Origin of the sequence: Mycobacterium sp. 852002-51971_SCH5477799-a (genome assembly GCF_001667145.1) — a bacterium.
Classification (GTDB): Bacteria; Actinomycetota; Actinomycetes; order Mycobacteriales; family Mycobacteriaceae; genus Mycobacterium.
This window is the reverse complement of the sequence record NZ_LZIF01000114.1, coordinates 1-55,447: the sequence shown is the minus strand read 5'-3', so window position 1 is coordinate 55,447 and position 55,447 is coordinate 1. Positions and strand designations below refer to the sequence as shown.

The following is a 55,447-nucleotide window of genomic DNA, read 5'->3' as shown; positions in this document are numbered from 1 at the left end:
GGGCAATGGTCTCCGGATCCGTCGGCCATGTCGAGATGACTTTCGGCGACGCCCACCCGCTGGGCTGACGGGCCGGATTCGATCATCCGGACAATCTAGAACGCGTTCTAAGCCTCTGGCAAGAAAGTTAGAACGTGTTCTAGTTTGGCGCGAGCGGCCGTCAGATCAGGGTCGACAGCTCGCGGACCTGCTCTGTACTGCGCCCCGACACCACCATCATGGTGACGCCGGCGGCCTCCCAGGCATTGATCTGCTTACGCACGTAGTCGACGTCGCCGACGATCGCCGCGTCATCGATCACCTCGTCGGGGATGATTTCGGCGGCCTTGTCCTTCTGGTTGCTGCGGAACAGCTTCGTCACGTCGTCGACCACGTCGGCGTAGCCCATCCGCCGGTAGACGTCGGCGTGGAAGTTGGTGTCTTCGGCACCCATCCCGCCCATGTAGAGCGCGATGTAGGGCTTCATGGCGGCGAAGGCGGCGCTGCGGTCCTCGGTGATGACGATGTTGGCCGTCGCGCAGATCTCGAAGTTCTCGCGGCTGCGGCGTGCGCCCGGGCGGGCGAATCCCTCGTCCAGCCACTCGTTGTAGGTGTCGGCCATGCGCGGCGTGTAGAAGATCGGCAGCCAGCCGTCGCAGATCTCGGCCGCCAGCGCAACGTTTTTGGGTCCCTCGGCGCCCAGCATGATCGGGATGTCGGCCCGCAGCGGATGGGTGATGGGCTTGAGCGGCTTGCCCAGACCCGTTGCGCGCTCACCGGTCAGCGGCAGCGGGTAGTGCGGGCCGGCGCTGGTCACCGGCGCCTCGCGCGCCCACACCTGCCGAATGATGTCGATGTACTCACGGGTGCGGGCCAGCGGCTTGGGGAACGACTGGCCGTACCAGCCCTCGACCACCTGCGGGCCTGAGACGCCGAGGCCCAGGACGTGGCGGCCGCCGGACAGATGGTCGAGCGTCAAGGCGGCCATCGCGCAGGCCGTCGGGGTGCGCGCGGACAGCTGAACCACCGACGTGCCCAGCCGCACCCGGGACGTCGAGGAACCCAGCCAGGCCAGTGGGGTGTAGGCGTCCGAACCCCACGCCTCGGCGGTGAAGACGGCGTCGTACCCGGCCTCCTCGGCCGCGGCGACGAGCTCACCGTGGTTCTGTGGCGGCTGAGCGCCCCAATATCCCAGCTGCAGTCCCAGCTTCATCGTCTTCGCCTTCCGGTAGCAGACCCGATGTTGAATCCGTTCTTAGAACCTGTTCTACTCGATGGCGTGACAGCCAGCTCGAGTAGCCCGCCCCTGATGGATCACCCTGAGCCACCGCTCGCCGCGCCACTGACGTTGTCCTTCGACTACACCCGTTCGGTCGGCCCCACGCTGGGCAAGTTCTTCACCGCACTGCGTGACCGCCACGTGCTGGGTGTGCGCGGATCGGATGGCCGGGTGCATGTGCCGCCGGCGGAATATGACCCGGTCACCTATGAGCCGCTGGGCGAGATGGTACCGGTGTCCAGTGTCGGCACCGTGGTCTCGTGGACGTGGCAGCCCGAGCCCATGGAGGGCCAGCCACTGGACCGGCCCTTCGCCTGGGCGCTGATCAAGCTGGACGGCGCCGACACCCCGATGATCCACGCCGTGGACGCGGGCGAGCCGAACGCCATCAAGACCGGCACCCGGGTGCATGTGCACTGGGTCGACGAGCCGGTGGGCGCCATCACCGACATCGCGTATTTCGAGCTCGGTGAGGATGCCGAGGCCGTGACGGAGCAGTCCGACGGCGACAAAGACCCGGTGACCATGGTCGTCACCCCGGTCTCGCTGACCATTCAGCACAGCGCCTCGCACGAGGAGAGCGCCTACCTGCGGGCCATCGCGCAGGGCAAGCTGCTCGGCGCGAAGACGGGCGAGAACGGCAAGGTCTATTTCCCGCCACACGGCGCCGACCCGGCTACCGGCCAGCCGACTACCGAGTTCGTGGAGTTGCCGGACAAGGGCACCGTCACAACGTTCGCGATCATCAACATCCCGTTCCAGGGTCAGCGCATCAAGCCGCCGTATGTGGCGGCCTACGTGCTGCTCGACGGGGCCGACATCCCGTTCCTGCATCTGGTCGCCGACATTGACGCCCACGAGGTGCGGATGGGTATGCGGGTCGAGGCGGTGTGGAAACCCCGCGAGGAGTGGGGATTTGGCATCGACAACATCGAGTACTTCCGGCCGACCGGGGAACCCGACGCCGACTACGACACTTACAAGCACCACCTGTAAAGGGCTTAAGAACACATGAGCGCTCGCAACGTCGCGGTAGTCGGCTTTGCCCACGCACCGCACGTCCGCCGCACCGACGGCACCACCAACGGTGTCGAGATGTTGATCCCGTGCTTCGCCCAGCTGTACGAAGAGCTGGGCATCAGCAGGACCGACATCGGCTTCTGGTGTTCCGGATCATCCGATTACCTTGCCGGACGGGCGTTTTCGTTCATCTCGGCGATCGACTCGATCGGCGCCGTTCCGCCGATCAACGAATCACACGTCGAAATGGACGCGGCCTGGGCGCTTTACGAGGCCTACATCAAGATCCTGACCGGCGAGGTCGACACCGCCCTGGTGTACGGCTTCGGTAAGTCCTCGGCCGGCATCCTGCGTCAGATCCTGACGCGCCAGACCGACCCCTACACCGTCGCGCCGTTGTGGCCCGATTCGATCTCGATGGCCGGGCTGCAGGCGCGCATCGGGCTCGACACCGGCAAGTGGACCGAGGAGCAGATGGCCCGCGTGGCCTTCGACTCCTTCGCCAACGCGCGCCGGGTGGACAACGTGGAGGGGTCGATCAGCGTGGCCGAACTGCTCGAGCGGCCGTTCTTCGCCGACCCGCTGCGCCGTCACGACATTGCGCCGATCACCGACGGCGCCGCGGCGATCGTGCTCGCGGCCGGCGACCGGGCGCGCGAGCTGCGCGAAAACCCGGCCTGGATCACCGGAATCGAGCATCGCATCGAAACGCCGGTGCTGGGCGCGCGGGACCTCACCGAGTCCCCGTCGACCAAGGCCGCGGCGCACGTGGCCACCGGCGGGCGGACCGACAACCTCGACGTGGCCGAGATCTGCGCGCCGTTCACCCACCAACACCTGATCATCGAGGAAGCCATTCGGATACCGGGACCGACCAAGGTCAACCCGTCCGGCGGCGCGCTGACGGCCAACCCCATGTTCGTCGCCGGTCTCGAACGCATCGGCTTTGCGGCACAACACATCTGGAACGGTTCAGCGGAACGGGTGCTGGCGCATGCCACCAGCGGGCCTGCGCTCCAACAGAACCTGGTCGCGGTGATGGAAGGAAAGAACTGATGGCCGGTGCAGGGCCAAACGTTGCTGCGGTACTAGGTACCGGACAAACGAAGTACGTCGCCAAACGCCAGGACGTTTCGATGAACGGCCTGGTGCGCGAGGCGATCGACCGGGCGCTGGCCGACTCCGGGAGCACCTTCGACGACATCGATGCCGTCGTGGTCGGCAAGGCGCCGGACTTCTTCGAGGGCGTCATGATGCCCGAGCTGTTCATGGCCGATGCCATGGGCGCCACGGGTAAGCCGCTGATCCGGGTGCACACCGCCGGATCGGTCGGCGGTTCCACCGGCGTGGTTGCCGCCAGCCTGGTCCAGTCCGGCAAGTACCGGCGCGTGCTCGCGATGGCCTGGGAGAAGCAGTCGGAATCAAACGCCATGTGGGCGTTGTCGATTCCCATCCCGTTCATCAAGCCGGTGGGCGCCGGCGCGGGCGGCTATTTCGCCCCGCACGTGCGCTCCTACATCCGCCGGTCCGGCGCGCCGACGAACATCGGCGCCATAGTCGCGGTCAAGGACCGGCTCAACGGCAACAAGAACCCGCTGGCACACCTGCACCAACCCGACATCACCGTCGAGAAGGTGATGGCCTCGCCCATGCTCTGGGATCCGATCCGATACGACGAGACCTGCCCGTCGTCCGACGGTGCCGCCGCCGTCGTGATCGGTAACGAGGAGGCCGCCGAAGCCCGCCTGGCGCAAGGACATCCGGTGGCGTGGATTCACGCCACCGCGTTGCGCACCGAGCCGCTGCAGTTCGCCGGACGCGACCAGGTCAGCCCGCAGGCCGGCCGTGACGCCGCCGCGGCGCTGTGGAAGGCCGCCGGTATCGAGAGCCCGATCGACGAGATCGATGCCGCGGAGATCTACGTCCCGTTCTCCTGGTTCGAACCGATGTGGTTGGAAAACCTCGGGTTTGCCGCCGAAGGCGAAGGCTGGAAGCTGACCGAAGCCGGCGAAACCAAGATCGGCGGTCGGCTGCCGGTGAATCCGTCCGGGGGTGTGCTGTCATCGAACCCGATTGGCGCCTCGGGCCTGATTCGCTTCGCCGAAGCGGCCATTCAAGTGATGGGCAAGGGCGGCGACCACCAGGTGCCAAACGCGCGAAAGGCCTTGGGACACGCCTACGGCGGTGGCTCCCAGTACTACTCGATGTGGGTGGTGGGTGCTGACAAGCCCGCGGCCCAGAAGGTCTCGTGAGCGGACATCCCGCACACGAGGCCGGCCGCCGCTCCCGCGAGGCGGTGGCGGCCAGGGACAAGGACGCGTGGCTGGCGGTATTCGCCGACGACGCCATCGTCGAGGACCCTATCGGGCCCTCGGTGTTCGACCCCGAAGGTCTGGGGCACCGGGGCCGCGATGCCATTGCGGCCTTCTGGGACAGGGCGATCGCCCCCACCACGAAGATCGAGTTCGTCTTCCGCGACACCTATCAGTGCGGCAACGAGGAAGCCAACGTCGGGCACATCCTCATCACGACGGGTGAGTACCAGACCACCGCCGAGGGGGTCTTCACCTACCGGGTCAACGCCGAGGGCCAGATGGTGGCTCTGCGCGCCTACTGGGAGATGGAACGCGCGGCAGCCAACACGCGGAAGCTCTAGAGCGGCTCCAGCCCGGCCCGATGCCGCTGGGCGAGGTCGCGGTAGGCCTGCGGGTTGACCTTGACCCACATCTCCGCGCCGGTCCCGGCGACCGGGCCCTTGATCTGCGCCGGCGCTCCGACGGCCAGCATCCCGGCCGGGATCTGGGTGCCGGCCGTCACCAGTGAATGCGCGGCGACCAGGCTGCGCGCCCCGATCACCGCGCCGTCCAGAACGGTGGCGTGGTTCGCGATCAGCGCCTCCTGCCCAACGTGCACCCCGTGAATGACGCACATGTGCGCGACCGTCGCACCGGGACCGATGTCGACCGGGATACCGGGAGGCGCGTGCAAAACCGACCCGTCTTGGACGTTGGCGCCCTCGCGCACCACGATGGGCCCGTAGTCACCGCGCAACACGGCGTTGAACCACACCGAGGCTCCCGCCTCCACGACGACATCGCCGATCAGAGTGGCCGTCGGGGCCACGAAAGCGGTGGGATCGACCCGTGGCGCACGGCCCTCGAACGCAAACAGCGGCATCGTTTAGATATACCGCAGCGCGCATATGCCGTGGCCAGGCTCGCCGTCGTTGCGCGTCCCCGCTGCAAAACTGTAACGTGTTCTAGTTAGAGGCCCAGTGAGTTGGAGGTAACAGGTGAGTACCGACACCAAGGCGGTCGGCATCCGGGAGATCGATCCCGGCGCCTTGCCGACCAGATACGCGCGCGGCTGGCACTGCCTGGGCGTTGCAAAGGACTTCCAGGACGGCAAGCCGCACCCGATCGAGGCGTTCGGCACCAAGCTGGTGGTGTTCGCCGACTCGCAGGGCGAAATCAAGGTCCTCGACGGGTACTGCCGCCACATGGGCGGCGACCTGTCGGAGGGCACCATCAAGGGCGACGAGGTCGCGTGCCCCTTCCATGACTGGCGTTGGGGCGGCGACGGCCGCTGCAAGCTGGTCCCCTACGCCAAGCGCACACCCAAGACGGCGCGCACCCGGTCGTGGACAACCGACGTGCGCGGCGGCCTGCTGTTCGTCTGGCACGACCACGAGAACAATCCGCCGGACCCCGCCGTGCGCATCCCGGACATCCCGGAATCCCACAGCGACGAGTGGACCGAGTGGCGATGGAACAGCATCCTCATCGAGGGCTCCAACTGCCGCGACATCATCGACAACGTCACCGACATGGCGCACTTCTTCTACATCCATTTCGGGTTGCCGACGTACTTCAAGAACGTTTTCGAGGGCCACATCGCCTCGCAGTTCCTGCACAACGTGGGCAGGCCCGACGTCAACGACCTCGGCACGTCTTACGGGGAGGCGCATTTGGATTCCGAGGCGTCCTACTTCGGGCCGTCGTTCATGATCAACTGGCTGCACAACAGTTACGGCGGTTACAAGGCCGAATCGATCCTGATCAACTGCCACTACCCGGTGACCCAGAACTCCTTCATGCTGCAGTGGGGTGTCATCGTCGAAAAGCCCAAGGGCATGGACGAAAAGATGACCGACAAGCTGTCGAAGGTGTTCACCGAGGGCGTCAGCAAGGGCTTCCTGCAGGACGTCGAGATCTGGAAGCACAAGACCCGCATCGACAATCCGCTGCTTGTCGAAGAGGACGGCGCCGTCTATCAGTTGCGTCGCTGGTACCAGCAGTTCTATGTCGACGTCGCCGACATCGAGCCAGAGATGGTGGAGCGCTTCGAGATCGAGGTCGACACCACCCGAGCCAACGAGTACTGGAACGCCGAGGTCGAGCAGAACCTCAAGGCCAAGGACTCCGAGGCGGACGAGCCCGCTTCCGACGACGTGCCGGCCAAGCAACACTAGGCTCATGGGCGACGATCAGCCGGCGGTACCTGACGTCGATCAGCTTGCGCGATCGATGTTGTTGCTGCACGGCGATCATCACGACCACGACGAGAAGCCCGCCGGCGACGGCGGGTCTCGATCCTGGTCGAAGTCAAGGGATTTCGCCAACGACCCGCAGCGCGCCGCTGCGGTCGCTGAAGCCAGCCGTGCCGACCGCGAGCGCTACCTGAATTCGGGTCTGTTGCCGGTTGACTGCCGGTTCTGCCACGTGCGGGTCACCGTTCGCCGGCTCGGGCCAGGACACACCGCGGTGCAATGGAATACCGAGGCGTGGCAGCGCTGTGCGCATTTCGCCGAGGTGCGTGCGTCCGGGGGCGACACCGCGCGCACCAGGTCGTGCCCCAAACTCGGTGACAGCATTGAGCATGCCGTCGCCGAGGGCTACCTCGACGACGTTTCAGACGAAGACTGATTGCGCGCGCCGAGCCGATCGGCCCCGGCCGGTCCTTGCCGCTCCGCAAGGCATTGATGTTTTGCCCGCCTTCGAGCGACAACGCGGGCACGCCAGAGCGATTCGCGAAGTTGTCGCTGTGAGGCGGGCAAAAGAACATCCACAAATCCAGAAACTATTGTGGCGCCTGTGATTTACAGGCCCGCGAAGCGCTCCTTGACGGCCTCGGTACTCAGTCCATAGTCGGCCAGCGAGTAGGCGTGCTTGGGCGCGCGTTCGCCGGACTGGCTGTCCGCGTGAGTTTTTTCAATGGCCGCCCTGGCCTCGTCGGTCAGCGTCAGCCCGAAGTGCCGGTAGATGTCGGCCACGGTGCCCATCGGGTCGGCGATCAGCTCCTTGTAGTCGACGTCATAGAACTGCGACGGACTGTATTTGGCCCGCGCGGCGTTGAACCGCTCCAGACCCCGCGACCACGTTTCCATTGCGTCAGCGCCGATTTGGGCCCCGGTGAACGACGTCGACCACCCCTCGGCGGTGTGCTGCGCCAGCGAGCACATCGAGGCCATGATCGTTTCGACCGGGCGATGAGTCTGGATCACTAACGCGTCGGGATAGGTCGCCATCAATGCGTCCAACGCGAACAGGTGGCTGGGATTCTTCAGCACCCACCGCTTGTCGGCGTCGTTCAGCCCGATCAGCTGAAGGTTGCGGCGGTGCCGTCGATATGACGGCGTCCAGTCCTGCTCTGAGAGCCACTGGGCGTAACTCGGCAGGTGCGCCAGCGTTTCGTAGGACACCGAATGCAGCGACTGCCGCAGGAGCTGCCAGCACTCCTCGAGTTCATAGGCGGCCATGAAATGTAGCCCGGTATAGCCGGGGTTTTCCTGATGGTGCTGGGTGAACTGCGCGTCGAGCTGGCGATACAGCGGGTGTGATTCCCAGGTCTCGCGCGGCGGGCGCGGTTGCGGGAATTCGGCCAGCCACATGTGCAGGCCCTGATGCGCGGGGTCGGCGCCCAAAAGCCGGTGCAGCGCCGTGGTTCCGGTGCGCACCAGACCGGTGACGAAGATGGGCCGTTCGATGGCGACGTCGGCGTACTGCGGGTACTGCTTCCACGCGGATTCGGACAGCAGCCGCGCCACCAGCGCACCGCGCAGGAAGAAGCGATTCATCTTGCTGCCCAACACCGTAAGCCCGGCTTCGGTCCGGTAGGAGTCCAGCAGCACTCGCAGCGCTTCGCGGTAGTTGTCGTCGTCTACGCCGAAGTCGTCGAGTCCGGTCAGCTTGGTGGCCGATGCGTGCAGCTCGTCGACGGTCCCGATATCGGTGCGATCGGACATCAGACGTGATACTCCCCGCAGTTGACGTCCAGGGTCTGCCCGGTGATGCCGCTGGACAGGTCGCTGGCCAGGAACAGGATGGCCGACGCCACTTCGTCCTCGGTGGGCAAGCGCTTGAGGTCGGAGTTCGCCGCGGTGGCCGCATAGATCTCGTCGACGGTGGTGCCGTACTTGCCCGCCTGGTGCTCGAAGTAGGCCTGCAAGGTATCGCCCCAGATATACCCCGGCGCAACGGAATTGACCCGGATGCCCTTGTCACCGAGCTCGGTGGCCAGCGATTGGGACATGGAAAGCAGTGCGGACTTGGCCATCTTGTAGGCGCCGTATTTCGCCTGCGAGTGGCGCAGCACCATGGAGTTGACGTTGACGATCGAGCCGTGCGTCGCCTCCAGCGCCGGCGTGAAGGCCTGGATCAGCCGCAGCGCGCCCAGCGCACTGAGTTCGATCGCGTCGCGGATGTGCTGAAAGCTGGTGCCGGCTAACGGCTTCATCGACGGCACCCGAAAGGCGTTGTTGATCAGCACGTCGGCCTTGCCGTAGGTGGCCATGGTCGTCTCGACCAGGTAGGCGACCTCGTCGTCGTCGGTGATGTCGGTGCGCACCGCCAGGGCTTTGCGGCCGGAGTCGTTGACCCGCTTGGCAACCTCGTCCAGCCGTTCGACGGTACGGGCCGCCAGCACCAGATCGGCACCGTTGTCGGCGCACCGGTGTGCCAGCGTCGTGCCGAGCCCCGGGCCGACGCCGCTGATGATCACTACCTTGTCGTTGAGCATCCCTGACATCGTCATCCAAGCATCCTTGCCGCAATTTGTTGTTGGCGCAGCGTGATTCGCGCGCGCCATTCGTCCTCGGAAATCTTGTTGTGCTCGAAGTAGGGCAGCGTGGTCGGTATGGCGTCGACGTCGATCAGCTCGACGGAGGGGCCATCGGCTTCGGTGAGTTGACGCGACACCCGCTGCCAGCGGAACTGCAGGATGCCCTTGCGATGACCGAGGGTTTCGACCCAGTTGGTCACGCCCGGGTTCTGGTCGGCGACGACGATGCGCACCTTTCCGTCTGGATCCGCCTGTGCCTGAGTGTTATTCAGCGAAGTCTGGTGGTTGATGTAGTCCAGCGAGATGTACCACAGGCTGCCCAATTGGAAACCCAGGTAGGGCGCGTCGGTGACCGGGATGGTGATCACCAGCGCCTGGTCGGGCCGCAGTTCGTAGTGCCCCACCGACGAGTACTGGGTCGCCAGTCCGCCCGGCGTCAGCCGGGGCGCGACCATCGTGTTGACCGGGATGTTGAAGTAGAACCACTGCGGGAACTGCAGCCAAGTCTTGACCCGGTTCACCAGTTGCTTTCCGGCTGTGGCATAACGTTTTTCGATGAGCTCGCGGGTCAACGGCGGAGGCGCGGTGCCCGCGGTGTCCAGCCGGGAGATGGAAAGCGTGCCGCGTTGCGCCGCCCAGTCGCCGTATACCTCGCGGATGACCAGTTGCCCGGGGTTCGTCGGCCGCACCCGCCACTCGAAGCTGCCGTCGGGTGCGATCTGCAGTTCCCGGTCGTCGAACGCGGCCTGGCTGACCGGGACGTTGTCGTCGGTGTACTCGCCGCCCAGCAGCTGGAAACTCAGGTCGGTGGTGGTCCCGCGGCGGCCGGTGACGACGTAATCATGATTGGCGTGCACCCGCGTGCCGAAGTAGAGCGTGTCGGGGTTGTCCAGGCCCATCTTGGTGAACGGCCCGGTGCCCGACTGCAGGAAGGGATGGTCGCGGTCGTAGTCGAACGATAGGTGCATACAGCCGGCGATGCAGCCGGCCAGGTACTGCAGCCCTTCCAGCAGGTCGGCTTCGGTCTCGATGTGGGGCGCCGCGGCCACCAGCTTTTCGGACTCGGCGATGGCTTCGATGAGGGAATCAGAGAACACGCCTAGACGCTAGAACGTGTTCTACTTTTTCGTCAATGGCGAACGTTCCCGCGCGTCGGCCGCGGCGTTCACGGACGACGCGGACTCACTAGGGCGGGCAGGAGTGGGAAAGGTCGATCAGGTGCTGGCGTACGTCGGGATGCCGATTGAGGTAGTCGATGACGTTGCCGTTGCCGCCTTCGGCCTCCGACCGCTGCTGCAATTGCTGGTGGAGGTCCGGGTGCTTCTGGAGGTACGCATCGATGGATGCACCCACGTCCTGGTTGCACTGCGCGTTGGCCGTGCCGGCCAAGGGCACCGCGATCACCGTAGCGGCGGCAGCGGTCATCAATCCCCCGGCGAGCAGGCCGTACAGCCCACGACGCCGGGCGCCGACTGTGTTGGATTTGCTCATGCGCACCAGGTTACTCGCGGCACCTTTGCGTGGCCTGTGCGTGCCGTCGGCTGGGCGGCGGATCAGCGGGGGGCCGCGGCGCCGCTCTCTCCCCCGCGAGCGGGAGGTGCCCCTTGCTCGCGCTTGATCTCGAGCGCGATGTCGATGAGCTGGTCCTCCTGGCCACCGATGAGTTTGCGCTGGCCGGCGCGGTGCAGCAGCTGGTGGGCCGGCACACCGTAGCGCTCGGACTGGCGGATGGCGTGCTTGAGGAAGCTCGAGTACACCCCGGAGTACCCCATGATCAGGGCGTTGCGGTCGAGCAGGCACTCGGCCGGCATCGCCGGGGCGACCACCTCTTCGGCGGCGTCGGCGATGTCGAAGAAGTCGATCCCGGTCTTGACGCCGATCTTGTCGAACACCCCGATCAGCGCCTCGACGGGCGCGTTGCCGGCCCCGGCGCCGAACCGGCGGCAGGAGCCGTCGATCTGTTTGGCGCCGGCCCGGACGGCCTCCACGCTATTGGCCACCCCCAGGCCCAGGTTTTCGTGTCCGTGGAAACCGACCTGGGCGTCATCGCCGAGCTCGGCGACCAGCGCCGCGACCCGGTCCCGCACGCCCTCGAGGACCAGCGCGCCGGCCGAATCGACCACGTAGACGCACTGGCAGCCGGCGTCGGCCATGATGCGTGCCTGGGCGGCCAGCTTCTCGGGCGCAATGGTGTGGCTCATCATCAGGAACCCGACGGTTTCCAGGCCGAGCTCGCGGGCCAGGCCGAAGTGCTGGATCGACACGTCGGCCTCGGTGCAGTGCGTGGCGATCCGGCAGATCGAGCCGCCGTTGTTCTGGGCCTCTTTGATGTCTTCCTTGGTGCCCACACCGGGCAGCATCAAGAAGGCGATCTTGGCCTCTTTGGCGGTCTGGGCGGCGAGCTTGATCAGCTCCTGCTCGGGGGTCTTGGAGAACCCGTAGTTGAAGCTCGAGCCGCCCAGGCCGTCGCCGTGCGTGACCTCGATGACCGGAACTCCCGCGGTATCCAGGGCGGCCACGATGGCGCCGACCTCGTCGGTGGTGAACTGGTGACGCTTGTGGTGGGAGCCGTCGCGCAGCGACGTGTCGGTCATCCGGACGTCCCAGATCGGGTTGAAGAAAATCTCGCGGGTGCTCATGATTGCGCTCCTCCGGCCGTCGCGCTCAAGGACTCCTTGGCGATCTCCTCGCCGACCTTCGTGGCCGCGGCGGTCATGATGTCGAGATTTCCAGCGTAAGGCGGCAGATAGTCGCCCGCACCCTCCACTTCGACGAACGTGGTGACCAGCGCCTGGCCGCCGGAGTTGATCGACGGGTCGTCGAATTGAGGCTCGTTGAGCAGCCGGTAACCCGGCACGTAGGTCTGCACCTCGGCCACCACGTCTTGAATCGACTTGGCGATGGCGTCTCGGTCGGCATCCTCCGGGATGGCGCAGAAGATGGTGTCGCGCATGATCATCGGCGGATCGGCCGGGTTCAGGATGATGATCGCCTTGCCGCGCCGGGCGCCGCCGATGGTCTCCACGCCCCTGCTGGTGGTCTTGGTGAATTCGTCGATGTTGGCGCGGGTGCCGGGACCGGCCGACAGTGAGGCGACCGAGGCGACGATCTCGGCGTAGGGCACCCCGCCGGTGTCGGCGACGGCACGCGACACGGCGTAGACGATCGGGATGGTCGCCTGCCCGCCGCAGGTGATCATGTTGACGTTCGGTGCGTCCAGGTGCTGGCGCAGATTGGCCGGCGGGATCACCGCGGGGCCCACCGCGGCGGGCGTCAGATCGATGGCGCGGATCCCGGCCGCCTCGTACTTGGGGGCGGCGTCGCGGTGCACGTAGGCGCTGGTCGCCTCGAACACCAGGTCGGGCTTCTCCGGCTGCGCCAACAACCAGTCCACACCCTCGTGGGTGGTCTCCAAACCCAGCTTGCGGGCCCGGGCCAAGCCCTCGCTCTCCGGGTCGATACCGACCATCCAGCGGGGTTCCAGCCAGTCCGATCGCAGCAGCTTGTAGAGCAGGTCAGTGCTGATGTTCCCCGACCCGACAATGGCCACAGTCGCCTTAGTCGGCATGATGCTCCTCGAGCTTTGAGATTTAAGTTAGACGATTTAATTGAGCCTATTCGAACGACAAGCGGACTGAACCGAGGTCCGCGAAATCGGCGACGAAGTCGTCACCCGGGTGTACGTCGATCGCCCGGGTGCACGACCCGGGCAGCACCACATCACCCTTGCGCAACCGGACGCCGAAGCTCTCCACCTTGCGCGCCAGCCACGCCACGGCTGTCACCGGATTTCCCAACACGGCGTCGCTGCGACCCTCGGCGATCACCTCGCCGTTGCGGGTCAGCACCGCGTCGATCGTTGTGACGTCAAGGCCGGCGGGCGACACGCGGGCCTGACCCAGCACGTAACCCGCCGACGAGGCGTTGTCGGCGATGGTGTCGCACAGGCCGATCTTCCAGTCGGTGATCCGCGTGTCGATCAACTCGATCGACGGCACCAGGGCTTCGGTGGCGGCCAGCACGTCGTCCTCGGTGCACCCGGCGCCCGGCAGGTCTGCGGACAGGATGAACCCGACCTCGACCTCCACCCGTGGGTACAGGTAGCGGTTCGTCTTGACCGGGGTGTCCTCGAACAACTGCATCTCGTCGAGCAGATGGCCGTAGTCCGGCTCGTCGACGCCCATCATCTGCTGCATCGCCTTGCTGGACAGACCGACCTTGTGCCCAAGCACGCGGGCGCCCTCGGCGACCCGCTGACGGATGTTGATCAGCTGAATTTCATAGGCGTCGACCACGTCGATGTCCGGATAGGCGGCCGTCAGCGGGGTGATCGGCTCGCCGCTCCGCTCGGCTTGCGCCAGGTCGGCGGCCAGCTCGTCGCGCTCGGCAACACTGAGCATCTTCCACGTCTCCTCGTACGGTCGACCGGGCCAGTAGCGGCCGCCCCGGGCAATTCTATAACGTGTTCTACATGTCAGCGCAGGAGTACGACGTCGTCGTGGTCGGAAGCGGCGGAGCCGGCATGGTGGCCGCCCTTACCGCCGCTCACCGGGGTCTTTCCACCATAGTCATCGAGAAGGCCCCTCACTTCGGCGGCTCCACCGCGCGCTCGGGCGGCGGCGTTTGGATCCCAAATAACGAAGTGCTCAAGCGTGACGGCGTCCGCGATACCGCCGAGGCCGCCCGCACTTATCTACACGGGATCGTCGGCGACGTCGTCGAACCCGAACGCATCGACACCTACCTCGAGCGCGGACCCGAGATGCTGTCGTTCGTCCTCAAGAACACCCCGCTGAAGATGTGCTGGGTGCCGCGGTACTCCGACTACTACCCCGAGTCGCCGGGCGGCCGCGCCGAGGGCCGATCGATCGAGCCGAAGCCGTTCAACGCCCGCAAGCTCGGCGCCGACGAATCCGGCCTGGAGCCGGCGTACGGCAAGGTCCCGCTGAACGTCGTGGTGATGCAACAGGATTACGTGCGGCTGAACCAACTCAAACGGCACCCGCGCGGCGTGCTGCGCAGCCTGAAGGTCGGGGCGCGCACCATGTGGGCCAAGGCGACCGGCAAGAACCTCGTCGGCATGGGCCGGGCGTTGATCGGGCCGCTGCGCATCGGATTGCAGCGGGCCGGGGTGCCGGTGGTGCTCAACACCGCGCTCACCGACCTCTACGTCGAAGACGGTGTCGTGCGCGGCGTCTACGCGCGCGGCGCCGGCGATGCCGAATCCAATGAGCCCCAACTCATCCGGGCTCGGCGCGGTGTGATCCTGGCGTCGGGTGGGTTCGAGCACAACGAGCAGATGCGGGTGAAATATCAGCGCGCACCGATCACCACCGAGTGGACCGTCGGCGCGGTGGCCAACACCGGCGACGGAATCTTGGCGGGCGAAAAGCTCGGCGCCGCGTTGGACATCATGGAGGACGCGTGGTGGGGGCCGACCGTCCCGCTGGTGGGGGCGCCCTGGTTCGCGTTGTCCGAGCGCAACTCGCCGGGGTCGATCATCGTCAACATGTCGGGCAAGCGGTTTATGAACGAATCGATGCCCTACGTCGAAGCCTGCCATCACATGTATGGCGGCCAATACGGTCAGGGACCCGGTCCGGGCGAGAACATTCCCGCGTGGCTGGTGTTCGACCAGCAGTACCGGGACCGCTACATCTTCGCGGGTTTGCAGCCCGGACAACGCATTCCGCGCAAGTGGCTGGAGTCCGGGGTCATCGTCCAGGCCGACACCCTGGCGGAGCTGGCGCAGAAGGCCGGTCTTCCGGTGAGTGAATTCACCGCGACCGTCGAACGTTTCAACGGTTTCGCCCGCTCCGGTGTCGACGAGGACTACCAGCGCGGCGAGAGCGCCTACGACAGGTACTACGGCGACCCGACCAACAAGCCGAACCCCAACCTCGGCGAGATCAGCCACGGGCCGTACTACGCCGCCAAGATGGTGCCCGGCGACCTGGGCACCAAGGGCGGCATCCGCACGGATGTCCACGGCCGGGCGCTGCGCGACGACGGCAGTGTCATCGAAGGTCTTTACGCCGCAGGTAATGTCAGCGCGCCGGTGATGGGCCACACCTACCCCGGTCCGGGAGGCACCATCGGCCCGGCCATGACGTTCGGTTACTTGGCGGCGTTGCACATCGCGGAGGAGTGCTGAAGTGCCAATCGACGTAGAAGTCGCGCTGAATGCTGAGTTGGATCCCATCGAATTCTCTTGGGCCAGTAGCGATGTTCAGCTCTATCACCTCGGGCTGGGCGCGGGCGCCGATCCGATGGACCCCCGCGAGCTGCGCTACCTGATCGACGACACCCCGCAGGTGCTGCCGACGTTCGGCAACGTGGCCGCCACCTTCCACGTCACGAAACCGCCGACGGTCAAGTTCCCCGGCATCGACATCGAGTTGGGCAAGGTGCTGCACGCCAGCGAGCGCGTCGAGGCGCCCGCTCCGCTGCCGCCGTCCGGCTCGGCCAAGGCCGTCACCCGGTTCACCGACATCTGGGACAAGGGCAAGGCCGCGGTGATCTGGAGCGAGACGACGGTGACCGCGCCCGATGGCACGCTGCTGTGGACGCAGCGCCGGTCCATCTTCGCCCGGGGCGAAGGCGGATTCGGCGGCGAGCGTGGTGCGTCGACATCGGACGACGCGCCGGACCGTGCTCCCGATCTCGAGATCGACGTGCCGATTCTGCCGCAACAGGCGCTGCTCTACCGGCTGTGCGGCGACCGCAACCCGCTGCACTCCGACCCCGAATTCGCCGCTGCCGCAGGGTTTTCCCAGCCCATTCTGCACGGGCTGTGCACGTACGGCATGACCTGCAAGGCGATCACGGATGCGCTGCTCGACGGTGATGCCGGCGCGGTGGCGGCCTACGGCGCGCGTTTCGCCGGGGTGGCGTTCCCCGGCGAAACGCTCAAGGTCGGCATCTGGAAGGACAACGGCCGCTTCCTGGCCAGCGTTGTCGCACCCTCGCGCGACAACGCCGTCGTGCTGTCCGGCGTCGAACTGCTGCCTGCGTAGTCTCCTTGCGCCGAGTGTGCGGCTAGCCGCACACTCGGTTTCGGATGTGCGGCTAGCCGCACATCCGCCGGGCCAACGCGTCACGAACACGACTGACGACCTCGGCCGGCCGATCGCCCGCGACCACGCGGACGACGAGCCACCCGCGCCGCTGCAGCATTTCTGACCTGCGGAGATCCCACGTGTACTGGTGTCGATCGCTGCGGTGCTGCTCCCCGTCATACTCGACCGCTACTTTGACGTCCTCCCATCCCATGTCCAAATACGCAATGGCACTGCCGAATTCGTCGTTCACCGGGATCTGTGTTTGCGGCCTGGGCAAACCAGCTTGTATCAGGACCACACGTAGCCAGGATTCTTTCGGTGATTGCGCACCGGAATCGAAAAGGTTTATAGCTTGACGCGCCCGCGTGATCCCACGGCGTCCGGCATACCTACGTGCCAGGAGATAGACGTCGGCCGCTTTGACATTGGTAGCGCGAGCAAGCGCGTCGATAGCTGCCACGGCGGTCGTGGTTGGGTACCAGCAGCCCAAGTCCAGAGCCGTCCTGGCGGGCGAAGTAACCGGCATGGCGGTGAGCATCGCGATCTCGTCCTCCTCGATCCGGTCTCGATGTGTTTGAATCCCGGGTGGATTCCGCGGATTATCGTGAATCAACTCCACAACCTGGATGTCGCTGGCCCATTGGCTGCCATGCAGTGCCGCTGCCGCAAACCCCGCGACGACACCTCGGCGGCGGGTCCACAGCCACCCCGCCTTCGCCCGCAACTCAACATCGACGACGACATGACGGTCCGCATAGACGTCGGCAAATAGTCGGCGGCATCGCGTAGCCAGTTGGGCCTTGGTCAAAACCCCCGCAGCTATGGCTTCGCTGCCGATGAATGGCTCCCGCATAACGGCAGCGTCGCAGAGACCGCCTACCTCGTCAGTTCAGCTATCCACAGTCGCCGAGTATGCGGCTCGCCGCACACTCAGACGCGAATGTGCGGCTCGCCGCACATTCGCGCAAGGAGCGAAGCCGACGGACTCGGCGCCAGAAACCCAGAAACCCTAGCCGAGTATCAGCCCCGAGGTCGGCACGCCGGTTCCTGCGGTGACGAGTACGTGCTCGACGTCGGGCACCGGGTTCACCGAGGTGCCTCGCAATTGCCGCACTCCCTCGGCGATGCCGTTCATGCCATGGATGTAGGCCTCACCGAGCTGACCACCGTGGGTGTTGATGGGCAGCCGCCCCCCGACCTCGATCGCACCGCCGGCGATGAAGTCCTTCGCCTCCCCCTTGCCGCAGAATCCCAACTCCTCCAACTGAATCAGCGTGAACGGGGTGAAGTGGTCGTAGAGCACCGCGGTCTGGATGTCGGTCGGCTGGAGGCCCGACTGCGACCAGAGTTGCTGGCCAACGACCCCCATCTCGGGCAGGCCGAGCTCGGTCCGGTAGTAGCTGACCATGGTGTACTGGTCGGGGCTGGAGCCCTGCGCCGCCGCCTCGATGATCGCCGGTCGCTGCTTGAGATCCTTCGCGCGCTCGGGCGACGTCACTACGATCGCGACCGCTCCGTCGGTCTCCTGACAGCAGTCCAGCAGCCGCAGCGGCTCGGCGATCCACCGCGAATTCTGATGATCCTCAATGGTTATCGGCTTCTCGTAGAAGTACGCCTTCGGGTTCTTGGCCGCGTGCTTGCGATCGGCCACCGAAATCGCGCCGAAGTCCCGACTGCTCGCACCGGACAGATGCATGTAGCGCTGAGCGATCATCGCCACCTGCGCGGCCGGCGTCGACAGCCCGTGCGGGTACGAGAACGAATTGTCCGCCGCCGTCGAATCAGCCTGCACCCCAGCGTTTCCCACCAACCGGGTCTGCACCTGGCCGAACCGCATGCCCGACCGCTCGTTGAACGCCCGGTACGCGACGACGACATCGGCCACCCCGGTGGCAACGGCCATCGCCGCCTGCTGCACGGTCGCGCACGCGGCGCCGCCGCCGTACCCGATCTGCGAGAAGAACTTCAGGTCACCGATTCCGACCGCACGCGCGACGGCGGTCTCGTTGTTGGTGTCCATCGTGAAGGTGGTCAGCCCGTCGACGTCGGACGGGCTCAGCCCGGCGTCGTCCAGCGCATCCAGGACCGCCTCGGCGGCCAGCCGCAGCTCGCTGCGGCCGGAGTTTTTGGAGAAGTCCGTGGCGCCGATACCGACGATCGCGGCCTTGCCCGACAACATCATGCGCCCCCGATCGTCAGCGTCACGTTGGCGATGACGTGGTCGCCAAGGCTGTTGCGGCCGAACACCTTCAGCGTGATCAGACCGTCGTCGACAGCGGTCACCTCACCGGAGAAGGTGACGGTGTCGTAGGCGTACCACGGCACACCGAGCCGCAGCCCGATCGATTTGATCAGCGCCGTCGGACCCGCCCAGTCGGTGACGTAGCGCTGCACCAGTCCGGTGTCTGTGAGGATGTTGACGAAGATGTCCTTGGACCCCTTCGCCTGAGCCAGGTCCCGGTCGTGATGCACATCCTGAAAGTCCCTGGTGGCCAGGGCCGTTGAGATGATGAATGTGGGCGAACCGTGCAGCTTTAGTTCGGGCAGGGTCGTGCCGACTTCAACAACGGGTGCGCTCATGCTTCGTCTCCCACCGGCTCCCAGGCGTAGAGGCTCCACTCCGGGCCGGATTCACCGGCCGGGAAGTCGATATAGGTTGCGCGGACCGGCATTCCGATCTTGACCTCCGCATGATCGACGTTGCGTAACTCGCCGAGCATGCGGACGCCCTCTTCCAGTTCGACCAGTGCGATCACGAACGGCAGCGTGCGACCGGGCACCTTAGGCGCGTGGTGGACCACGTAGCTGAACACGGTGCCGCGGCCGCTGGCCACCGCGAAGTCGATCGGCTCCGCTTTGTCCTGCCACACCGCCGGCACCGGCGGGTGCTGCAGGGTGCCATCGGTGAGGCGCTGGATGCGCAGTTCGTGCGCCTTGACGCCCTCCCAGAAGAAGGCGGTGTCGCGTGACACCGCCGGTCGCATCATGGCGTCGGCATCCAGGTCCTGCGGGACCGACGCGGTCGGGCCGGAATCCTCGCGAGGCCTGAATTTGAGTATGCGCCAGGCCATCTCGGCGACATCCTCGTCACCGACCCGCCAGGTGATGTGCTGGTTGATGAACCAGCCCTCACCGAGCCCCGTCTGCTTGGGACCCACCACGTCGCGCATCTCGGAGGCGACGGTGACCTGCTCTCCCGGACGCAGGTACCGGTGGTAGGTCTGCTCGCAGTTGGTGGCGACCACCCCGATGTAGCCGGCCTCGTCGAACAGCTGCATGATCGGGCCCATGGGGTCGTCGGTCGGGCGTTCGCCACCCAGGCCGAACATCGTCCACACCTGAATCATGGCCGGCGGGGCCACGATTCCGGGATGCCCGGCGACCTTCGCGGCGGCCTCGTCGACGTAGATCGGGTTGCGGTCGCCGATCGCCTCGACCCAGTTGTTGATCGTCGGCTGGTTCACCGGATCCCGGGCCTCGCGCGGTGCGGCGACGACGGTGGCGGTGATTTCCGCAACCGCTTCCTTGATGTCGGTCATCGAGGCACCCTCGGCACTTTGAGTCCGGCCGCGGCGATCATCTCGCGCATCACCTCGTTCACGCCGCCGCCGAAGGTGATGACGAGGTTGCGCTTGGTCTGCGAGTCAAGCCACCTCAGCAGGTCGCCGGTGTCCGAATCGGCGGGGTTGCCGTACTTGCCGACGATCTCCTCGGCGAGCCGGCCGATGTATTGAATCTTCTCGGTACCAAAGACTTTCGTCGATGCGGCATCGGCCACGTTGATGTCCTCACCGGCGGCGGCCACCTGCCAGTTCAGCAGCTCGTTGATCCGCCACATGGCATGGATCTCACCGAGCGCCCGCTTGACGTCCTGGTGATCGATCGGCGTGACGCCGTCGCTGCCCGGCTTGGACGCCCAGGCGTGCACCCGATCGTAGATGCCGGCGGTGCGGCCCGCCGGGCCGAGCATGACGCGCTCGTTGTTGAGCTGGGTGGTGATCAGCCGCCACCCGCCGTTCTCCTCGCCGACCAGCATGTCGGCCGGCACGCGCACGTCGTTGTAGTAGGTGGCGTTGGTGTGGTGGGCACCGTCGGACAGGATGATCGGCGTCCAGGAGTAGCCGGGATCCTTCGTGTCGACGATCAGGATCGAAATACCCTTGTGCTTCACGGCTTCCGGGTCGGTGCGGCAGGCCAGCCAGATGTAGTCGGCGTCGTGGGCGCCGGTGGTGAAGATCTTCTGCCCGTTGACGATGTACTCGTCGCCCTGGCGAACCGCGGTGGTGCGCAGGGAGGCCAGGTCGGTGCCGGCCTCGGGCTCGGTGTAGCCGATCGCGAAGTGAACCTCGCCGGCCAGGATGGCGGGCAGGAACTTCTTCTTCTGCTCCTCGCTGCCGAACTGCTGCAGCACCGGGCCGACCGTCTGCAGCGTCACCGCGGGCAGCGGCACGTCGGCCCGATGCGCCTCGTTGACGAAGATCGACTGCTCGATGGGGCCGAAACCCAAGCCGCCGTACTCCTTTGGCCATCCGACGCCGAGCTTGCCGTCGCGCCCCATCCGCCGGATGACCGCGCGGTAGGCCTCGTTGTGCCGGTCCTGCTCCATCGCCTTCATCTCGTCGGACGAGATCAGGTTCGAAAAGTATTCCCTTAGCTCGGCTTGCAGCTGGCGCTGCTCCGGAGTCAGGTCTATGAACATTGCGCTCCCACCAGATCGAGGCGATGAGAAGGCCCGCCCAGCAGCCGGGACAGGTCCTTGATCGTGGAGTAGTACCGATGCATCGGATAGGTGATGTCCATCCCCATCCCGCCGTGCAGGTGATGGCAGAGCTGCATCACCGGCGGCGCCTGCGAGGTGATCCAGTAGCCCAGGACGTCCAGGTCATCGTCGGCGTCCCGGCCCTCCGACAACCGCCACGCAACCGACTTCGCCACGAGATCGATTGTGCGCGAGGCAATGTAGACCTCGGCGAGCTGGGCCGCCACGGTCTGGAACGTCGAGAGCGGCTTGCCGAACTGCTTGCGGTTGGCCACATAGTCGGCGGTCAGGCGCAGCGCCCCGGCCACCAGCCCGTCGGCGTAGGCGCCGACGGCGGCCAGCACCAACTGGTTGACCCGGGAAGCCGTCGCGCCGGCCAGCACGTCGGCTTCTTCGACCGCGACGTCGGCGAGGGTGACCGTGTACTCCTCGGAGTCGTTGGACGTGGGGGTTTGGACCACCTCGACGCCGTCGGCCTTCGGCGACACGACGACGACCGCACTGTCGGCGGTCACGATGATCCAATCCGCTTGTCCCGCATAGCCGACGCCGACCTTGGTGCCCGACAGGCGTCCGTTGGCGAACGTGGTCGACGGCCGGTCCGGCAGCGCGGTTCCCGGCTCGTTGAGGGCGGCGGTCAACACGGCGCCCTTGGCCCCTTTCACCAAGCCGGCCAAGAACCGATCCTGCTGTTCGTCGGAGGCCTGGTCGAGCAGCGGCAGCACGCCGAAACCCAGCGTGGCCAGGGCCGGCGTGATAGCGCCGTGGCGACCGATCTCGGTCAGCACGGTGGCGACCTCGGGCAGACCGACGCCGTCGCCGCCGAGGCGTTCGGGCACCGGTAATGCCATCACACCTCCGTTGACCAATGCGTCCCAACTCAATTCGCGCTCGGAAACCGACGTCACCACGTCGGCGACGGCCTGTTGCGTCGCGGTGAGGTCGAAGTCCATCAGGACGTCACCGCGGCATTGCCGGCGTAGTCGACCTGCCAGTGCTTGATGCCGTTGAGCCAGCCCGACCGCAACCGCTCGGGCTCACCGATCGGCTTGAGACCCGGCATGTGATCGGCGACCGCGTTGAAGATCAGGTTGATCGTCATGCGGGCGAGGTTCGCGCCGATGCAGTAGTGGGCGCCGGTGCCGCCGAAGCCGACGTGCGGGTTCGGGTCGCGCAGGATGTTGAAGGTGTGCGGGTCTTCGAAGACCTCTTCGTCGAAGTTGGCCGACCGGTACGACATCACCACCCGCTGACCCTTCTTGATCTGCACGCCGGACAGTTCCGTGTCCTCGTTGGCGGTGCGCTGGAAGGCCGAAACCGGAGTGGCCCACCGGATGATCTCGTCGGCCGCGGTCGCCGGGCGCTCCTTCTTGAACAGCTCCCACTGATCGGGGTTGTTCGCCAACGCGATCATGCCGTGGGTGATCGAGTTCCGGGTCGTCTCGTTGCCCGCCACCGCCAGCATGACCACGAAGAAACCGAACTCGTCATCGGAGAGCTTCTCGCCGTCGATGTCGGCCTCGATCAGCGTGGTGACGATGTCGTCGGTCGGGTTCTGACTGCGCTCCGCCGCCATCGCCATGGCGTAGGTGATCAGTTCCAGCGACGATTGCGCGGGGTCGACGTGGGCGTACTCGGGGTCGGTGCCACCGGTCATCTCATTGGACCAGCGGAATAGCTTGTCGCGATCCTCCTGGGGAACGCCGAGCAGACCGGCGATGGCCTGCAGCGGCAGCTCGCACGAGACCTGTTCGACGAAGTCGCCGCTGCCCCCTTTCGCGGCGGTCGCGGCGATGTTCTGGGCACGCTGGGCCAGTTCGGCTTCCAGCCGCCCGATGGCCCGTGGGGTGAACCCGCGGGAGATGATCTTGCGCAGCCGGGTGTGGTGCGGAGCGTCCATGTTGAGCATGACGCTGCGCTGCAGCTCGACCTGCTCGCGCTTCATCTCCGGCGGCCAGGTCGGAATGGCGCCGTTCATCCAGCTCGAGAAGATGTCGCTGCGCTTGGACACCTCCTTGACGTCGGCGTGCTTGGTGACGAGCCAGTAGCCGTGGTCCTCGAACCCGCCCGCGCCATCCGGGATGTCAACCCAGTGGACCGGCTCCGCCTTGCGAAGCTGGGCGAGTTCCTCGACGGGCAGCCCGGCGAGGTTGACGTCGGGGTCGAGAAAGTCGAAGTCGGCGGGAATGTTGGGGGGTGCCATGTAGGGTGCGCTCCTTTTACAACACTAATTGCAACGTGTTCTAGTGCCAGTAAAACACGCCTCCTGCGCAGATAAAAGGCAGGTCACCATCCTCGCTTGTCAGAGTAATGAAACGTGTTCTAGCCTGACGGAATGGGTAACCCTGTCATCGTCGAAGCCACTCGCAGCCCCATCGGAAAACGGAACGGGTGGCTGTCGGGCCTGCACGCCACCGAGTTGCTGGGGGCAACGCAGAAGGCCCTTGTGGAGAAGGCCGGTATCGACGCAGGCGACGTCGAGCAGATCGTCGGCGGCTGCGTCACGCAGTTCGGCGAGCAGTCCAACAACATCACGCGCGTCAGCTGGCTCGTCGCGGGCCTGCCCGAGCACGTCGGTGCGATGACCGTGGACTGCCAGTGCGGCAGCGGCCAGCAGGCCAACGGCCTGGTCGCCGGTCTCATCGCAGCGGGCGCCATCGACATCGGCATCGCGTGCGGAATCGAGGCGATGAGCCGTGTCGGGCTCGGGGCGAACGCGGGTCCCGACCGCACCATCCTGCGTCCGTCGTCGTGGGACATCGACCTTCCCGACCAGTTCACCGCGGCCGAGCGGATCGCCAAGCGGCGCGGCATCACTCGTGAGGAGATCGACGAGTTCGGCCTGGCGTCCCAGACCAAAGCCAAGCAGGCCTGGGAAGAAGGCCGTTTTGATCGCGAGATCTCCCCGATCGAGGCCCCAGCGCTCGACGAGAACAAGCAACCGACGTCCGAGCGCGTCACCATCGGCCGCGACCAGGGCCTGCGCGACACCACCTTGTCGGGCCTCTCCGCGCTGAAGCCGGTGCTCGAGGGAGGCATCCACACCGCGGGCACGTCATCGCAGATCTCCGACGGCGCGGCCGCCGTGCTCTGGATGGACGAAGACAAGGCCAAGGCCCTGGGCCTCAAGCCGCGCGCCCGCATCGTCAGCCAGGCGCTGGTCGGTGCCGAGCCCTACTACCACCTGGACGGCCCGGTGCAGTCGACGGCGAAGGTGCTGGAGAAGGCCGGAATGAAGATGGGCGACATCGACATCACCGAGATCAACGAGGCGTTCGCCTCGGTGGTGCTGTCGTGGGCACGGGTGCACGACCCGGACATGGCCAAGGTCAACGTCAACGGCGGGGCCATCGCGCTGGGTCACCCGGTGGGCAGCACCGGCAGCCGGCTGATCACCACAGCACTGCACGAGCTCGAACGCACCGACCAGACCACCGCCCTGATCACCATGTGCGCGGGCGGCGCCCTGTCGACCGGCACCATCATCGAGCGCATCTAACTCGTAGTGGTCGTCTCGAAGGAGAGCCGCGTCGCCGCGGCGCAGTCCTACATCGACGCGCTCGTCAGCCATGATGGCAACTCGGTTCCATTCGCCGCCCGGTGTACCCGCGTCGAGCAGGGCATCAAGAACGGGTTCTCCGGAAACCATCTGCGGCGCAGCCTCAATCGGGGTCTCCAGTACCGATTGCTCGCCGAAACGACGCCGCCGGACTACCGGATCGACGGCGATGAGGTGCACGCCGAGTACGACGTGCGGACCAAGGCGGCGTTCGGCGGGCGGCGTCTGGCCGCGCGCGTCAACGAGACCTTCGTGATCCCCGCCGAAACTTCAAGCGGGGCAGCCGAAATCCACCACATCAAAGTTCGCTTCCAGCCATACATCCAGCGCTAAGGAACCCCCGTGCCGAAACCGAAGCCACGCGCACTGAACTCACCCTGGGTCGACTTCATCATCAAGTGGATGGCCAAGGGCAACACGTGGATCTACAAGCGCAGCAACGGCAAGTTCGGCAACACGTTCCAGAAGGCTCCGGTGGCGCTGCTCACCACCACGGGCCGCAAGAGCGGTGAGCCGCGGGTGAGCCCGCTGCTCTACCTGCGCGAGGGGAACCGGGTCATCCTGGTCGCCTCGAAGGGCGGCGGCGACAAACATCCGCAGTGGTATCTGAACCTCAAGGCCGATCCCAAAGTCTCCGTGCAGATCAAGGACGAGGTGCTGCGGCTGCAGGCCCGCGACGCCACCGAGGCGGAGCGCGCCGAGTACTGGCCCAAGTTGGACGCCATGTATCCCTCGTTCGACGACTACCGGGCCTGGACCGACCGCGTCATCCCGGTCGTGATCTGCGACCCCTGAACGTTTCCCTCGCGTCCCGGCGGGGAATCATCTCGGCACCATGTCCGACCGCCACTGGATTCGCAACTCACGCCCGATTGCGCTGCTGCTCAAGTACTTCGCGCGCGCCCATATCTGGGTATACCGAAGGACCGACGGCAAGGTCGGGGCTCAGCTGCTGCGATTCCCCGCTGCCCTGCTGACCACCACCGGACGCAAGTCCAGCGAGCCGCGAACCACCGCGACGCTGTACCTGCGCGACGGCGACCGGGTGATCTTGCCCGCCTCCTTCGGCGGGCGCGACCAAGATCCGCTGTGGTATCTGAACCTCAAAGAGAATCCCGACGTGCGGGTGCAGATCCGGGCTCAGCGCCTGGACCTGGTCGCCCGCGACGCCACCGACGCTGAGCGCGAACGGTATTGGCCACGATTGACACGGATGTACCCGCCGTATCGCAAGTACCGAGAGACCGCCAACCGGGTCATCCCGCTGGTGGTGTGCGAACCGGGCTAGGCGCCGTAGACGGGGACCGGCCGGCGCGCCTTGGCGAGCAGGTCGGCGACGACGCGCCCCAGTTCCGCGGGATCCCACCTCGCGCCCTTGTCGATCTCCGGCCCGTGCGCCCAACCCTCGGCGACCCGGATTTTGCCGCCCTCGACCTCGAACACCTTGCCGGTGACGTCCCGCGATTCGGCGCTGCCCAGCCAAACGACCAGCGGTGAAATGTTTTCCGGGGCCATCGCGTCGAAATCCTGGTCCTGCGTCGCCATCATCTCGGCGAATACCGTCTCGGTCATGCGGGTGCGGGCCGAGGGCGCGATGGCGTTGACGGTGACGCCGTAGCGCCCCATCTCGGCCGCGGCGACCAACGTCAACGCCGCGATGCCCGCCTTGGCGGCGCTGTAGTTGCCCTGGCCGACGCTGCCCTGCAGGCCGGCGCCCGAGCTGGTGTTGATGATCCGGGCGTCAACGGGTTTGCCCTCTTTGGACAGCCCACGCCAGTACGACGCGGCGTGGCGCATCGTGGCGAAGTGCCCCTTGAGGTGCACGGCGATGACGGCGTCGAACTCCTCTTCGCTGGTGTTGGCCATCATCCTGTCGCGCACGATGCCGGCGTTGTTCACCAAAACGTCCAGGCCGCCGTAGGTTTCGACGGCGGTCTGGATCAGGCTCGCCGCCTGGCCCCAATCCGCGATGTTGGAGCCGTCGGCGACGGCCTCGCCACCGGCGGCGGTGATTTCGTCGACGACGCTCTGGGCGGCGCTACCACCGCCGGCCGGCGAACCGTCCAGGCCCACCCCGATGTCGTTGACCACCACCCGCGCGCCTTCTTCGGCGAAGGCCAGCGCATGCGCGCGACCGATACCGCCGCCCGCTCCGGTGACGATGACGACGCGGCCGTCAACCACTCCCATGCTTTTGTCTCCTCTACTTGACCGCGCTCGCGGTCGTGGTGGCCAGATAGTGCGGCGGCTCGCCTCCGCCGTGCACCTCCAACGAGGCCCCGCTGATGTAGGACGCTACGTCGGAGGCCAGAAATGCTGTGGCCCAACCGATATCGGCGGGCTCGGCCAGCCGGCCGAGTGGCACATTCTTCGAGATCGCGGCGATGGAGTCGGCATCGCCGTAGAACAGTTCGGATTGCTCGGTCTCCACCATGCCGACCACGCAGGCGTTCACCCGGACCTTCGGGCCCCATTCCACCGCCAGGGTCTGCGTCAGGCTTTCCAGGCCGGCCTTGGCCGCCCCATAGGCGCCCGTTCCGGGCGACGGCCGGCGGCCGGATAGGCTGCAGATATTGATGATCGACCCGCCCTGCCGGTTTTGCATGTGAGCGTTCGCGTGCTGCGAAACCGACAGCGCACCAATCAGATTGAGTTCGATGATCTTGCGGTTGAACTTCGCGCTGGACTCTGCGGTCAGCACGTAGGGTGATCCCCCGGCGTTGTTGACGACGATGTCGAGCCGGCCGTGCCGGTCCACGATGGTGTCGATCATGCCCTTGACGGCATCGTCGTCGCGGACGTCGCACGAGTGGAATTCGTAGGGCAATCCCTCGACCGCCCGTCGCGCGCAGGTGACGACGGTGGCGCCCTGCTCGGCGAAAACGGAGCTGATGCCTGCACCCACCCCGCGAACACCGCCGGTGACGAGAACCACCCGCCCGGCCAGCCCCAAGTTGATGGCGTCACAAGGGGGGCATGCTTCGGCGCGAGTCACTGTGCTAGCGTACCAAGCAAGTGCTTGCTTAGGTAGTTACCCCCACAAGGAAGTGGCACCTTGCCCATCACATCCACAACCACCGAACCGGGCATCGTCGCGGTCACCGTCGACTTCCCGCCCGTCAACGCCATCCCGTCGCGGGGCTGGTTCGAGCTTGCCGACACCATCACCGCGGCCGGCCAAGATCTCAACACCCGCGTGGTGATCCTGCGCGCCGAAGGCCGCGGCTTCAACGCCGGGGTCGACATCAAGGAGATGCAGCGCACCGAGGGATTCACCGCGCTGATCGACGCCAACCGCGGCTGCTTTGCCGCGTTCCGCGCGGTCTACGAGTGCGCGGTGCCCGTCGTCGCCGCCGTCAACGGGTTCTGCGTCGGTGGCGGCATCGGGCTGGTCGGCAACTCCGACGTCATCGTGGCCTCCGACGACGCCACCTTCGGGCTGCCGGAGGTGGAACGCGGCGCGCTCGGCGCGGCGACGCACCTGTCGCGACTGGTTCCACAGCACATGATGCGGCGACTGTTCTTCACCGCCGCCACCGTCGACGCCGCCACCCTGCACCACTTCGGTTCGGTGCACGAGATGGTGCCGCGCGACGAGCTCGACGAAGCGGCCCTGCGGGTCGCGCGCGACATCGCCGCCAAGGACACCCGCGTCATCCGCGCGGCCAAGGAAGCGCTGAACCTGATCGACGTGCAACGAGTCAACTCGAGTTACCGCATGGAGCAAGGCTTTACGTTCGAGCTCAACCTCGCCGGGGTGGCCGACGAGCACCGCGACGCGTTCGCCGGCACGACGAAGGGTGAGAAGTTTTGAGCGACAAGACAACCACCCTTGACGAGGCCGTCGCGCAATTACGCAGCGGCATGACGATCGGTATCGGCGGCTGGGGATCGCGGCGCAAGCCGATGGCGTTCGTCCGTGCGCTGCTGCGCACCGACATCACCGACCTGACCGTGGTCACCTACGGCGGGCCGGACCTGGGCCTGCTGTGCTCGGCGGGCAAGGTGAAGCGGGCTTACTACGGATTCGTTTCGCTCGACTCCCCGCCCTTTTACGACCCCTGGTTCGCCAAGGCCCGCGCCAACGGCTCAATCGAGGCCCGGGAGATGGACGAGGGCATGCTGCGTTGCGGGCTGCAGGCCGCCGCACAACGCCTGCCGTTCCTGCCGATCCGCGCCGGGCTGGGCAGCTCGGTGCTCGACTTCTGGGAGGGCGAACTGCAGACGGTGACGAGCCCGTATCCGGCGCCCGGCGGCGGACACGAGACCCTGATCGCGATGCCGGCGCTGCGCCTGGACGCCACGTTCGCGCACCTCAATCTCGGTGACGCGCAGGGCAATGCGGCCTACACCGGGATAGACCCGTATTTCGACGACCTGTTCCTGATGGCCGCCGAGAAGCGCTTCCTGTCGGTAGAGCGGCTGGTGTCCACCCAAGAGCTGGTCAAGGCGGTCCCCCCGCAGGCACTGCTGGTGAACCGCATGATGGTCGACGGCGTGGTCGAAGCGCCGGGCGGCGCCCACTTCACCACCGCCGCACCGGATTACGGCCGCGACGAGAAATTCCAGCGGCACTACGCCGAAGCGGCTTCGACGGGCGAGGGTTGGCAGCAGTTCGTGCAGACCTACCTGTCGGGCAGCGAAGAGGATTACCAGGCGGCCGTCCGCGCTTTCAAAGAGGAGCCCCCGTCATGAGCGGCGACGCGATCACCCGCCCCGAGGTCTGCGCGGTCGCCTGCGCCGAATTGTTCCGGGACGCCGGTGAAATCATGGTCAGCCCGATGACGAACATGGCCTCGGTCGGGGCCCGACTGGCCCGGTTGACCTTTTCGCCCGACATCCTGCTGACCGACGGCGAGGCGCAGCTGCTGGCCGAGACCCCCGCCCTAGGGGGCGCCGGAGCCCCAAACAAGATTGAGGGCTGGATGCCGTTCGGCCGGGTCTTCGAAACCCTGGCCTGGGGCCGGCGCCACGTGGTGATGGGCGCCAATCAGGTTGACCGCTTCGGCAATCAGAACATCTCGGCGATTGGCCCGCTGCAGCAGCCCAAACGCCAGATGTTCGGTGTCCGCGGTGCGCCCGGCAATGCCATCAACCACGCCACCAGCTATTGGGTGGGCAATCACTCCAAGCGGGTGTTCTGCGAGAAAGTCGACATCGTCTGCGGAATCGGCTGGGACAACGTCGACGCCGGCAACCCGGCGTTTCGTTTCGCCAACACCTATCGGGTGGTGTCGAACCTCGGTGTGTTCGACTTCGGCGGGCCGGACCGCACGATGCGGGCGGTGTCGCTGCATCCCGGCGTTGCGGCCGACGAGGTGCGGGAGAACACGTCGTTTGAGATCCACGGCCTGGACGGCGCCGAGGAGACGCGGCTGCCGACCGACGACGAGCTGACTCTGATTCGCGAAACGATCGACCCGAAGGCCCTGCGCGACAGAGAGATCCGTTGATGACTATTCCGCCTCCTCCTGCCTATTTTCGATCGCACTGCTCCGTTTATCGTCGGCGGTGGGTATGAAGCTGCGCACGCCGCTGACCGAGCTGGTCGGTGTCGAGCACCCGGTGGTGCAAACCGGGATGGGCTGGGTGGCCGGCGCCCGGCTGGTATCGGCGACGGCCAACGCCGGAGGGTTGGGCATCCTGGCGTCGGCCACTATGACGCTGGACGAGTTGGCGACGGCCATCCGCAAGGTCAAGGCCGCCACCGACAAGCCGTTCGGCGTGAACATGCGTGCCGACGCCGCCGACGCCGGCGACCGCGTTGAGCTGATGATCCGCGAGGGCGTGAAGGTGGCGTCCTTCGCGCTGGCGCCCAAGCAGGAGCTGATCGCCCGGCTGAAAGAGGCTGGGGTCGTGGTTATCCCGTCGATCGGTGCGGCCAAGCACGCGCGCAAGGTGGCGAGCTGGGGTGCCGACGCGATGATCGTGCAAGGCGGCGAGGGCGGTGGGCACACCGGGCCCGTCGCCACCACGCTGCTGTTGCCGTCGGTGCTGGATGCCGTGCAGGGCACCGGCATCCCGGTGATCGCGGCGGGCGGCTTCTTCGACGGGCGCGGGCTGGCGGCGGCGCTGAGCTACGGCGCCGCGGGTGTCGCGATGGGCACTCGCTTCCTGCTGACCACGGATTCGACTGTGCCCGAAGCGGTCAAGCGCCGCTATCTGGAGTCGGCGCTGGACGGCACCGTGGTCACCACGCGCGTTGACGGCATGCCCCACCGGGTGCTGCGCACCGGCCTGGTCGAGAAGCTGGAAAGCGGCACGCCGATCAGGGGCCTGACCGCCGCGGTGCGCAACGCCGCCAAGTTCAAGCACATGTCGCAGATGACCTGGCGGTCGATGATCAGCGACGGCCTGGCGATGCGCCAAGGCAAGGAACTGACCTGGTCGCAGGTGGTGATGGCGGCCAACACCCCGATGCTGTTAAAAGCCGGCCTGGTTGAGGGAAACACCGATGCCGGCGTGCTGGCGTCCGGACAGGTGGCCGGCATTCTCGAGGACCTGCCGTCGTGCGCCGAACTGATCGAATCGATCGTGCGCGACGCGGTCAAACACCTGCAAGCGGCATCCGGGCTGGTGGAGGGACCGTAACCGGCCCGGTCGGTATTGAAGCGTATAGCTAAAGTTCCTACTTATGAAGCTATAATCTTCATATGGTCTGGATGAAGCAATATTCTTCACCGCAAGCGACCCTCATCGGCGATGTCGTCGGCTCCCGGCGCGCCACCGACCGCTCGAAGCTGCACCGGGCCCTGGCGAGCGCACTGCGGCACGTCGCCGGCAACGCCATCGACCCGCCGGCGTTCACCGTCGGCGACGAGTTTCAGGGCAGCTACCCGACAGCGGGTGCCGCGATCGATGCCGCCCTGTCGCTGCGGCTGGCCGTCGGCCCCGAAATCGACGTCCGATTCGGCATCGGCTGGGGCGCGGTCACCGTTTTGGATGCCGACGCGGGAATCCAGGACGGGCCGGGCTGGTGGACCGCGCGAGAGGCCATACAGCAGACCGCAGCGGCCCAGCGGCAGCCGGGCTTCCAGCTGGTGCGCACGACGTTCCGGGCGGATAGCGACACACGCGACGACGTCGCCGCGGTCAACGCGGCCCTGATTTGTCGGGACCATCTGCTTGGATCGCTCGATGAGAGGTCGTTGCGGATTGTGACGGGATTGATGGCAGGCCAGACCAAAAAGGAGCTCGCCGCCGACGAGGGCATCAGCCCGTCGGCGGTGTCCCAGCGCGCCAGTCGCGATGGCTTGGATCTGGTTGTGCTTGCCAGCCAATACCTTCGGAGCCTGCCGTGAGCGCCATCGCGGTCTTTCTCATCGCATTGGGCGTCGCCGACCTCGGCCGGCGGGCGACCCGTGTCCTCTGGCCGCCGCTGTTGATCGGGCCGGTGGTGGTGCTGGCGTGTGCGGCGCTGGGGGCCCTGTGGCATGCCGGCGACATCGCATTGCTGGTGTCGGCGGCCGCGGCGGTCATCGCCTGGGAATGGCTGTGCGCGCGAAGCGAGCGCAGCGGCACCGCGCAAGGCGCACCGTTGGCCGTCTTCGGCTCCGCGCTGGCGCTGCTGGCGGTGTTGTCCGGCTGGTCCTCGCGGGCCAACGGCGCCGTCGCGCGGTGGTCGGCCTGGGTTCACCTGCCGCTCGACCATGTCGCGCCCACCCGGCTGCTGATGCTCGTCGGCGTGGTCCTGGTCCAGTTCGCCACCGCAAATCAGTTGGTGCGCTTGGTGCTTGGCTCGGTGGGCGCGGTGCGCCCGGCCGGTGAGCCGCAGCCGTCGGACCGGCTCAAGGGCGGCAGGCTGTTGGGACCGATGGAGCGCCTGCTGATCCTGAGCCTCGGCGTCGGCGGACAGGTGGCCGCGGCCAGCGCCGTCGTGGCCGCCAAGGGCATCATCCGGTTTCCCGAATTGAACGCTCAAAAAAACCGGAACGGCGGCGTCGGCATCGACGAGGTGACCGAGTACTTCCTGGTCGGCAGCTTCACGAGTTGGCTGCTCGCCCTGGGCAGCATCGGTCTGGTCGTGGCAACCCGGTAAGGGGCCGCCCGTGCGTGAGATCGCGTATGGAAACCGCGTTGGGGCGCTCACAATTCGCGTGAAGAGCTGTGGAAGGTCCGGCACACTATGAAAGTGGCAGCTGCACCAGCAGCCCGGCATCTTCTCCGCGCCAAGGACCTGGTCGACGCGCGTTACCACGAGCCGCTCTCCGTCGCCGACATGGCAGCGGCCGCAGGCCTATCACCAGCCCACTTCAGCCGACGCTTCAAGCAGACGTTCGGCGAGTCGCCGCACCAGTACCTACTGACGCGGCGGCTCGAACGAGCCGCAGCATTGCTGCGCACAACCGACTGGACGGTCGCCGCCATTTGCTTCGCCGTCGGTTGGGAAAGCGTCGGCTCGTTCACCACCAGCTTTCGCCGCATGTTCGGCGGCACGCCGCGGGCGTACCGAAACAAGTTCCCGCCAGCCGACCGCCACGTGCGAATTCCACGCTGTGTCGTGCTGGCCTACGGGCGTCCCCAAAACCGCACGTTTCGAGAAGACTCCGAGCCCGCGACCTCCGTAGCTTCAAAACAACAGACCAAAGTCAGGAGAACCGATGCTCAAGATCGCTAACGCCCAATTCTGGGTGCATGACCAAGACGCAGCGCTGGAGTTCTACACCAAGACGCTCGGCTGGGAGATCCGAGCGGATGTGACGATGGAGGCGTGGAACTTCCGGTGGCTGTGCGTCGGACCCGTCGGGCAAGACGACGTCGGGCTGGTGCTGATGCCCGTTCCAAAAGCACCGATGCTCGACGCCGGGTCCAGCACGCAACTGGCCGAACTGGTGGCCAAGGGGGCAGGCGGAACCTTGTTTTTGGAGACCGACGATTGCCAGGCTCGTTACGACGAATTGTCCGCTCGCGGCGTTACATTCAACGATCCTCCCACCCGGCAGGCGTACGGTATCGACACTTCCTTCCGTGACCCGTCCGGCAACAACATTCGGCTCACCCAAGTACTCGAGTTCGATCCGACCCGGGGCTGATCGCTCGCCCGTTCCAGACGGCTAGAGGCGCTCGATGATCGTGACGTTCGCCGTGCCGCCGCCTTCGCACATCGTCTGCAGGCCGTAGCGACCGCCGATGCGCTCGAGCTCGTTGAGCATGGTGGTGAACAGCTTGGCGCCGGTAGCACCCAGCGGGTGGCCGAGGGCGATCGCGCCGCCGTTGGGGTTGACCTTCTCCGGGTCCGCCTTGATCTCCTTGAGCCAAGCCAACACCACCGGCGCGAAAGCCTCGTTGATCTCGACGGTGTCGATGTCATCGATGGACAGCCCGGCCTTGTCCAGTGCGTAACGCGTCGCCGGGATGGGCCCGGTCAGCATGAAGACCGGGTCGGCGGCGCGGGCGCTGATGTGATGGATGCGGGCTCGCGGCGTCAGATTGTGCTCCTTGACCGCCTTTTCGGACGCCAGCAGCACGGCACTGGCACCGTCGGAAATCTGGCTGGCCATGGCCGCGGTAAGCCGGCCACCCTCGACCAGCGGCTTGAGCCCGGCCATCTTCTCCAGCGACGACTCACGCGGGCCCTCGTCGACCCGGAACGGCCCGGATTCGGTTTCGACGGTGACGATTTCGTTGTCGAAGTGGCCGCCACGGATGGCCGCGAACGCACGCTCGTGACTGGCCAGCGCGTAGCGTTCCATCTCCTCGCGCGACAGGTTCCACTTCTCGGCGATCAACTCCGACCCGCGAAACTGCGAGATCTCCTGGTCACCATACCGGTGCAGCCACTGCTTGGATTCGTTTGTCGGCGAGGTGAATCCGAATTGCTCGCCCACGGTCATGGCCGACGAGATCGGGATCTGACTCATGTTCTGCACGCCGCCGGCGACGATCAGATCCGCTGTTCCGGACAGAACCGCCTGTGCGCCAAAGGAAATCGCCTGCTGGCTGGAACCGCACTGCCGATCGACGGTGACGCCGGGAACCTCTTCGGGATATCCGGCGGCCAGCCACGAGAGCCGGGCGATGTTGCCCGCCTGGGCCCCGATGGCATCGACACAGCCGGCGATCACGTCGTCAACCGCGGCAGGGTCGACGTCGACCCGGTCGAGCAGCCCGCGCCAGCCCAGGGCGCCCAGGTCCACCGGGTGAATCCCGGCCAGCGATCCGCCGCGCTTGCCGACCGCGGTACGCACAGCGTCGATGACGTACGCCTCTGGCATTTCAGACTCCTTGTTCGATCTTGGTTGATCCCGCAGTGATTCCGCCGAGAACGATGGCGAGGTATTGCTGACCGACTTGCTCCGCGGTAAGCGGCCCGCCCGGCTGATACCAGCGCACCGACACCCAAGTGGTGTCCCGGATGAAGCGATAGATCAGGTCGACGTCGAGGTCGGGCCGAAAGTAGCCTTGTTCAACGCCCTGATTGAGCAACTCGAGCCACATTTTGCGCTGTTGCCGGTTCATGTCCGCGATGTAGGCGAACCGCGGCTGAGACAACAGCCGCTGGGCCTCGTCCTGGTAGATCACGACCTGCGCGTGCCGGTGCTCGATTGCCTCAAACGACGCCATGAACAGCCCCTTGAGCCGCTCCAGGGGGTTGGCCTCGCTGTCCACGATCTCGCGATAGCGCGCGAACAACCAGTCCAGGAAACTCCGCAAGAGCTCGTCGACCATCTCCTCTTTGGAGGAGAAGTGGTGGTACAGACTGCCCGACAGAATGCCGGCGCTGTCGGCGATGTCGCGGACGGTGGTGGCACGCAGTCCACGCTCGGCGAACATGGTCGCGGCGAGCTCTAGTAGCTCGTCTCGACGGCTGTTGGCCTGACCGGGCGCTCGGTCCACTCGATCAGAGTATCAACCAAGCGCTTGCTTGGCCACCGAGGTACAGTTTCCAGCCCCGCCGGCCGTTGCCGGGGTCAGCGCAACGAGACCGCCGGCGGGGTCTGCGACTCGTCGGCGTTGCCGGACACGAACGCGTTGACCACGCTCGTTTTGGTGCCGCCCGATCGGGTCTGGGCGGTCAGCGGGAAGTTCACGGACCCGGAGAAGGTCGCCTCGAGACGGAAGGGGTCGAACAGGTTGACCTTGAGTCCACCGATGTCCGGCTTGCCCCAGGCCGCGGTCCCATCCACCAGGTCGTAGTCGAAGGCGTGCTGGGGGCAGTCAGGCGGTCGCAGTTGGTTCGAGTTCGCACAATTCGCCAGCGCGGCCGATATCGCGGCGCTGGTCGCCGACAAGCCCTTGTCGCTGAGTTTGAACTCCAAGTCGTTGAAGTACGCACCCGACGTCGTCAGACTGTCGAGCAGGAAGGGCTTTTTCAAGTTCACGGCCAGGTTCGGATTGGTGCTGGCGACGTCCACCCAACCGGGAAAGACGTACACCGGTGCGGTGCCGACTGGCTTGTCGAAGAACGTCGCGGTCTTGACGGCGGCCTGGTCGACGCCCGCGTGGAGGGTGTCCACCTTGATCGCGGCGTGGTCGAGCTTCCAGTCGCCGCCGGCCTTTTTGATCGACATGGTCACGTCCGACGTGTTCTCGCCGAATTTCGCCGAAACATGCACCTGGCCGAAGCCGAAGCCGCGGCCGGAATTGTCGTCGAGGATCTTGATGTCGGTGATCGGCCACCGCGCGATCTGCCGTTTGAGGATGTCGTCGGTCAGAAAGTCTTTCGACGCGGGCTGGTCGGTGCTGTACGTCAGCGCGGCTTGCGCGTCCCCGCGGGCGAGCGCTTCAAGGTAGCCCTTGGCCGCATCGCCGGCGGTGGCCGATCCGCCGCCGCTGCTGACGGCGATCACGGTGATGACGATCACGACGAGCACGACGGCGGCCACGCTGAGCCCGATGATCAACGGCTTGCGATTGCGGTGACCGGGGCTTCCGTGCGGGCCGTTGAAGTTGGCGACGGTGACCGGCGGTGGCGAGGACCACGACCCGTATGCGGGTTGCCCGAATGGGGCTGCCTGGCCACCCTGACCCCACTGTTGCGGCCACCCGGCGTCGGATTGCCAAGGGGCCCCCGGGGGCTGGCCGGGTGTGTTTGCAGGAGTCGGGTTCTCACCCCACGGTCGGTGACCCGGCCCTTCGCTCACAACACCCTCCCACCTGCATCAACCGCGTTGGTCGACCATTCTAAACACGTCGCGGGCGCGCCAGTCAGCGATATCGCAGCTCACGGATGCTGGCTGGATACCGAGATGACCTCGCCGGTGAGATAGCTCGAGTAGTCGCTGGCGAGGAACGCGATGGTGGCAGCCACCTCCCACGGCTCGGCGGCACGCCCGAAGGCCTCGCCGGCCGACAGCCGGTCGAGCAGCTCCGACGACGACGTCTTCTCCAGGAACTTGTGCCGCGCGATGCTCGGCGATACCGCATTGATCCGCACGTCGTACTCGGCGGCTTCGATTGCGCTGCAACGCGTCAGCGCCATCACGCCGGCCTTGGCGGCGGCATAGTGCGACTGCGAGTGCTGCGCGCGCCAACCGAGGACGCTGGCGTTGTTCACGATCACCCCGCCGTGCGGCGCGTCGCGGAAGTACCGCAGCGCCGCGCGGGTGGCGCGAAACACCGACGTCAGGGTCACATCCAGGACGCGGTCCCACTCTTCGTCGGTCATCTCGACCACCGGGGTCTGTCCGCCCAGGCCGGCGTTGTTGACCAGGACGTCGATGCGCCCCATCCGGGCGGTGGCCGAGGCGAACAGCGCATCGATCTGCGCGGTGGACGTCACGTCGCACAGCACGCTTTCGACCCGGCCCTGTCCCAGCGCGGCGAGCTCGTTAGCGGTCTCCCCCAACCGCCGTTCGTGGTGGTCCGAGATCACCACGTCGGCCCCCTCGGCCAGTGCCCGTCGTGCCGTCGACGCGCCGATGCCGGTGCCCGCGGCCGCGGTCACGACCACCACCTTGCCTTGCAGAAGTCCGTGTCCGGCAATCTCTTTCGGAGCTTCGGACAGACTCATGCTTCCTCCTGTGTCTTCGCGCAAGCGCTCATCCACGAACTTCTCGAGGTAGGCCGAGCACCCGCTCGGCGATGATGTTGCGCTGGATCTCGTTGGACCCGCCGTAGATGGTGTCGGCGCGGGTGAACAGGAACAGCCGCTGCCATTCGTCGAATTCGCCGTCAGCCAGCGTCAGTCCGGGCTTGCCGATGACGTCCATGGCGAGCTCGCCCAGATCGCGATGCCAGTTGGCCCACAACAACTTCGACACGTTGTCCTGTCCAGGCTGCTCGACGTCCATGGTGGCCAACGCGTAGCTGCGCATGGCGCGAAGGCCGGCCCACGCCCGGGTGAGCCGCTCACGGATGAACGGGTCGTCGGCGGCGCCGGTGCGCTGGGCGAGCTCGGCCAGGTTGGAAAGCTCACGGGCGTAACGAATTTGCTGCCCGAGCGTGGACACGCCCCGCTCAAAGGTCAGCGTGCCCATCGCGACCCGCCAGCCGTCGCCGGGCTCGCCGACCACCAGAGCAGCCTCGGTGCGGGCGTCGTCGAAGAACACCTCGTTGAACTCCGCGGTGCCGGTGATCTGGACGATCGGACGGACCTCCACACCCGGCTGATCCAGCGGCACCAGCAGATACGACAGGCCGGCGTGGCGCTTGGAGCCCTTCTCGGTGCGCGCGACCACGAAGCACCATTGCGACACGTGCGCCAGCGACGTCCACACCTTCTGGCCGTTGATCACCCACTCGTCTCCGTCGAGCTCGGCGGTGGTCGCCACGTTGGCCAGGTCGCTGCCGGCGCCGGGCTCCGAATAGCCCTGGCACCACAGCTCGGTCACGTCCAGGATCTTCGGCAAGAAACGCTGCTGCTGCTCGGGCGTCCCGAACGCGATCAGCGTGGGGCCGAGCAGCTCCTCGCCGAAGTGATTGACCTTGTCCGGGGCGTCGGCCTTGGCGTACTCCTCGTAGAAGGCCACCCGGTGCGCGGTGGACAGGCCCCGGCCGCCGTGCTCGACCGGCCAGCCCAGGCAGGTCATCCCGGCCTTGGCCAGATGTTGATTCCATGCCCGGCGCTCTTCGAACGCCTCGTGCTCGCGTCCGGGCCCGCCGAGACCCTTGAGAGCCGCGAATTCGCCGACCAGATTGTCGGCGAGCCACTGACGGACCTCGGCCCGGAACTCCTCGACATCCTGCATGCCCTGTAGGCTAACCTACCAAGCACTTGCTTTGTAGCTCGGTGACGATGCGCGCCGCGGAGCGGCGTGAGGAGAAATCGAGCGCTCACATCGCGCCAGCGTCGCTACAGGAGCTTTCGATGACCAACGATCCGCGCACGGTGCCCGCGGCGCTGGATCGTTTCGCGGACCGGCTGCCCGATCACGACGCGTTGATCACCGACGAACGGTCCTTCAGCGCCGCCGCGCTGCGCGACGAAGTGCACCGAGCCGCCGCCGCCCTCATCGACGTCGGCGTCCAGGCGGGCGACCGGGTGGCCATCTGGTCGCCGAACACCTGGCATTGGGTGGTGGCCTGCCTGGCGATCCACCACGCCGGCGCGGCGATGGTGCCGCTGAACACCCGCTACACCGCCGCCGAGGCCGGCGACATCCTGGCCCGCACCGGCGCGCCGGTGTTGTTCGGGATGGGCCGATTTCTGGGTAACGATCGCATCGCCGACCTGGACCGGGCGGCGCTTCCGGCGCTGCGCCACATCGTGCGGATACCGATCGAGGCCGCGGAGACCGGGGCCGGAAGCTGGGACGAATTCGTCGCCCGCGGCACCGACCTGGACGCGGTCGCCACTCGTGCGTCCGGCGTCGCGCCCGACGACGTCAGCGACATCCTCTTCACGTCCGGTACCACCGGCCGCAGCAAAGGCGTGCTGTGCGCGCACCGGCAGTCGCTATCGGCCTCGGCGTCCTGGGCGGCCAACGGCAAGATCACCAGTGACGACCGCTACCTGTGCATCAACCCGTTCTTTCACAACTTCGGCTACAAGGCCGGCATCCTGGCCTGTCTGCAGACGGGCGCGACGCTGATCCCCCACCTGACCTTCGACCCGCTGCGCGCGCTGCAAGCCATCGAGCGACACCGCATCACCGTGCTGCCCGGGCCGCCCACCATCTACCAAACCCTGCTGGACCACCCCGCACGCGACGACTACGACCTGAGCTCACTGCGGTTCGCGGTGACGGGCGCCGCGACCGTGCCGGTCGTGCTGGTCGAGCGCATGCAATCCGAACTCGACATCGACATCGTGCTGACCGCCTACGGGCTGACCGAGGCCAACGGCATGGGAACCATGTGCCGCGCCGACGACGACGCGGTCACCGTGGCCACCACCTGCGGGCGCCCGTTCGCCGACTTCGAAATGCGCATCGACACAACGACTGCCGGTGAGGCGGGAGAGGTGTTGCTGCGGGGACCCAACGTGATGCTGGGTTACCTCGAAGACCCGGAGGCCACCGCGGCCGCCATCGACGCCCACGGGTGGCTGCACACCGGTGACATCGGTGCCGTCGACGCGGCCGGCAACCTGCGCATCACCGATCGGCTCAAGGACATGTACATCTGCGGTGGATTCAACGTCTACCCGGCCGAGGTCGAGCAGGTGCTGGCCCGGATGGAGGGCGTGGCCGACGCCGCCGTGATCGGAGTCCCCGACGAGCGGCTCGGCGAAGTGGGCCGGGCCTACCTGGTGACCCGGCCCGACGCCCGGCTCGACGAACAATCCGTGATCGCTTACACCCGAGAGCATCTGGCGAACTTCAAGGCGCCGCGGTCGGTGCGGTTCGTCGACGCGCTGCCACGCAACGCGGCCGGCAAGGTGCTCAAACCACAACTGCGAGAGCAGGGCTAATGGATCTGGAACTCGACGAAGACGCCTTGGCCTTCCAGGCCGAGGTGCGGGAATTCTTGTCGGCCAACGCCGATTCGATCCCGACGAAGTCATATGACAACGCCGAAGGCTTTGACCAGCACCGGCATTGGGATCGCGTGCTGTTCGATGCCGGCTTGTCGGTGATCACCTGGCCGAAGAAGTACGGCGGCCGCGACGCGCCGCTGTTGCACTGGGTGGTGTTCGAGGAGGAGTACTTCCGGGCCGGCGCGCCGGGGCGGGCCAGCGCCAACGGCACCTCGATGCTGGCGCCGACGCTGTTCGCGCATGGCACCGAAGAGCAACGCGACCGGATCCTGCCGAAAATGGCCAGCGGAGAGGAGATCTGGGCCCAGGCGTGGTCGGAGCCCGAGTCTGGCAGCGACCTGGCGTCACTGCGCTCCACCGCCACCCAGACCGACGGCGGCTGGCTGCTCAACGGGCAGAAGATCTGGAGCTCGCGGGCACCGTTCGCCGAGCGGGGTTTTGGGCTGTTTCGTTCCGATCCCGGCGCCGAGCGGCACAACGGGCTGACGTACTTCATGTTCGACCTGAAGGCCAAGGGCGTCACCGTGCGGCCCATCGTCCAGCTCGGTGGCGACACCGGATTCGGCGAGATCTTCCTCGACGACGTCTTCGTTCCCGACGAGGACGTGATCGGCACCCCGCACGAGGGCTGGCGGGCGGCCATGAGCACGTCGAGCAACGAACGCGGCATGTCCTTGCGCAGCCCGGCCCGCTTCCTGGCGACCGCCGAGCGGTTGGTGCAGCTGTGGAAGGACAGTGGCTCACCCGCCGCATTCGCCGACCGGGTCGCCGACGGCTGGATCAAGGCGCAGGCCTACCGGCTGCAGACCTTCGGCACCGTGACGCGGTTGGCCCTCGGCGGGGAGCTGGGCGCCGAGTCGTCGGTAACCAAGGTGTTCTGGTCTGATCTCGACGTCGAATTGCACCAGACCGCGCTCGACCTGCTCGGCGCCGACGGGGAGCTCGTGAGCCGGTGGACCGAGGGGCTGCTGTTCGCGTTGGGCGGCCCGATCTACGCCGGCACCAACGAGATTCAGCGCAACATCATCTCCGAGCGGTTGCTGGGGCTGCCGCGCGAGAAGGCCGGGGGCAAGAAGTGAAATTTGCGCTAGACGAACAGCAGCGCGACTTCGCGGCCAGCATCGACGCCGCGCTCGGCGCGGCCGACCTGCCCGGCGCGGTGCGCGCGTGGTCCGCGGGCGACACCGCACCGGGCCGCAAGGTGTGGGAGCAGCTGGCCAACCTGGGCGTCACCGCCCTGGCAGTCCCGGAAAAGTTCGACGGCATCGAGGCCCATCCGGTCGACCTCGTCGTGGCCATCGAGCGTCTGGGACGTTGGTGCGTGCCCGGCCCGGTGGCCGAATCCATCGCTGTGGCACCGGTATTGCTCGCCTCTGGTGATCACGCCGACCGGTGCGCCGAATTGGCATCCGGGGAATTGATCGCCACAGTCGCCATGCCGCCGCAGACACCGCGTGCCGTCGACGCCGACGTCGCCGGCCTGGTGCTGTTGGCCGGCGAGGACGGCGTCACCGAGGCGACACCGGGCGACCTCCACGAATCCGTCGACCCGAGCCGGCGGCTGTATGACGTGACGGGGACCGGGTCGTCGTGGCGGGCGGATGCCAAGCGCGCCTACGAGTTCGGCGCGCTGGCCACCGCGGCCCAGCTGATCGGCGCGGCCGAGGCGCTGCGCGACGGCGCGGTCGACTACGCCAAGCAACGCACCCAGTTCGGCCGGGTGATCGGCTCCTATCAGGCGATCAAGCACAAGCTCGCCGACGTGCACATCGCCATCGAACTGGCCCGTCCGCTGGTATACGGCGCGGCCCTGACCATGGATCCGCGCGACGTCAGCGCCGCCAAGGCGGCGGCGTCCGAGGCGGGGCTGCTTGCGGCTCGGTCGGCGTTGCAGACCCACGGCGCGATCGGTTTCACCCAGGAACACGACTTGTCGCTGTTGCTGCTGCGCGTGCAGGCGTTGCGGTCCGCGTGGGGTACGCCGGAGGAACATCGGCGGCGCGTGCTGGAGGCGCTATGAGCACAACTGAAGAACGGCAGATGCTGGCCGAGACCGTCGCCGCCCTGGTGGCCAAGCACGCCGGCCCGGCGGCCGTGCGCGCGGCCATGGAGTCCGACCGCGGCTACGACGAATCGCTGTGGCAACTGCTGTGCGAGCAGGTCGGCGCCGCGGCCCTGGTGGTGCCCGAGGAGTTGGGCGGCGCGGGCGGCGAATTGGCCGACGCCGCAGCCGTTTTGCAGGAACTCGGCCGCGCGCTGGTGCCCTCCCCACTGCTGGGTACCACGCTGGCCGAGCTGGCGCTGCTGAGCGCGACCGAGCCAGATGCCGCGACGCTGGAAAGCCTTGCCGAGGGCGGCTCGATCGGCGCGCTGGTGCTCGATGCCGACTATGTGATCAACGGCGATATCGCCGACGTCGTGGTTGCCGTCGAGGACGGCCGGCTGAACAGGTGGACCCGGTTCGGCGCGCAGCCCGTCACCACCATGGATCCGACCCGGCGACTGGCGCGGGTGAAAGCCGAGGAGACCGTGCCGATCGGCACCGACCCGGGGCTGGCGGACAAGGCGGCCGTCCTGCTGGCCGCCGAGCAGATCGGCGCCGCCGAACGCTGTTTGGAACTGACCGTCGAATACGCCAAGGACCGCGTGCAATTCGGCCGGCCGATCGGCAGCTTCCAGGCCCTCAAGCACCGAATGGCCGATCTGTATGTCACTGTCGCCGCGGCCAAGGCCGTCGTCACCGATGCGTGCGATGACCCCGCTCCCACCAGCGCCGCCACCGCCCGGCTGGCCGCCACCGAGGCACTGAACACGGTGGCCGCCGAGGGCATCCAGCTGCACGGCGGCATCGCGATCACCTGGGAACACGACATGCACCTGTACTTCAAACGTGCCCACGGCAGCGCGCATCTGCTGGAATCGTCGCACGAACTACTCAAGCGACTGGAATCCGAGGTACTCACGGCGCCGTGACCGACCGCGTCTCGCTACGATCCGGCATCCCACCGTTTTACGTGATGGACGTCTGGCTGGCGGCCGCGGAACGCCAGCGCAGCCACGGCGACTTGGTCAACCTGTCGGCGGGCCAGCCCAGCGTGGGGGCCCCCGAGCCGGTGCGAGCGGCCGCGGCCGCCGCCGTGCACTCCAACGAACTGGGTTACTCGGTGGCATTGGGCATTCCCGAGCTGCGAGCCGCGATCGCCGCCGACTATCAGCGCCAGCACGGGCTCGACGTGGAACCCGACGCGGTGGTGATCACGACGGGTTCCTCGGGCGGTTTCCTGCTCACCTTCCTGGCCTGCTTCGACGCGGGCGACCGGGTGGCGCTGGCCAGCCCTGGCTATCCGTGCTACCGAAACATCCTGTCGGCCTTGGGATGTGAGGTTGTGGAAATCCCCTGCGGACCGCAGACCCGCTTCCAGCCGACCGCGCGGATGCTCGCCGAACTCGACCCGCCGGTGCAAGGTGTGGTCATCGCAAGCCCGGCCAACCCCACCGGCACGGTCATCGAGCCGACGGAACTGGCCGCTATCGCATCGTGGTGCGATGCGACGGGAGCGCGACTCATCAGCGACGAGGTCTACCACGGTCTGGTATACCAAGGGGCACCGCAGACCAGCTGCGCGTGGCAGACATCGCGAAATGCCGTCGTGGTCAACAGCTTTTCGAAGTACTACGCGATGACGGGCTGGCGGCTGGGCTGGCTGTTGGTGCCGTCCGAGTTGCGCCGCGCGGTGGATCGCCTCACCGGCAACTTCACCATCTGCCCGCCAGTGCTGTCACAACTCGCCGCGGTCGCGGCCTTCACCCCGGAGGCCACCGCCGAGGCCGACGGCCACCTGCAGCACTATGCGGCCAATCGTTCGTTGGTGCTCGACGGGCTACGCGGCATCGGCATCGAGCGTCTTGCCCCGACCGACGGCGCCTTCTACATCTACGCCGACGTATCGGAATTCACCGACGACTCGCTCGAGTTTTGTTCGAAGCTGTTGGAAGACACCGGCGTCGCGATCGCGCCCGGGATCGACTTCGACACCGCGCGGGGCGATTCGTTCGTGCGGCTGTCGTTTGCGGGGCCGACGAACGACATCGACGAAGCGCTGCGACGGCTCGGTCCCTGGCTTTCGGCCCGCTAGGGAAGGCCGGCGAGGCGCCTAGGCGCCGAGCACCTGCGCGATGCGCGTCTCGAGCGCACCCCGATCGCCGACACCCGCCAGGTCGATGCCGAACCGCCCGCCGATCGTGTCGAGGACCGCCGCGGCGTCGTCGAGGCGGATCTTCTCGCTGCCGTCGCCGCGGTGGATGGTCAGGTTCCTGCCGGCCAGGTTGTAGCGGGCATCCTCGGTGGTCAGCGCGACCGTCAAGCCGGTCACGAAGATCGACGACGGGTGCGTGGACACGTACCAGCTGCCCACCGTCAGGTCGATCTGCGGCACGGTCTGGGTGCCGAATGTGTACAGCGGCTGCCACTCGTCGCGGATCAGAGCCTGCAGGACCAGGCCGTCACCGTGGTCGTTCAGCCGGTACGGCTCGTGCGTGGTCTGCTGGGCGTTGCCGGTCTGCAACCGGATGGGAGAGGTCAGGGTCTGGCCGCCGAAGCCGACGTCGACCAGGAAGGAACCCTGCGAGCCGGGAAATGTCACCGCCAGCACCGTGTGGGTCTGGGCGCCCAGCGGCGCGTCGGGAGGCAGTATCCAGACCACCCGCCCGGCCAACCGCCGCACCCGAAACCCGATTTCGGTCAGCGCGTACCCCATCAGCCCGTTCTGCTCGTAGCAGTAACCCCCGCGGCGCCGGCAGACCAGCTTGTCGGTCAACGCTTCCGGGCTCAGGTCGTCGACCGGCACGCCCATCAGCGGATCGAGATTCTCGAACGGAATCGAGCCGGTGTGCGCGGTCATCAGGTCCTGCAGCACATCGAGGGTCGGCTCGGCGGGACCGCCGTAGTTGATGCGGTCGAAATACGCGCCCAGATCCAGCGTCATGACACCATTCTGGCCCGCGGCCGTCCGGCCGGGACCGCGGACGTCGCCATCGGTTGTTTCATTCGTGTCGAATACGGCAACCCGCGAAAAGGGACCTCAGCGCTTCCCAACACTGACAACGGAGTCCATCATGAACAGCAGCAACATCGTTTGGATCGCTATCGCCGCGGTCGTGGCCGTTTTCATCATCATCGTTCTGGTCATGCTTGCCCGAAGAGCGAGCATGCGCCGCCGCGAGCGGCAGGCCGAGGGGATTCGCGAACAGGCCCGAGTGGAGACCGCCAAGGTCGAGCGCCGCGAGGCACTGGCCGCGGAAACCTCCGCGAAAGCGCGCGCCGCGCAGGCCGAAGCCGAGGCCAAAGCGGCCGAAGCCGCGCGGCTGCAGGACCGGGCGTCAGCGCATCAGACCGAAGTGGCGTCCTCGCGCGAACAGCTGAACGAGCAATGGCAGCGGGCCGACAGCCTGGATCCGAAAGTGAAGACCGAAAAGGACTCCGCTACCGACAAGGGCGAAGACGACCGCGACGCCGCGTGGAGCCAGGAGCAGCCGATCCCCGACAACTCCCCCACAGTGAACCTCTCGGGCACCGAGCGCGACGCCGGAAGCCATCGCGGTGGGCCCACCTGAGAACTACTACAACCAAGTGTCTTGGGTGGTGGTGGTCAGGAACGCCTCCAGGTCATCGCGCCATTGTGCCGGCGTCGTCTTGTCCGGCTCGATGCCGGTGTATTCGCCGCGGTAGAACAGCAGCGGCCGCGGCTTGATCTTAGGCGCCTCCGAAAGTGATTGCACGGCACCGAAAACAACGAAGTGATCGCCCCCGTCGTGCGCGGAGGCAACCGTGCAGTCGATGTAGGCCAGCGAATTGTCGATGATCGGGGAACCGAGTTCGGAAGGGTGCCAGTCGATCCCGGCGAACTTGTCCGGCTCCTTGGAGCCGAAGCGGGCCGAGACGTGCTTCTGCTGCTCGGTCAGCATGTTGACGCAGAACCGGCCGCTGGCCTCGATGGCCCTCCACGAACGCGACACCTTGGTGGGGCAGAACAGCACCAGCGGCGGATCCAGCGATAGCGCCGCGAAGGACTGACAGGCGAAGCCGACCGGGACGTCGTCGTGCACGGTGGTGATGATGGTGATCCCGGTGCAGAACTGGCCGAGCACGCTGCGGAACGTGCGCGGGTCGATCGGCGCGGCAGTCATGGCCTGGGATTCAGCCCTTGAAGCCGACGCTGAAGTCGTGGCCCCACAGGCTGATCGCGGTGCTCTCCCGGGCGATCCAATCGCTGTCTTCGACTTGCCTTCCCTCGCAGCCGAATTCGATGTCGAACCCGCTGGGCGTCTTCATGTAGAAGGACAGCATCAGGTCGTTGACGTGGCGGCCCAGCGTCGCCGACATCGGCACCTTGCGGCGTAGTGCCCGATCCAGGCACAGGCCCACGTCGTCGGCCTGTTCGACCTCGACCATCAGGTGCACGATGCCGCTCGGGGTCTGCCCGGGCATGAAGGCCAGGCTGTGGTGACGCGGGTTGCAGCCCAGGAAGCGCAGCCAGGCCGGCGGGCCATCGGCCGGTCGGCCGACCACCTGCGGCGGTAACCGCATCGAGTCCCGCAGCTTGAAGTCCAGCACGTCGCGGTAGAAGTGCAGGGTCTCTTCGTCGTCGCGAGTGGTCAGCACCACGTGGCCCAGGCCCTGCTCGGCGGTGACGAACTTGTGCCCGTACGGGCTGACCACCCGGCGGTGTTCGAGGGCGGCGCCGTGAAAGACCTCCAGGCAGTTGCCGGACGGATCGGAGAACCGGATCATCTCGTCGACCCGGCGATCGGCCAGTTCGGCCGCGGTGGCCTCCTTGTACGGAGTGCCCTCGACGTCGAGCCGGCTCCGGATCTCTTGCAGGCCCGCGGCATTCGCGCATTCCCAGCCGGCCTCGATGAGCCGGTCCTGCTGCCCGGGCACGATCACCAGCCGGGCTGGAAAGTCGTCCATCCGCAGATACAGCGCATCTTCGGTCGCGCCCTTGCCCTCGACCATGCCGAGGACCTTCAGACCGTAGTCGCGCCAGGCCGCCATGTCGGTGGCCTCGATACGCAGATAGCCCAGAGAGCGGATGCTCATCGCGCACCTCCCAGGAAATCGATGGTGAGCTTGTTGAACTCGTCGAACTTCTCCACCTGCGCCCAGTGCCCACATTGCCCGAAAACGTGAAGCTGTGCACGCGGAATGGTTTTCAATGCGACCAGTGCGCCGTCGAGCGGGTTGACCCGATCCTCGCGGCCCCAGATCAGCAGCACCGGCTGACGCAGCCGATGCACCTCGCGCCACATCATGCCGAGCTCGAAATCCGCTCCGGCGAACGACATTCCCATCGCGCGGGTCGCCGTCAGCGATTCAGGCGTGCTGGCCAACTCGAAACGCTGGTCGATCAACTCCGGGGTGATCAGTTTCTGGTCGTAGACCATCACCCGCAGGAACGCCTCGAGGTTTTCGCGGGTGGGCTCGGCGGAGAACTTGCCCAGCCGTTTGACGCCCTCGGTCGGGTCGGGCGCAAACAGGTTCACGCTCACCCCACCCGGCCCCATCAGCACCAGGCGTCCGGCCCGGTCCGGGTAGTCCAGCGCGAAGCGCACCGCGGTGCCGCCGCCGAGTGAATTCCCCACCAGCGGAACGCGTCCCAGACCCAGCTGGTCGAACAGACCCGCCAGCGCCCGTGCCGCGTAGTGGTTGAACTGCCCGTGCTCGGCGCGCTTGTCGGAGTGGCCGTACCCGGGCTGGTCGACCGCCAGCACGTGAAACTGCTTCGCCAGCACTCCGATGTTGCGGGAGAAGTTCGTCCAGCTCGCCGCGCCCGGGCCGCCGCCGTGCAGCAGCACCACCGTCTGCTCGTTGCCGACTCCGGCCTCGTGGTAGTGCAGTTTCAGCGGACCGTCGACGTCGACCTCCGCGAAGCGCGAAGTGGACTCGAAGGTGATTTCTTCGGTTGCCGAGGTCATCAGACCATGGTGTCGCCGGGCGGCAACCCGAACTCGTTGTTCCCGAAGATCTGGTAGGCCCGCTCGGGGTCGTTGGCCGCGTGCACCCGGCCGGCATGTGCGTCACGCCAAAACCGTTGCACCGGTTGGTCATTGCCCAGGGCCGTGGCGCCGGAAGCCTCGAACAGCCGGTCGATGGAGGCGATCGCGCGGCCGGTGGCGCGCACCTGGTCGCGGCGCGCGCGGGCACGCAGCTCGAAGGGGATCTCCTTGCCGGCCGACAGCAGCGCGTACTCGTCGGCAACGTTGCCGCTCAGCTGGCGCCACGCCGCGTCGATGTCGCTGGCCGCTTCGGCGATGCGGACCTTGGCGAACGGGTCGTCCTTGGCCTTCTCACCGGCGAACGCCGCGCGCACCCGCTTGCCCTGGTGCTCGACGTGCGCGTCGTACGCCCCGTAGGCCATGCCGACGATCGGTGCCGAGATCGTGGTGGGGTGCATTGTGCCCCAAGGCATCTTGTAGACCGGGGCGGAGTTGGTCTCATACCCGCCCGCGGTGCCGTCGTTCATCGCCTTGTAGGACAGGAACCGGTGCCGCGGCACGAAGACGTCCTTGACGACCACGGTGTTGCTGCCCGTGCCGCGCAGGCCGACGACATGCCACACGTCGTCGATGCGGTACTCGCTGCGCGGGATCAGGAAAGAGCCGAAGTCGACCGGACGGCCGTCCTTGATCACCGGACCGCCGAGGAACGCCCACGTGGCGTGGTCACAACCCGAGGACCAGTTCCACGCGCCGTTGACCAGGTAGCCGCCGTCGGTCACCACGCCCGCGCCCATCGGCGCATACGACGACGAGACCCGGGTCTTTGGGTCCTCGCCCCAGACCTCCACCTGCGCGTCCTGGTCGAACAGCGCCAGGTGCCAGTTGTGCACGCCGATGATCGAGCTCACCCAGCCGGTGGAACCACACGCGCTGGCCAGCCGCCGCACCGCCTCGTAGAACAGCGTCGGGTCGCACTGCAACCCGCCCCACTGCTCGGGTTGCAACAGGGTGAAGAAGCCCACGTCCTGCAGATCCTGGACGGTCTCGTCGGGCAGCCGCCGCAGGTCCTCCGTCGCCTGAGCGCGTTCGCGTATCTGCGGGAGCAGATCATCGATGCCAGCCAAAACCGACTGCGCATCACGCTGTTGAATGGACGTCACTTACGTTTGCCTCCTGCGCCAGACTTACTCAGCGGACTTACACCAGAGACTAGAACACGTTCCGATTTGTGTCGAGCAGGGTATTCCTGCGGCTGGTAGCGATACGAATCCGCTTTTCTGTAACATGTTCTAGTTGCAACGAAAGGAAGGGACGGGCCTTGACCGAGGCGGATCTGGACCAAGCACCCGACGAGCCACTGGGTGACCACGTCCTTGAACTGCAGGTCGCCGAGGTCATCGCCGAGACCGACGATGCGCGGTCGTTGGTGTTCGCGGTGCCGGACGAGGCGGGCGACCCCGACGTGCCGCCCGAGCGGCTGCGGTACGCGCCGGGCCAGTTCTTGACGCTGCGCATTCCCAGTGAGCGCACCGGGTCGGTGGCGCGTTGCTATTCGTTGTGCAGCTCGCCGTTCACCGACGACGCCCTGACGGTCACGGTCAAACGAACCGCGGACGGCTACGCGTCCAACTGGTTGTGCGACCACGCGCACAAGGGCATGCGGATTCACGTGTTGGCCCCGTCGGGCAACTTCGTTCCCAAAACGCTGGGCGATGACTTCCTGCTGATGGCCGCGGGCAGCGGCATCACCCCGATCATGTCGATCTGCAAGTCGGCCCTGGCCGAGGGCAGCGGGCAGGTGACGCTGGTCTACGCCAACCGCGACGACCGTTCGGTGATCTTCTCCGACGCCCTGCGCGAGCTGTCGGCCAAATATCCCGACCGGCTCACGGTTCTGCACTGGCTGGAATCGCTGCAGGGCCTGCCCAGCGTGGCCGCGCTGGCCAGGCTGGCCGCCCCCTACACGGATCGGCCGGTATTCATCTGCGGCCCGGGCGCCTTCATGGATTCGGCGAGACAGGCCCTGGAAGGGCTGAAAGTGCCTGCGGCGCAGATACATATCGAGATCTTCAAGTCGCTGGACTCGGATCCGTTCGCGGCGGTGCGCATCGAGGACACCGCCGAAGGTGACGAGCCGCCGGCGACGGCAGTGGTCGAGCTGGACGGCGAAACCCACACCGTGTCGTGGCCACGCAACGCCAAGTTGCTCGACGTGCTGCTGGCCAAGGGCCTCGATGCGCCCTTCTCCTGCCGCGAGGGCCATTGCGGCGCGTGTGCGTGCACGCTGCGCAGCGGCAACATCAGCATGGAGGTCAACGACGTACTCGAGCAGCAGGATCTGGACGAGGGCTTGATCCTGGCCTGTCAATCCCACCCTGAATCTGATTCGGTAGAAGTCACCTACGACGAGTAGTCGCCGGGTTAAGTTCACCCTTGGGTCACAGGGAAGGGAAGCATCGATGATGCGGCTGGTATCGGGATTCGCAGTCGTCGCGCTGATGCCGATGTTTCTGCCGGCCGGGGTGTGCGCGGCGGCGAGCAACACCGCCACCACGCTGTTCCCGCTGGACGGGCCCAATCAGCTGGAGACGCGCGCCATCCTGAATTGCTTCAAAGCCGATGGCCACTGCGACTTCACGGCCGGCGCGGACATGCTCACGCCCGACGGGGTCACCGGGTTCCCGCCCGGCCTGTGGGCGCGGCAAACCACCGAGATCCGGTCCTCCAACCGGCTGGCCTATCTCGACGCGCATGCCGACGGCCAGTACGAGCGGGTGCACAAGTCGATGGGTTCCGACGAGATCACCACCATCTACATGGGTGAGGGCCCGCCGGACAAGTATCAGACGCACGGGCGCATCGACTCCACCGACTGGCAGACGGGCCAGCCCAAGACCGACAACAACGTCATCGCCTGCACCCACATCCAGGTGGTCTACTCCGGGGTCAACATCACGTCCCCGAGCACCTGCGCGGTCACCACGTTCTCCTGAAACGCCGGACGTCACAGCGGATCAGATCACGAGTTTTCCTTCAGGGCTTGCAGCGCCCGGTGAAGCTCGGCGCGCGATCGGATGCTCAGTTTGCGGTAGACGCGGCTGAGGTTGACCTCCACGGTCTTGGGGCTCACGAACAGGGCGGCCGCGATGTCGCGATTGGTCAATCCCGAGACGGCCAGGTCGGCGACGCGTTCCTCGGTGACGGTCAATCCCGGCTCGCGGCCTCGGATCGAGAGGCCGCGCGCCAGTTCGGATTCGGCGCGGCCGGCCCACACCGTCGTGCCGAGTCGCACAAAGGTGTCCCGCGCCTCTCGCAGCGCTGCACCGGCCGCGTCGCGATGGCGCCGCCGGCGCTGCAGCTGGCCGGACAACAGCTGAGTGCGGGCGCGTTCAAACGGCATTGCGAGGCGTTGGTGCTCGGCCAATGCCAGCTCGACGCTTGTGATCGCGCCTGGAACATCGCCTCGCGCAGCCTGCAGCATGGCGCGACAGCGCATACCGACCGCGAGGGTCCAGGCGCGGTCAAGCCGGCGGCCGTTGCGCTCCAAGGCTTGCACCAGCGGCTCGGCATCGTCCAATCGACCGAGACCGACCATGGCCTCAACGGCCTCGGGGACGAAAGACGACGAGATGATCTCACTCGCCTCCGGGAAGAGTTCCACCATGGGCAACAGCGGCTCGAGCGCGTTCATGGCCGCTTGATAATCCCCTGAGGAGACCTCGACAAATCCGGCTATCGTGGCCGGCCACTCGGCCAAACGCCTTGAGCCGCAACGCTGGGCGGCCGCTATCGCCTGGCGTAGATCGCTTCGAGCATCACCGAGGCGGCCGACGTGTGCGGCGACCGCGGCCCGCAGGGTGAACCCGATGAACATCGGGAAGTCACCGCCTAGCAGAGTTGCCCGTTCCATCGTCGCGTCGGCGATGACCGCCGCACTGGCGAGGTTGCCGAGCCAGATGTCGATGAGGGTGAGATGGAAACCGATGAAGATCAGCTCGGCTTCCTCGCCGAGAGCGAGACAGTACCGTTCCATTTCAGCCAGTTCTTCACGGGCACTCGACAATTCACCCGTCCAAGCGCGCAGCAGGCTCATCTGTGCACGAGGCCGCAACGGCAACGGGACTGGCGCGCCCGGGCCTTCCATCCCGACTGCGAGTTGCATCGCGGGCTCGTCAAAGCCCTTGCCGCACATGAAGTCGATCATCACCCGCATGCCCAGCGCCGGCCCGAGCAGTGCGGCGGCGCCGAGACCCTCGGCATCGGCTACGGCCCGCTCAACTCGCGCATAGGCATGCTCGTGTCGGCCCGCGTTGAGCAAAGCGAACGCCAGGCTGATCAGGATGCGCACGCGTAAGGCGGCGTCGGCACCGCTTTCGTCTACAGCCTCCTCGAGCACGTCCGCCGCTTCCAGGAAGCTGTCGTCGGAGAGGACGATCAGCCCCAGCTGGTGCAATGCTTCGGCGCGGGTCGGGCAGGGCGGCAGCGCCGCGATGACCGCGTCGAGGATTCGCCGGGCCCGGGCCGGGTCACCTGCCACGAAATAGTCTGTCGCACAACGTATCTTGCGCCGCGGATCGTTGTCACCGGCCAGGCCGACGGCAAGATCAACCAGCTCGGCGGCGGCGGCGGGTGCGCCCCTGCAGCGGGCAATCTCGGCGGCCCTGTCCAGCGCGGCCACGGTCTCCGGCTTCCCGGACGTGTCGGCGAGCGCGAGGTGGCGGGCGTGCAACTCGGGTTGAGCGGTGAGTTCGGCGAGCCGGCGGTGCATTTCACGGCGACGACCGGGCGCCGCTGCGCTGTAGACGCCGTGCGCCAGGAGGGGGTGGGTAAACCGGAGCCGGCTCCCGTCGATAGCCACCACCGCTTGGTTCTCGGCTTCCCGCAGCGATCGCACCACCTGATCCGGCGGGCAATCGGTGGCCCGCGCCACCATCGACACCGTCGGATCAGGCAGGCTGGCGATGGCAAGCAGAACGTCTTCGGCGCCGACCCGACTGATCCTCGCGCGGACCAATTCATTGAGGCTGCCCGGCAGACTCGTTTCGAAAGCGCGTCCTTCGACGCCCAGTTCTCGAGTCAATTCCAGCGCGAAAAACGGGTTGCCCGCGGCGATCTCGTGAATGCGTAGCAGCGTAGGACGCGCCACGGAATGTCCCAGCCGCAGCAGCAGAACCTGATGCAACTCGCCAACGGTCAACGGCTGCATTCGGATGCGACGCATGTCGTCGGGGTCGGGCAGCTGCAACCGCGCAGCGGCCTCTTCGGTACGCGTCGTGCACAGCAGGGCCGCGCCGGCGCGAAGGCGACGTGCTGCGTACGCCACCACACTGGCGCTCGACGCGTCCGACCACTGAAGATCGTCGATGGCGATCAAGACAGGCCGCACGGCGGCGAGTCGGCCGATGATTGCCACAAACGCCGCCGCCACCGCCCTGGGATCGATCTCGGAAACCTCTACGACGTCTCTTAGCAGCGCACCGCCCAAGGCCTGCTGCTGCGGAGCCGGCAGATCAGCCCAGACCGAGTCGTCGACGTCGTCCAGCAGGTCGGCCAGCACCGTATATGCCAGCACCGACTCGGCCGCGGCGGCGCGGCAGCTCAGCACGCGATATCCGCATTCGCCAGCCCGGCGGACCGCGTCCACCCACACGGCCGTTTTGCCGATGCCCGCCTCGCCCTCGATGACGAGTGCGCACGATCGATGTGGCAAAGAATCAAGAAGGTCGCTGACGGCGCGCTCTTCGGCCTGCCGGCCGACCAATCGCTCCGTCACATCAACCCTTCACACCATCACACGGCGGGGGCCCACCACGGCAGCGACTGTCGCGATAACGGCCCCGACACCGGCTCCTTCGTTTGCCAGACGTGGAGTCCGGCCCGGCCGGTGGCTACTGCAGAGATTCTCGCAGAACTTCGCTGAGACGGCTCGATTTCTGAAACATAAATGATCGGCAACTATGGGTGCACGGCCGGGAAACTTTGCTCGGCGAAGCCGGTCAGCCCGCGGAAAGACGTGGTCGCCGCCATCGAGCCGACCCCGTCAGCCATCCAGGGGCCGCGTCCAACCGACGCCACTGCTGATCCGTCCCGCGGGGGTGCCGACGTCGGCGCATACCTGCGCGACCAGCTCGGCCGACTCGGCAGCAAAGACACCGAACGCGTAATCGTCGTCTGGCACCGTCATCGCCGTCAGAAGCTGCACCGGAGCTCCACGAGTCGTCATCAATTCAGCACGGCCATTCAGCCGATCGACGATATCGCCTATCGAGTGGGCGGATGTTCGTGGTCCGTACCACTCGACGAGGAACCGTTGTGGTTGAGGGCCCGCGGTCGCCATTTGTTTCTGAGGATATCGACGCCGGCAATCGTCGGCATCAGGGTTTTCCCTACCGCCTTGCGAAAGTGTAGGGACATCCATTTGCCGTCCTGAAATTGTCGGCCGATCAATCCGATTCGGCTGCCATGGACCTCGCGCGCAAGGTAACACCACAACTGCCCGAATAACGGATTGCGCTCGTCGGCGCCATTTATTTCGAGAAGCGGCACCCAAACAAGTTTTTGCACGGCTTTGAATGCGCTACGAACATTTCCGAGCCCCGGGGGCAGCCCGAATGGATGCCCCCGGTTCAGCGGTCGCCGCCGTCAGTACAGCGGTATCCAGGTGCCGAAGAACCAGTAACCAAAGCCGCCGTAGTCCGCGTTGAAGACCGGAAGGACGGTGAAGTTGTTGTAGCTGAAGGGCGCGTAATAGTTCTGTCCGTAGGATGCGTCAACCGGCGTCCCTTGCCAGGGCTGGTTCCAGCCGCCGGCAGGCGGCGGCCCATTCCAGCCACCAGACGGGGGCGGGCCTTCCCAGTTCGGCGGGGGGTAGCCA

60 protein-coding genes and 1 pseudogene (1 of these 61 cut by a window edge) are annotated in these 55,447 nt (G+C 66.6%); 29 read left to right on the top strand and 32 right to left on the bottom strand.

The window, feature by feature from the left end; all coding sequences use genetic code 11:
* Positions 1-68, top strand: the final stretch of a protein-coding gene (locus A5753_RS18975) for an acetoacetate decarboxylase family protein (protein ID WP_067131588.1). The gene continues 655 nt to the left of window position 1, outside the view; only the last 68 of its 723 coding nucleotides appear in the window; the start codon falls outside the window, past its left edge; it ends in the stop codon at positions 66-68.
* A 92-nt stretch (positions 69-160) separates the two neighbouring features.
* On the opposite strand, the gene A5753_RS18970 is transcribed toward A5753_RS18975, so the two are convergent.
* Positions 161-1,192 carry an LLM class F420-dependent oxidoreductase gene (locus tag A5753_RS18970; RefSeq protein WP_067131585.1) on the bottom strand — a complete coding sequence of 344 codons (1,032 nt, stop codon included), beginning with the start codon at positions 1,190-1,192 and terminating at the stop codon, positions 161-163.
* Positions 1,193-1,258: 66 nt separating this feature from the next.
* On the opposite strand from A5753_RS18970, the gene A5753_RS18965 reads away from it, so the two are divergent.
* From A5753_RS18965 to A5753_RS18950, 4 genes are read left to right on the top strand one after another with little or no spacing between them, the layout of a single operon-like run.
* Positions 1,259-2,254, top strand: coding sequence for a Zn-ribbon domain-containing OB-fold protein (locus A5753_RS18965; protein ID WP_197694745.1), 996 nt, complete (start codon positions 1,259-1,261; stop codon positions 2,252-2,254).
* Positions 2,255-2,269: 15 nt separating this feature from the next.
* Positions 2,270-3,334, top strand: a complete 1,065-nt coding sequence (locus A5753_RS18960) for a thiolase domain-containing protein (RefSeq protein ID WP_067131580.1) — start codon at positions 2,270-2,272, stop codon at positions 3,332-3,334.
* Positions 3,334-4,530, top strand: a complete 1,197-nt coding sequence (locus A5753_RS18955; RefSeq protein ID WP_067131577.1) for a thiolase domain-containing protein — start codon at positions 3,334-3,336, stop codon at positions 4,528-4,530. The genes A5753_RS18960 and A5753_RS18955 overlap by 1 nt, the downstream gene beginning before the upstream one ends.
* A complete protein-coding gene (locus A5753_RS18950) occupies positions 4,527-4,934 on the top strand; it encodes a nuclear transport factor 2 family protein (protein WP_067131574.1) in 408 nt (135 codons plus the stop codon). The genes A5753_RS18955 and A5753_RS18950 overlap by 4 nt, the downstream gene beginning before the upstream one ends.
* On the opposite strand, the gene A5753_RS18945 is transcribed toward A5753_RS18950, so the two are convergent.
* Entirely contained in the window at positions 4,931-5,455 is a 525-nt protein-coding gene (locus A5753_RS18945) for a gamma carbonic anhydrase family protein (RefSeq protein WP_067131571.1), read from the bottom strand. The genes A5753_RS18950 and A5753_RS18945 overlap by 4 nt on opposite strands.
* A 115-nt stretch (positions 5,456-5,570) precedes the next feature.
* Here A5753_RS18945 and A5753_RS18940 point away from each other — a divergent pair, with 115 nt between their 5' ends.
* On the top strand, positions 5,571-6,749 hold the full coding sequence (locus A5753_RS18940; protein ID WP_067131568.1) for a Rieske 2Fe-2S domain-containing protein: 1,179 nt from the start codon (positions 5,571-5,573) through the stop codon (positions 6,747-6,749).
* Positions 6,750-6,753: 4 nt separating this feature from the next.
* On the top strand, positions 6,754-7,203 hold the full coding sequence (locus A5753_RS18935) for a hypothetical protein (RefSeq protein WP_067131565.1): 450 nt from the start codon (positions 6,754-6,756) through the stop codon (positions 7,201-7,203).
* 173 nt (positions 7,204-7,376) lie between these two features.
* Here A5753_RS18935 and A5753_RS18930 read toward each other — a convergent pair whose 3' ends face one another.
* The 7 genes from A5753_RS18930 to A5753_RS18900 form a co-directional block, all read right to left on the bottom strand.
* The gene (locus tag A5753_RS18930) at positions 7,377-8,522 is read right to left on the bottom strand and encodes a sulfotransferase (protein WP_067131561.1); all 1,146 of its coding nucleotides are present in this window, start codon (positions 8,520-8,522) and stop codon (positions 7,377-7,379) included.
* Complete coding sequence (locus tag A5753_RS18925; RefSeq protein ID WP_067131558.1) at positions 8,522-9,304, bottom strand: SDR family oxidoreductase; 783 nt, start codon at positions 9,302-9,304, stop codon at positions 8,522-8,524. Before A5753_RS18925 ends, A5753_RS18930 begins: the two co-directional genes overlap by 1 nt.
* Positions 9,305-9,306: 2 nt before the next feature.
* The gene (locus A5753_RS18920) at positions 9,307-10,434 is read right to left on the bottom strand and encodes a hypothetical protein (RefSeq protein ID WP_067131555.1); all 1,128 of its coding nucleotides are present in this window, start codon (positions 10,432-10,434) and stop codon (positions 9,307-9,309) included.
* A gap of 88 nt (positions 10,435-10,522) precedes the next feature.
* Positions 10,523-10,828 (bottom strand): hypothetical protein, encoded by a 306-nt coding sequence (locus A5753_RS18915; protein ID WP_067131552.1) that lies wholly within the window; start codon positions 10,826-10,828, stop codon positions 10,523-10,525.
* Between the two features lie 62 nt (positions 10,829-10,890).
* Positions 10,891-11,976, bottom strand: coding sequence for a 4-hydroxy-2-oxovalerate aldolase (gene dmpG, locus A5753_RS18910; RefSeq protein ID WP_067131548.1), 1,086 nt, complete (start codon positions 11,974-11,976; stop codon positions 10,891-10,893).
* Positions 11,973-12,905, bottom strand: a complete 933-nt coding sequence (locus tag A5753_RS18905) for an acetaldehyde dehydrogenase (acetylating) (RefSeq protein WP_067131546.1) — start codon at positions 12,903-12,905, stop codon at positions 11,973-11,975. The genes dmpG and A5753_RS18905 overlap by 4 nt, the downstream gene beginning before the upstream one ends.
* Before the next feature lie 46 nt (positions 12,906-12,951).
* Positions 12,952-13,737 carry a 2-keto-4-pentenoate hydratase gene (locus A5753_RS18900; protein ID WP_067131542.1) on the bottom strand — a complete coding sequence of 262 codons (786 nt, stop codon included), beginning with the start codon at positions 13,735-13,737 and terminating at the stop codon, positions 12,952-12,954.
* Between the two features lie 71 nt (positions 13,738-13,808).
* Here A5753_RS18900 and kstD point away from each other — a divergent pair, with 71 nt between their 5' ends.
* Both kstD and A5753_RS18890 read left to right on the top strand, forming a co-directional pair.
* Positions 13,809-15,491, top strand: a complete 1,683-nt coding sequence (gene kstD / locus A5753_RS18895) for a 3-oxosteroid 1-dehydrogenase (protein WP_067131607.1) — start codon at positions 13,809-13,811, stop codon at positions 15,489-15,491.
* Between the two features lies 1 nt (position 15,492).
* Positions 15,493-16,353 (top strand): MaoC family dehydratase, encoded by an 861-nt coding sequence (locus A5753_RS18890; protein WP_067131538.1) that lies wholly within the window; start codon positions 15,493-15,495, stop codon positions 16,351-16,353.
* A gap of 52 nt (positions 16,354-16,405) precedes the next feature.
* Here A5753_RS18890 and A5753_RS18885 read toward each other — a convergent pair whose 3' ends face one another.
* The 7 genes from A5753_RS18885 to A5753_RS18855 form a co-directional block, all read right to left on the bottom strand.
* Positions 16,406-17,251, bottom strand: coding sequence for an endonuclease domain-containing protein (locus tag A5753_RS18885; RefSeq protein WP_067131535.1), 846 nt, complete (start codon positions 17,249-17,251; stop codon positions 16,406-16,408).
* Positions 17,252-17,407: 156 nt separating this feature from the next.
* The gene (locus A5753_RS18880; protein ID WP_067131604.1) at positions 17,408-18,577 is read right to left on the bottom strand and encodes a lipid-transfer protein; all 1,170 of its coding nucleotides are present in this window, start codon (positions 18,575-18,577) and stop codon (positions 17,408-17,410) included.
* On the bottom strand, positions 18,577-18,978 hold the full coding sequence (locus A5753_RS18875; RefSeq protein WP_067131531.1) for a MaoC family dehydratase: 402 nt from the start codon (positions 18,976-18,978) through the stop codon (positions 18,577-18,579). Before A5753_RS18875 ends, A5753_RS18880 begins: the two co-directional genes overlap by 1 nt.
* A complete protein-coding gene (locus tag A5753_RS18870) occupies positions 18,975-19,937 on the bottom strand; it encodes a bifunctional MaoC family dehydratase N-terminal/OB-fold nucleic acid binding domain-containing protein (RefSeq protein WP_067131527.1) in 963 nt (320 codons plus the stop codon). The genes A5753_RS18875 and A5753_RS18870 overlap by 4 nt, the downstream gene beginning before the upstream one ends.
* On the bottom strand, positions 19,934-21,097 hold the full coding sequence (fadE29, locus tag A5753_RS18865; protein ID WP_067131524.1) for an acyl-CoA dehydrogenase FadE29: 1,164 nt from the start codon (positions 21,095-21,097) through the stop codon (positions 19,934-19,936). Before fadE29 ends, A5753_RS18870 begins: the two co-directional genes overlap by 4 nt.
* Positions 21,088-22,110, bottom strand: a complete 1,023-nt coding sequence (locus A5753_RS18860) for an acyl-CoA dehydrogenase family protein (RefSeq protein ID WP_067131521.1) — start codon at positions 22,108-22,110, stop codon at positions 21,088-21,090. Before A5753_RS18860 ends, fadE29 begins: the two co-directional genes overlap by 10 nt.
* On the bottom strand, positions 22,110-23,360 hold the full coding sequence (locus A5753_RS18855) for a cytochrome P450 (protein WP_067131518.1): 1,251 nt from the start codon (positions 23,358-23,360) through the stop codon (positions 22,110-22,112). The genes A5753_RS18860 and A5753_RS18855 overlap by 1 nt, the downstream gene beginning before the upstream one ends.
* Before the next feature lie 132 nt (positions 23,361-23,492).
* On the opposite strand from A5753_RS18855, the gene A5753_RS18850 reads away from it, so the two are divergent.
* From A5753_RS18850 to A5753_RS18835, 4 genes are read left to right on the top strand one after another with little or no spacing between them, the layout of a single operon-like run.
* On the top strand, positions 23,493-24,656 hold the full coding sequence (locus tag A5753_RS18850; protein WP_067131515.1) for a steroid 3-ketoacyl-CoA thiolase: 1,164 nt from the start codon (positions 23,493-23,495) through the stop codon (positions 24,654-24,656).
* A 6-nt stretch (positions 24,657-24,662) separates the two neighbouring features.
* The gene (locus A5753_RS18845; RefSeq protein WP_067131512.1) at positions 24,663-25,049 is read left to right on the top strand and encodes a hypothetical protein; all 387 of its coding nucleotides are present in this window, start codon (positions 24,663-24,665) and stop codon (positions 25,047-25,049) included.
* A gap of 9 nt (positions 25,050-25,058) precedes the next feature.
* Positions 25,059-25,511: a nitroreductase family deazaflavin-dependent oxidoreductase gene (locus A5753_RS18840; RefSeq protein ID WP_067131509.1), complete on the top strand. Its 453-nt coding sequence runs from the start codon at positions 25,059-25,061 to the stop codon at positions 25,509-25,511.
* Between the two features lie 40 nt (positions 25,512-25,551).
* The gene (locus tag A5753_RS18835) at positions 25,552-26,004 is read left to right on the top strand and encodes a nitroreductase family deazaflavin-dependent oxidoreductase (protein ID WP_067131506.1); all 453 of its coding nucleotides are present in this window, start codon (positions 25,552-25,554) and stop codon (positions 26,002-26,004) included.
* Here A5753_RS18835 and A5753_RS18830 read toward each other — a convergent pair.
* Positions 26,001-26,906 (bottom strand): SDR family oxidoreductase, encoded by a 906-nt coding sequence (locus A5753_RS18830; protein WP_067131502.1) that lies wholly within the window; start codon positions 26,904-26,906, stop codon positions 26,001-26,003. The genes A5753_RS18835 and A5753_RS18830 overlap by 4 nt on opposite strands.
* Before the next feature lie 13 nt (positions 26,907-26,919).
* Positions 26,920-27,711 carry an SDR family oxidoreductase gene (locus A5753_RS18825; RefSeq protein ID WP_369829339.1) on the bottom strand — a complete coding sequence of 264 codons (792 nt, stop codon included), beginning with the start codon at positions 27,709-27,711 and terminating at the stop codon, positions 26,920-26,922.
* 60 nt (positions 27,712-27,771) lie between these two features.
* Between A5753_RS18825 and echA20 the strand changes: the two genes are divergently transcribed.
* From echA20 to A5753_RS18785, 8 genes are all read left to right on the top strand, one after another.
* On the top strand, positions 27,772-28,530 hold the full coding sequence (echA20, locus tag A5753_RS18820) for a (7aS)-7a-methyl-1,5-dioxo-2,3,5,6,7,7a-hexahydro-1H-indene-carboxyl-CoA hydrolase (RefSeq protein WP_067131499.1): 759 nt from the start codon (positions 27,772-27,774) through the stop codon (positions 28,528-28,530).
* A complete protein-coding gene (gene ipdA / locus A5753_RS18815) occupies positions 28,527-29,411 on the top strand; it encodes a cholesterol ring-cleaving hydrolase subunit IpdA (protein ID WP_067131496.1) in 885 nt (294 codons plus the stop codon). Before echA20 ends, ipdA begins: the two co-directional genes overlap by 4 nt.
* A complete protein-coding gene (gene ipdB / locus A5753_RS18810; RefSeq protein ID WP_067131493.1) occupies positions 29,408-30,169 on the top strand; it encodes a cholesterol ring-cleaving hydrolase subunit IpdB in 762 nt (253 codons plus the stop codon). Before ipdA ends, ipdB begins: the two co-directional genes overlap by 4 nt.
* Before the next feature lie 64 nt (positions 30,170-30,233).
* The gene (gene ipdC / locus A5753_RS18805) at positions 30,234-31,307 is read left to right on the top strand and encodes a (3aS,4S,5R,7aS)-5-hydroxy-7a-methyl-1-oxo-octahydro-1H-indene-4-carboxyl-CoA dehydrogenase (RefSeq protein ID WP_067131490.1); all 1,074 of its coding nucleotides are present in this window, start codon (positions 30,234-30,236) and stop codon (positions 31,305-31,307) included.
* A gap of 71 nt (positions 31,308-31,378) precedes the next feature.
* On the top strand, positions 31,379-32,017 hold the full coding sequence (locus A5753_RS18800) for a SatD family protein (protein ID WP_067131599.1): 639 nt from the start codon (positions 31,379-31,381) through the stop codon (positions 32,015-32,017).
* The gene (locus A5753_RS18795; RefSeq protein WP_067131486.1) at positions 32,014-32,754 is read left to right on the top strand and encodes a hypothetical protein; all 741 of its coding nucleotides are present in this window, start codon (positions 32,014-32,016) and stop codon (positions 32,752-32,754) included. The genes A5753_RS18800 and A5753_RS18795 overlap by 4 nt, the downstream gene beginning before the upstream one ends.
* Before the next feature lie 93 nt (positions 32,755-32,847).
* Positions 32,848-33,333: a helix-turn-helix domain-containing protein gene (locus tag A5753_RS18790; protein ID WP_197694744.1), complete on the top strand. Its 486-nt coding sequence runs from the start codon at positions 32,848-32,850 to the stop codon at positions 33,331-33,333.
* On the top strand, positions 33,317-33,748 hold the full coding sequence (locus A5753_RS18785) for a VOC family protein (RefSeq protein WP_067131480.1): 432 nt from the start codon (positions 33,317-33,319) through the stop codon (positions 33,746-33,748). Before A5753_RS18790 ends, A5753_RS18785 begins: the two co-directional genes overlap by 17 nt.
* Before the next feature lie 21 nt (positions 33,749-33,769).
* Here A5753_RS18785 and fadA6 read toward each other — a convergent pair whose 3' ends face one another.
* From fadA6 to ipdE1, 5 genes are all read right to left on the bottom strand, one after another.
* A complete protein-coding gene (gene fadA6, locus A5753_RS18780; protein ID WP_067131477.1) occupies positions 33,770-34,930 on the bottom strand; it encodes a steroid 3-ketoacyl-CoA thiolase FadA6 in 1,161 nt (386 codons plus the stop codon).
* Between the two features lies 1 nt (position 34,931).
* The gene (gene kstR2 / locus A5753_RS18775) at positions 34,932-35,552 is read right to left on the bottom strand and encodes a TetR family transcriptional regulator KstR2 (RefSeq protein WP_067131474.1); all 621 of its coding nucleotides are present in this window, start codon (positions 35,550-35,552) and stop codon (positions 34,932-34,934) included.
* Positions 35,553-35,626: 74 nt separating this feature from the next.
* Positions 35,627-36,799 (bottom strand): DUF4878 domain-containing protein, encoded by a 1,173-nt coding sequence (locus A5753_RS18770; RefSeq protein ID WP_082971388.1) that lies wholly within the window; start codon positions 36,797-36,799, stop codon positions 35,627-35,629.
* Positions 36,800-36,879: 80 nt separating this feature from the next.
* Positions 36,880-37,668: a (5R,7aS)-5-hydroxy-7a-methyl-1-oxo-2,3,5,6,7,7a-hexahydro-1H-indene-carboxyl-CoA reductase gene (gene ipdF, locus A5753_RS18765; protein WP_067131597.1), complete on the bottom strand. Its 789-nt coding sequence runs from the start codon at positions 37,666-37,668 to the stop codon at positions 36,880-36,882.
* Between the two features lie 28 nt (positions 37,669-37,696).
* Positions 37,697-38,845 carry an acyl-CoA dehydrogenase IpdE1 gene (gene ipdE1, locus A5753_RS18760; RefSeq protein WP_067131468.1) on the bottom strand — a complete coding sequence of 383 codons (1,149 nt, stop codon included), beginning with the start codon at positions 38,843-38,845 and terminating at the stop codon, positions 37,697-37,699.
* 119 nt (positions 38,846-38,964) lie between these two features.
* Here ipdE1 and fadD3 point away from each other — a divergent pair, with 119 nt between their 5' ends.
* From fadD3 to A5753_RS18735, 5 genes are read left to right on the top strand one after another with little or no spacing between them, the layout of a single operon-like run.
* On the top strand, positions 38,965-40,509 hold the full coding sequence (gene fadD3 / locus A5753_RS18755) for a 3-((3aS,4S,7aS)-7a-methyl-1,5-dioxo-octahydro-1H-inden-4-yl)propanoate--CoA ligase FadD3 (RefSeq protein ID WP_067131465.1): 1,545 nt from the start codon (positions 38,965-38,967) through the stop codon (positions 40,507-40,509).
* Positions 40,509-41,654: an acyl-CoA dehydrogenase family protein gene (locus A5753_RS18750; RefSeq protein WP_067131462.1), complete on the top strand. Its 1,146-nt coding sequence runs from the start codon at positions 40,509-40,511 to the stop codon at positions 41,652-41,654. The genes fadD3 and A5753_RS18750 overlap by 1 nt, the downstream gene beginning before the upstream one ends.
* A complete protein-coding gene (locus A5753_RS18745) occupies positions 41,651-42,595 on the top strand; it encodes an acyl-CoA dehydrogenase family protein (protein WP_067131459.1) in 945 nt (314 codons plus the stop codon). Before A5753_RS18750 ends, A5753_RS18745 begins: the two co-directional genes overlap by 4 nt.
* Complete coding sequence (locus A5753_RS18740; protein ID WP_067131456.1) at positions 42,592-43,548, top strand: acyl-CoA dehydrogenase family protein; 957 nt, start codon at positions 42,592-42,594, stop codon at positions 43,546-43,548. The genes A5753_RS18745 and A5753_RS18740 overlap by 4 nt, the downstream gene beginning before the upstream one ends.
* Entirely contained in the window at positions 43,545-44,711 is a 1,167-nt protein-coding gene (locus tag A5753_RS18735; RefSeq protein ID WP_067131453.1) for a pyridoxal phosphate-dependent aminotransferase, read from the top strand. Before A5753_RS18740 ends, A5753_RS18735 begins: the two co-directional genes overlap by 4 nt.
* 18 nt (positions 44,712-44,729) lie before the next feature.
* On the opposite strand, the gene A5753_RS18730 is transcribed toward A5753_RS18735, so the two are convergent.
* Complete coding sequence (locus A5753_RS18730) at positions 44,730-45,560, bottom strand: arylamine N-acetyltransferase (protein ID WP_067131450.1); 831 nt, start codon at positions 45,558-45,560, stop codon at positions 44,730-44,732.
* A gap of 130 nt (positions 45,561-45,690) precedes the next feature.
* On the opposite strand from A5753_RS18730, the gene A5753_RS18725 reads away from it, so the two are divergent.
* Entirely contained in the window at positions 45,691-46,188 is a 498-nt protein-coding gene (locus A5753_RS18725) for a hypothetical protein (protein ID WP_067131447.1), read from the top strand.
* A 6-nt stretch (positions 46,189-46,194) separates the two neighbouring features.
* Here the strand turns inward: A5753_RS18725 and hsaB are convergent, their stop codons facing one another.
* From hsaB to hsaA, 4 genes are read right to left on the bottom strand one after another with little or no spacing between them, the layout of a single operon-like run.
* Positions 46,195-46,761: a 3-hydroxy-9,10-secoandrosta-1,3,5(10)-triene-9,17-dione monooxygenase reductase subunit gene (gene hsaB, locus A5753_RS18720; protein WP_067131444.1), complete on the bottom strand. Its 567-nt coding sequence runs from the start codon at positions 46,759-46,761 to the stop codon at positions 46,195-46,197.
* Positions 46,762-46,771: 10 nt separating this feature from the next.
* Entirely contained in the window at positions 46,772-47,674 is a 903-nt protein-coding gene (gene hsaC / locus A5753_RS18715; RefSeq protein WP_067131441.1) for an iron-dependent extradiol dioxygenase HsaC, read from the bottom strand.
* Positions 47,671-48,549, bottom strand: a complete 879-nt coding sequence (hsaD, locus tag A5753_RS18710) for a 4,5:9,10-diseco-3-hydroxy-5,9,17-trioxoandrosta-1(10),2-diene-4-oate hydrolase (protein WP_067131438.1) — start codon at positions 48,547-48,549, stop codon at positions 47,671-47,673. The genes hsaC and hsaD overlap by 4 nt, the downstream gene beginning before the upstream one ends.
* Positions 48,549-49,733 carry a 3-hydroxy-9,10-secoandrosta-1,3,5(10)-triene-9,17-dione monooxygenase oxygenase subunit gene (gene hsaA / locus A5753_RS18705; RefSeq protein ID WP_067131435.1) on the bottom strand — a complete coding sequence of 395 codons (1,185 nt, stop codon included), beginning with the start codon at positions 49,731-49,733 and terminating at the stop codon, positions 48,549-48,551. Before hsaA ends, hsaD begins: the two co-directional genes overlap by 1 nt.
* A 158-nt stretch (positions 49,734-49,891) precedes the next feature.
* Here hsaA and A5753_RS18700 point away from each other — a divergent pair, with 158 nt between their 5' ends.
* Positions 49,892-50,986, top strand: coding sequence for a ferredoxin--NADP reductase (locus tag A5753_RS18700; RefSeq protein ID WP_067131432.1), 1,095 nt, complete (start codon positions 49,892-49,894; stop codon positions 50,984-50,986).
* A gap of 46 nt (positions 50,987-51,032) precedes the next feature.
* On the top strand, positions 51,033-51,566 hold the full coding sequence (locus A5753_RS18695) for a hypothetical protein (RefSeq protein ID WP_067131430.1): 534 nt from the start codon (positions 51,033-51,035) through the stop codon (positions 51,564-51,566).
* Between the two features lie 26 nt (positions 51,567-51,592).
* Here the strand turns inward: A5753_RS18695 and A5753_RS18690 are convergent, their stop codons facing one another.
* The 4 genes and pseudogenes from A5753_RS18690 to A5753_RS24630 form a co-directional block, all read right to left on the bottom strand.
* A complete protein-coding gene (locus A5753_RS18690) occupies positions 51,593-54,346 on the bottom strand; it encodes a LuxR family transcriptional regulator (RefSeq protein WP_082971387.1) in 2,754 nt (917 codons plus the stop codon).
* Positions 54,347-54,613: 267 nt separating this feature from the next.
* Positions 54,614-54,796, bottom strand: a complete 183-nt coding sequence (locus A5753_RS24435) for a hypothetical protein (RefSeq protein ID WP_156656166.1) — start codon at positions 54,794-54,796, stop codon at positions 54,614-54,616.
* Positions 54,797-54,834: 38 nt separating this feature from the next.
* Positions 54,835-55,119, bottom strand: a complete 285-nt coding sequence (locus tag A5753_RS24430) for a hypothetical protein (protein WP_156656165.1) — start codon at positions 55,117-55,119, stop codon at positions 54,835-54,837.
* A 96-nt stretch (positions 55,120-55,215) separates the two neighbouring features.
* A pseudogene (locus A5753_RS24630) lies at positions 55,216-55,447 on the bottom strand (hypothetical protein); the annotation flags it as partial.

Bases quoted from the DNA above. Each gene is read 5' to 3' on its own strand.
- A5753_RS18970 (WP_067131585.1), bottom strand. From the start codon at position 1,192: ATGAAGCTGGGACTGCAGCTGGGATATTGGGGCGCTCAGCCGCCACAG.
- A5753_RS18960 (WP_067131580.1), top strand. From the start codon at position 2,270: ATGAGCGCTCGCAACGTCGCGGTAGTCGGCTTTGCCCACGCACCGCAC.
- A5753_RS18955 (WP_067131577.1), top strand. From the start codon at position 3,334: ATGGCCGGTGCAGGGCCAAACGTTGCTGCGGTACTAGGTACCGGACAA.
- A5753_RS18945 (WP_067131571.1), bottom strand. From the start codon at position 5,455: ATGCCGCTGTTTGCGTTCGAGGGCCGTGCGCCACGGGTCGATCCCACC.
- A5753_RS18935 (WP_067131565.1), top strand. From the start codon at position 6,754: ATGGGCGACGATCAGCCGGCGGTACCTGACGTCGATCAGCTTGCGCGA.
- A5753_RS18930 (WP_067131561.1), bottom strand. From the start codon at position 8,522: ATGTCCGATCGCACCGATATCGGGACCGTCGACGAGCTGCACGCATCG.
- A5753_RS18925 (WP_067131558.1), bottom strand. From the start codon at position 9,304: ATGTCAGGGATGCTCAACGACAAGGTAGTGATCATCAGCGGCGTCGGC.
- A5753_RS18915 (WP_067131552.1), bottom strand. From the start codon at position 10,828: ATGAGCAAATCCAACACAGTCGGCGCCCGGCGTCGTGGGCTGTACGGC.
- dmpG (WP_067131548.1), bottom strand. From the start codon at position 11,976: ATGAGCACCCGCGAGATTTTCTTCAACCCGATCTGGGACGTCCGGATG.
- A5753_RS18905 (WP_067131546.1), bottom strand. From the start codon at position 12,905: ATGCCGACTAAGGCGACTGTGGCCATTGTCGGGTCGGGGAACATCAGC.
- A5753_RS18900 (WP_067131542.1), bottom strand. From the start codon at position 13,737: ATGCTCAGTGTTGCCGAGCGCGACGAGCTGGCCGCCGACCTGGCGCAA.
- kstD (WP_067131607.1), top strand. From the start codon at position 13,809: ATGTCAGCGCAGGAGTACGACGTCGTCGTGGTCGGAAGCGGCGGAGCC.
- A5753_RS18885 (WP_067131535.1), bottom strand. From the start codon at position 17,251: ATGCGGGAGCCATTCATCGGCAGCGAAGCCATAGCTGCGGGGGTTTTG.
- A5753_RS18880 (WP_067131604.1), bottom strand. From the start codon at position 18,577: ATGTTGTCGGGCAAGGCCGCGATCGTCGGTATCGGCGCCACGGACTTC.
- A5753_RS18875 (WP_067131531.1), bottom strand. From the start codon at position 18,978: ATGAGCGCACCCGTTGTTGAAGTCGGCACGACCCTGCCCGAACTAAAG.
- A5753_RS18870 (WP_067131527.1), bottom strand. From the start codon at position 19,937: ATGACCGACATCAAGGAAGCGGTTGCGGAAATCACCGCCACCGTCGTC.
- fadE29 (WP_067131524.1), bottom strand. From the start codon at position 21,097: ATGTTCATAGACCTGACTCCGGAGCAGCGCCAGCTGCAAGCCGAGCTA.
- A5753_RS18860 (WP_067131521.1), bottom strand. From the start codon at position 22,110: ATGGACTTCGACCTCACCGCGACGCAACAGGCCGTCGCCGACGTGGTG.
- A5753_RS18855 (WP_067131518.1), bottom strand. From the start codon at position 23,360: ATGGCACCCCCCAACATTCCCGCCGACTTCGACTTTCTCGACCCCGAC.
- A5753_RS18850 (WP_067131515.1), top strand. From the start codon at position 23,493: ATGGGTAACCCTGTCATCGTCGAAGCCACTCGCAGCCCCATCGGAAAA.
- A5753_RS18835 (WP_067131506.1), top strand. From the start codon at position 25,552: ATGTCCGACCGCCACTGGATTCGCAACTCACGCCCGATTGCGCTGCTG.
- A5753_RS18830 (WP_067131502.1), bottom strand. From the start codon at position 26,906: ATGGGAGTGGTTGACGGCCGCGTCGTCATCGTCACCGGAGCGGGCGGC.
- ipdB (WP_067131493.1), top strand. From the start codon at position 29,408: ATGAGCGGCGACGCGATCACCCGCCCCGAGGTCTGCGCGGTCGCCTGC.
- ipdC (WP_067131490.1), top strand. From the start codon at position 30,234: ATGAAGCTGCGCACGCCGCTGACCGAGCTGGTCGGTGTCGAGCACCCG.
- A5753_RS18800 (WP_067131599.1), top strand. From the start codon at position 31,379: ATGAAGCAATATTCTTCACCGCAAGCGACCCTCATCGGCGATGTCGTC.
- A5753_RS18785 (WP_067131480.1), top strand. From the start codon at position 33,317: ATGCTCAAGATCGCTAACGCCCAATTCTGGGTGCATGACCAAGACGCA.
- fadA6 (WP_067131477.1), bottom strand. From the start codon at position 34,930: ATGCCAGAGGCGTACGTCATCGACGCTGTGCGTACCGCGGTCGGCAAG.
- ipdF (WP_067131597.1), bottom strand. From the start codon at position 37,668: ATGAGTCTGTCCGAAGCTCCGAAAGAGATTGCCGGACACGGACTTCTG.
- ipdE1 (WP_067131468.1), bottom strand. From the start codon at position 38,845: ATGCAGGATGTCGAGGAGTTCCGGGCCGAGGTCCGTCAGTGGCTCGCC.
- fadD3 (WP_067131465.1), top strand. From the start codon at position 38,965: ATGACCAACGATCCGCGCACGGTGCCCGCGGCGCTGGATCGTTTCGCG.
- A5753_RS18750 (WP_067131462.1), top strand. From the start codon at position 40,509: ATGGATCTGGAACTCGACGAAGACGCCTTGGCCTTCCAGGCCGAGGTG.
- A5753_RS18740 (WP_067131456.1), top strand. From the start codon at position 42,592: ATGAGCACAACTGAAGAACGGCAGATGCTGGCCGAGACCGTCGCCGCC.
- A5753_RS18730 (WP_067131450.1), bottom strand. From the start codon at position 45,560: ATGACGCTGGATCTGGGCGCGTATTTCGACCGCATCAACTACGGCGGT.
- A5753_RS18725 (WP_067131447.1), top strand. From the start codon at position 45,691: ATGAACAGCAGCAACATCGTTTGGATCGCTATCGCCGCGGTCGTGGCC.
- hsaB (WP_067131444.1), bottom strand. From the start codon at position 46,761: ATGACTGCCGCGCCGATCGACCCGCGCACGTTCCGCAGCGTGCTCGGC.
- hsaC (WP_067131441.1), bottom strand. From the start codon at position 47,674: ATGAGCATCCGCTCTCTGGGCTATCTGCGTATCGAGGCCACCGACATG.
- hsaD (WP_067131438.1), bottom strand. From the start codon at position 48,549: ATGACCTCGGCAACCGAAGAAATCACCTTCGAGTCCACTTCGCGCTTC.
- A5753_RS18695 (WP_067131430.1), top strand. From the start codon at position 51,033: ATGATGCGGCTGGTATCGGGATTCGCAGTCGTCGCGCTGATGCCGATG.
- A5753_RS24435 (WP_156656166.1), bottom strand. From the start codon at position 54,796: ATGACGACTCGTGGAGCTCCGGTGCAGCTTCTGACGGCGATGACGGTG.